Consider the following 57,007-nt stretch of genomic DNA (forward strand, 5'->3'; position numbering starts at 1 on the left):
CCCCACCCCCCGCCCCACGCCCCCCCCCCCCCCCCCCCCCCCCCCCCCCCCCCCCCCCCCGCCCCCCCCCCCCCCCCCCCCCCCCCCCCCCCCCCGGGCCTGTTGCCACGTGTAGACGGGAGGGAGCACGGCGTCGTCCATGCGGGCACCGTCCCGGCCGGCCCCACCGACCAGGGGGACCCGAACGGATCTGGGGACGGCTCATCCGCCTGTGGACGCCGGCCGCCGGTTGGTGATCGTCGGGTCGATGCCGCCGACACGCGCGGACACGCCGCCCCGAGCGGCAACGAGCCGATGATCAACCCGCGTTCAGGCGGGCCAGGTGGGACTCGGAGAGCTGCAGGTGGGCGGCCTCGGCGGAGTCGCGGATCGACGCCACGCGGGAGGCGCCCGGGATGGGGACGACGACGTCGGCCTGCGCGAGGTGCCAGGCCAGGGTCACGCGGTACACCGACACCCCGAGCTCCTCGGCCACCTCGGCGAAGGCGGGCGCCGCGGCGTCCAGCGAGCCCGCGGCCGACACCCCGCCGAACGGGCTCCACGGGATGAACGCCAGCCCGTGCGCCGCGCAGTGCTCCAGCTCGCCGTGCGAGGACCGGTAGCCCGGCGAGAACTGGTTCTGCACGCTCACCAGCGCCTCGCCGCAGATCTCCCGCGCGGCGTCGATCCGGTCGACCGAGGCGTTCGAGATGCCGACCATCCGCACCAGGCCGTCGTCGTGCAGCGAGCGCAGCGCGCCCATCGACTCCTCCCACGGCGTCGCGGGATCGGGCCGGTGGAACTGGTAGAGCCCGATCGCCTCCACCCCGAGCCGGCGCAGCGAGGCCTCGCAGGCCCGGCGCAGGTGCCCGGGCGTCCCGTCGAGCTCCCAGTCGCGGCCGCGCCGCGTGTGCCCGCCCTTGGTCGCGACCAGCACCTCGTCGGTCGACGCGCCGTACGAGCGCAGCGCGGCGGCGACCAGCGTCTCGTTGTGCCCGAACTCGGCCTCGTCGCGGGCGTAGGCGTCGGCGGTGTCGATCAGCGTCACCCCGGCGTCCAGCGCGGCGTGCACCACCGCCTCGGCCTCGGCCGGCGACGGCCGGTCCTCCTTGGTGGACAGGGGCATCGCCCCGAGCCCGATCGCACTGACCTGCACCCCGCCGATGCGTCGCTGCTGCACGGGGAGCGTCGTGCCCCGCGGGTAGCGTCGGGAACCGTGACATCGCTGTTCGACGAGCCCGCCGAGCAGACCGGCGGGGTCGACCCGGGTGCGCCGCTGGCCGTGCGCATGCGGCCGCGCTCGCTCGACGAGGTCGTCGGCCAGCAGCACCTGCTCGGCCCGCGCTCGCCGCTGCGCCGGCTGGTCGAGGCCGACGAGCCCATGTCGCTGGTCCTCTACGGCCCGCCCGGCACCGGCAAGACCACGCTCGCCCACGTCATCTCGCTGGCCACCAAGCGGCAGTTCGTGCAGCTGTCCGCGCTCGACTCCGGCGTCAAGGAGGTCCGCGCGGTCATCACCGCGGCCAAGCGGGAGCTCACCTACGCCGGCCGCCGCACGGTGCTGTTCATCGACGAGGTGCACCGCTTCTCCAAGACGCAGCAGGACAGCCTGCTGGCCGCGGTCGAGGACCGGATCGTCAGCCTGATCGCGGCCACCACGGAGAACCCCTTCTTCAGCGTGGTCAGCCCGCTGCTGTCCCGCTCGCTCGTGCTCGCGCTGCAGCCGCTCGACGACGCCGACGTCCGCACCCTGCTGCACCGGGCGCTCACCAGCGACCGCGGCCTGGACGGCGCGGTGACCCTCAGCGCCGAGGCCGAGGAGCACCTGGTCCGCATCGCCGGCGGCGACGGGCGCAAGGCGCTCACCGCGCTGGAGTCGGGCGCGGGGGCGGCGGTCTCCGCGGGCGCCACCGAGATCGACCTGCACACGCTGGAGACGGCGGTGGCGCAGGCCGCGGTGCGCTACGACCGGCAGGGCGACCAGCACTACGACGTCGCCAGCGCGCTGATCAAGTCGATCCGCGGCTCCGACGTCGACGCCGCGCTGCACTACCTCGCCCGCATGGTGGAGGCGGGGGAGGACCCGCGCTTCATCGCCCGGCGGCTGGTGATCTCGGCCAGCGAGGACATCGGCATGGCCGACCCCACGGCCCTGCAGACGGCGGTGGCCGCGGCCGAGGCCGTCGCCTTCATCGGCATGCCGGAGGGTCACTTCCCGCTCGCCCACGCCGTCGTCCACCTGGCCACCGCGCCCAAGTCGAACGCGATCACCGTCGCGATGGGGGAGTCGGTGGCCGACGTGCGGGCCGGGCTCGCCGGCCCCGTGCCGCCGGGGCTGCGCGACGCGCACTACGCCGGCGCCAAGAAGCTCGGCCACGGGAAGACCTACGTCTACCCGCACGACCACCCCGACGGCATCGTGCCGCAGCAGTACCCGCCCGACGCCCTCGTCGGCCGCGACTACTACCGCCCCACCAGCCGGGGAGCCGAGGCGGCCATCGGCGCGCGCCTGGCCAAGCTGCGCGCGATCCTCCGGCGCGCGCGCTGACGCCCGGGCAGTTGCCGAACGGGCGCCGGGGCCCGCGACTACTGTGACCACACGCCGGGCCGCCTCGTCCGCCCGGCGCCGCCGCGACGACAGGGAGAGACCGCGTGTCCGCAGGAGAGTGGGCCGGACTCATCGCAGCCCTTGCCCTGGTGCTGCTGGTGCTGCTGCTGGCCATCCCGCTGCTCAAGCTGGGGCGGGTGCTCGACGAGACGACGCTGACGATCCGGCAGACCCGGGAGCAGGCCGCGCCGATCCTCGCGCAGGCCGGCACCACCGTGGCGCACGTCAACAGCAACCTGGAGCGGGTGGACGACATCACCGGCAACGCCGCCAACGTGTCCAGCAACGTCGCCGCGCTGTCCAGCGTCGTCGCCGCCACCCTGGGCAGCCCGCTGATCAAGGTGGCCGCGTTCAGCTACGGCGTGCGCAGCGCCGCCCGCAAGAAGCGCGAGGGCCAGGCCATCGCCGAGGCCGAGCGCCGCGACCGCGAGGCGCGCCGCACGCGCCGGGCCGCCCGGCGGGCCGCCTGATGCGCCGGCTGTTCTGGCTCGCGATGGGCATCACCATCGGCGCCCTCGTCGTCCGCAAGCTGTCCGCCGCCGCGGAGAAGATGACCCCCGCCGGGATCCTCGGCTCGCTCGCCGACGGGCTGCGCGAGCTCGCCGAGGCGATCGGCGACTTCGGCGCCGACGTCCGGGCCGCCGCCGCCGAGCGCGAGGCCGAGCTGCGCGCCGGCACCGGTCTCGACGCCCCGCTGCCCACCCGTGACCAGCTGGCGCTGCCCGGCCGGCACGCCGCCGAGAGATGACATCCGGGGCCGCCCGGCCCCGCCCGAGCTGAAGTAGAGCCGAATGCAGACCGCCGAGATCCGCCGCCGCTTCCTCGAGCACTTCGCGGAACGCGGCCACACCGTCGTGCCCAGCGCCTCGCTGGTGTCGCCCGACCCGTCGCTGCTGTTCACCGTCGCCGGCATGGTGCCGTTCATCCCGTACCTGACCGGCCGCGAGCCCGCGCCGTACCCGCGGGCCACCAGCGTGCAGAAGTGCGTGCGCACCCTCGACATCGAGGAGGTGGGCAAGACCACCCGCCACGGCACGTTCTTCCAGATGAACGGCAACTTCTCCTTCGGCGACTACTTCAAGGAGGGCGCGGTCCAGCACGCCTGGGACCTGGTCACCGGCTCCCAGGCCGACGGCAAGCTCGGCTTCGACCCCGATCGCATCTGGGTCACCGTCTACCTCGACGACGACGAGGCCGCCGACGCGTGGAAGCGGATCGCCGGCCTGCCCGAGGAGCGGATCCAGCGCCGCGGGCTGAAGGACAACTACTGGCACACCGGCCAGCCCGGCCCCGGCGGACCGTGCAGCGAGATCTACTACGACCGCGGCCCGGAGCACGGCCGGGACGGCGGCCCGGTCGTCGACGAGGACCGGTTCCTCGAGATCTGGAACCTCGTCTTCATGCAGTACCAGCTCGACGACGTGCGCTCCAAGGAGGAGTTCACGATCGTCGGCGACCTGCCGAAGAAGAACATCGACACCGGCATGGGCCTGGAGCGGGTCGCCTACCTGCTGCAGGGCGTGAACAACCTCTACGAGATCGACGAGGTCGCCCCGGTGCTGCGCCGCGCGGCCGAGCTCGCCGGGGTCGAGTACGGCAAGGACCACGAGGCCGACGTCCGGCTGCGGGTCGTCGCCGACCACGTGCGCAGCGGGCTGATGCTCATCGGCGACGGCGTCACCCCCGGCAACGAGGGCCGCGGGTTCGTCCTGCGCCGGCTGCTGCGCCGCGCCGTCCGCTCGATGAAGCTGCTCGGCGTCGACGAGGCCACCCTGCCCGAGCTGCTGCCCGTCTCCCGCGACGCGATGAGCCCGAGCTACCCGGAGCTGGCCGGCGACTTCGCGCGCATCTCCGCGGTCGCCTACGCCGAGGAGGAGGCCTTCCGGCGCACCCTCGTGTCGGGGACGACCCTGTTCGACACGGCGGTCGCCGCGGCCAAGCGGGCCGGGACGCCGCGGCTCACCGGCGACCAGGCGTTCACTCTGCACGACACCTACGGCTTCCCGATCGACCTCACCCTCGAGATGGCCGCCGAGCAGGGCGTCACCGTCGACGAGGAGGGCTTCCGCGGCCTGATGCAGCAGCAGCGCGACCGCGCCCGCGCCGACGCCCGCGCGAAGAAGACCGGCACGGCCGGCGTCCAGGCCTACCAGCGGCTGCTGGCCGAGCACGGGCCCACCGACTGGCAGGCCTACGCCACGCTGCGCACCGACTCCCGCGTCCTCGGCGTCGTCACCGACCTCGACGAGGACGGCGACGCGGTGGCCGCGGCGGGGGAGGTCACCCGCGTCGTGCTCGACCGCACGCCCTTCTACGCGGAGTCCGGCGGCCAGGTCGCCGACGCCGGCGAGCTGGTCTGGGACGGCGGCCGAGCCGAGGTGCTCGACGTGCAGCGGCCGGTGAAGGGCCTGGTCGCCCACCAGGTGCGCGTCCTCGAGGGCGAGCTGCGCCCCGGCGCCGAGCTGGTCGCCGAGGTCGACCGCGAGTGGCGGCTGTCGGCCTGCCAGGCGCACTCGGGCACCCACGTGGTGCACGCGGCGCTGCGCCAGGTGCTCGGCCCGCAGGCGCTGCAGTCGGGCTCCTACAACCGCCCCGGCTACCTGCGGCTGGACTTCGCCTGGCAGGGCGCGCTGACCCAGCAGCAGCGGCACGACATCGAGGACGTCGCCAACGCCGCCGTCCGCGCCGACCACCCGGTGAGCGCGACCTACATGTCGCTGCCGGAGGCCCAGGCCATCGGTGCGCTGGCGCTGTTCGGCGAGACCTACGGCGAGCAGGTGCGCGTCGTCGAGATCGGCGGCCCCTGGTCGCGGGAGCTCTGCGGCGGCACGCACGTGCGCGGCAGCGCGCAGATCGGCACGCTGGCGCTCACCGGCGAGTCCTCGGTCGGCTCCGGGGCGCGCCGCGTGGAGGCGGTGGTGGGCCTGGAGGGCTTCCGCTACCTCGCGCGCGAGCGCGACCTCGTCCGCCAGCTCGGCGACCTGCTCAAGACCCCGACCGACGGGCTCGTCGAGCGGGTCAGCGGCATGCTGGCCCGGCTGCGCGACGTCGACAAGGAGCTCGCCGAGCTGCGCGCCCAGCAGACCCTCGCCGCCGCGGCCACCCTGGCCCAGCAGGCGAAGGACGTCGACGGCGTCGCGGTGGTCACCGGCGCGCCCGACGGCCTGACGGGCGGCGACCTGCGCACACTGGCCCTCGACGTGCGCGGCCGGCTGGGCAACGACCGGCCCGCCGTCGTCCTGCTCGCGTCAGGGGCCGGCGGCAAGGTGGCGGTGGTCGCGGCGCTGAACCCCGCCGCGGTGCAGCGGGGGCTGAAGGCGGGCGAGCTCGTCACGCTCGCCACCGGCCACGTCGGCGGCAAGGGCGGCGGCAAGCCCGACGTGGCCCAGGGCGGCGGCACCGATGCCGCGGGGATCCCCGCAGCGCTCAAGGCCGGAGAAGAGGCGGTCGCGGCCGCCGTCGGGAGGTAGAGATGAGCGAGTACAACCCGGAGGACACCGGACCGGTCGGGGAGCGCAAGCGCAAGCTGCCCGCCGTCCCGCCCGCCCGGCCCCGTGCCACGCCCGGGCAGCAGCAGTACCACCCGACCACCGAGATCGACCTGTCGCGGGGCTTCCCGCCGGTCTCCCACGAGACCGCCGAGATCGACCTGTCGAAGGGGCTGCCGGGCGGGCTCACGGTGCCCCCGCGGCAGGCCCGCCGCAACGGGCGCGTGATGGGCATCGACGTCGGCACGGTGCGGGTCGGCGTCGCCCTGTCCGACGTCACCGGCACGCTCGCCAGCCCGCTGGAGACGGTCAAGCGGGCCGCGGACGAGGCCGACCTCGACCGCCTGGCCGCCCTCGTGGCGGAACACGAGGTGACCGAGGTGGTGGTGGGAGAGCCGAGGCACCTGTCAGGTGCGTCGGGGGCCTCGGCGCAGGACGCCACGGCCTACTCTCGGGCACTGGCCGGGCGCATCGGGAACGTGCCCGTGCACCTCGTCGACGAAAGGCTCTCCACCGTGACCGCCGCCAACTCCCTCCGGGAAGCGGGCCGCGACAGCCGCGCCCAGCGCTCGGTGATCGACCAGGCCGCCGCCGTGGTGATCCTGCAACACTTCCTCGATTCGCGGAGGTCTTCCTCGTGACCGGGCCGGGCGCGCCGCGACCGCGCGGGCGGCACGCGTCGCCCGACGACCCCGCGAGCAGCGTCCCGGCCTCCTGGCCACCGCACCCCACCGCCGAGCCGACCCCCGGCCGCGCCCCGCGGGAGCAGCGCTCCCCGTGGGGGGCCGACCGCTGGGACGACGACACGGCGGCCCTCCCGGTCGCGCGGCAGCCCCGCCGGGCCGACCGGCTGGCCGGCGCCTCCACCGGCGGCGTGCGCCGGGTCTCCGGCCTGCTCGACCGCGACGCCGAGGACACCGGCCCGGTGCCGGTCGAGTGGCGCCACCGGGGCGGCCCCGAGCGGCCGGAGCCCCGCCCGTCCGGGGACGACCCCGCGCCCGGGTGGGGCCGCAACGGCGCCGACGACAGCGGCCGGCACCCCTCCGCCCCCCTCCCGCCCCCGCCGCCGGGCGCCTGGTCGAAGCTCGGCCGCCGCGGCGACGACGACCAGGCCACCCAGGCCCAGCCGCTGCGCCCCGCGCTGCCCGGTGAGCGCCCCGACGAGCGCCCCGACGACGACGCCACCGAGGCGCACGCCGTCGACCCGCAGGTCTGGGAGGAGCAGACCGGCGGGCTGGAGGTCATCGGCGCGCACGTCGACGAGGAGCCGCGCGGCCGCCGGCGCCGCCGCGGGGCCGAGGCACGACCGGCCGAGCACCTCGACGAGCTGGACGACGAGCACCCCGACGCCCTCGACGACGAGCCGCACGACGACGACCTGCTGCACGACGACGACATCCCGTTCGTGGCCGACGAGGGCCGGCGCCGGCGGCGCCGCCGCCCGCTGGCGGTCCTGGTGGCCCTCCTGGTGCTCTGCGCCCTGGGCGCGGGCATCTTCCTGGGTGGCCAGAAGCTGCTCGGCCTGTTCGTGGCCGAGGACTACCCCGGCCAGGGCACCGGCAGCGTCGACATCCGCGTGCAGGACGGCGACACGCTCAGCGACATCGGCCGGACCCTCGTCGACGCCGACGTGATCGCCTCGGTGGGCCCGTTCGTCGACGCCGCCGAGACCGAGCCCGCCGCCATGGGCATCACCGCCGGCGTCTACCGCATGCGGCTGCAGATGAGCGGCGCCGCCGCCCTCGACCTGCTGCTGGACCCCGCGTCCCGGCAGGTCTCGCGGGTCACCGTGCCCGAGGGGCTGCGCGCGAGCACCACCCTCGAGCGCACCGCCGAGGCCACCGGCATCCCGCTGGCCGACTTCCAGGCCGCGGCCGCCGACCCGGCCGCGCTCGGGCTGCCCCCCTACGCCAACGGGATGCTCGAGGGCTGGCTGTTCCCGGCCACCTACGACGTCGAGCCGGGGGACACCGCCGCCGACGTCCTCGCCGCCATGATCGCCCGCACCACCCAGCTCCTCGACGAGCTCGGCGTGCCCGAGGACCAGCGGCTGACCGTGCTCACCAAGGCCAGCCTCGTGCAGGCCGAGGCGGCCACCGCCGAGGACATGGCCCGCGTGGCCCGGGTGATCCAGAACCGGCTGGACAGCGGCATGCAGCTGCAGTTCGACACCACGGTGAACTACGCGACCGGCAAGACCGGGATCACCACGACGCCGGAGGACCGCGCCAACCCGTCGCCGTACAACACCTACCTGCACGCCGGGCTGCCCCCCGGTCCGATCGACAACCCCGGCGAGCAGGCCGTCCGCGCCGTCCTGGCCCCGGCCGACGGCAACTGGCTGTTCTTCGTCGTCGTCAACCCCGACACCGGGGAGACCCGGTTCGCGGCGACGGCCGAGGAGCACGCCGCGAACGTGGCGCTGTTCCAGCAGTGGCTGCGGGAGAACCCCGGGGGATGACGGCCGGAGCGACCGGCCGGCCGGACGGCGCGCCGTGAGGGCCGCCGTCATCGGCCGGCCGGTCAGCCACTCGCTCTCGCCGCTGCTGCACCGGGCGGCGTACGCCGCGCTGGGGCTGACCGACTGGACCTACGACGCGCTCGACCTGGGCGCGGAGGACGTCCCGACGCTGCTCGCCGGCCTCGGCGAGGAGTGGCGGGGCTTCTCGGTGACGATGCCGTGCAAGCAGGCGGCCGCCGAGGCCGCCGACGTCGTCGAGCCGCTGCCGCGGCTGCTGCGGGCGGCCAACACCCTGGTCCGCACCGAGCAGGGCTGGCGCGCGGAGAACACCGACGTGACCGGCATCGGCATGGCCCTCCAGCTCGGGGGCGTGGAGTCGGTGGCCCACGCGGCGATCGTCGGCGCCGGCGGCACCGCCGTCGCGGCCGCGGTCGCGCTCTGCTCGCTGGGCGCCGAGCAGGTGGACGTCGCCGTCCGCGAGCCGGCGCGGGCCGCCGACCTGGCCCGCGTGCTCGGCACGCTCGGCGTCACCGCGAAGGTCACCCCGCTCGCCGGGACCGTGGTCGACGCCCCCGTGGTCGTCAGCACCGTGCCGATCGGCGCCCAGCCGGCGCTGCTCGACCTCGGCTGGCGCGCGGGCCAGACGGTGCTCGACGTCCTGTACGCCCCGTGGCCGACGCCGCTGGCGGAGCGGATCGCGGGCGCCGGCGGCACCGTGATCAGCGGTCTCGAGGTGCTGTTGTGGCAGGCCACCGCCCAGGTCGAGCTCATGACCGGGCACCCCGCGCCGATCGCGGAGATGCGCGCCGCGCTCGACGCCCGCTGACGCCGTGGGGCTGCTCCTCGCCGCGCTCACCGGCCTGGGCGCGGGGCCGTGGCTGGCGCGGACGGCCGCCCGGCTGGCGGCCCGCGACGCCGCCGCCCGGCCGTCGGTGCCGGCCGTGGTCGGCACCGCGCTGCTCGCCGCCGTCCTGGTGCCCGGGGCGGTGCTGCTGACCGGCGCCCGCCCGGCCACCGCCGCCTACGTCTGGGCCGCCGGCGCGGCGCTCGTGCTGGCCGGCACCGATCTCGCCGCGCACCGGCTGCCCGACGTCGTCACCCTCCCCTCCTACGCCGTCTGCGCCGCCGCCCTGGTCGCCGACGCCGCCCTGCTGGGCACCTGGTCCGCGCTGCTGCGGGCGGCCCTGGCCGCGGCCGCCGCCTTCGGCCTGGCCGCGCTCGGCGCCTTCGCCTCGCCGGAGGGGCTCGGCTTCGGCGACGTCAAGCTGCTGGGGCTGCTCGGCCTGCTCCTGGGCTGGGTGGGCTGGGGCGTGCTCCTCGCCGGGGTGTTCGCGGGGCTGCTGATCGGCGCCGGGGTGTCGCTGCTGCTGCTCGCCCTGCGGCGGGTCGGCTGGCGCACCGCGCTGCCGTTCGGCCCGCCGTTGCTCGTCGGCGCGGTGCTCGCGCTCGCCGCCGCGGGACCGCTGTAGGGCCCCGTCCAGGACCCGCTCGAGCTCGCGGGGGAAGGGGAGGAAGGGGGTCCTTCTAGACTCTCGGCCATGTTGCGCTGGCTGACCGCCGGTGAGTCGCACGGCCAGCAGCTCACCGCCATCCTCGAGGGCCTCCCGGCCGGCGTCGAGGTCCGGAGGACCGACATCGACGCCGCCCTGGCCCGCCGCCGCCTCGGGCACGGCCGCGGCGCCCGCATGTCCTTCGAGCAGGACGAGGTGACGCTCACCGGCGGGGTGCGCCACGGGCTCACGATGGGCGGGCCGATCGCCGTCCAGGTGGGCAACACCGAGTGGCCCAAGTGGACGACGGTCATGTCGCCCGACCCGGTCGACCCCGAGGTGCTGGCCGGGCAGGCGCGCAACGCCCCGCTCACCCGGCCGCGGCCCGGCCACGCCGACCTCGCGGGCATGCAGAAGTACGGCTTCGACGACGCCCGGCCGGTGCTCGAGCGCGCCAGCGCCCGCGAGACCGCGGCCCGGGTGGCGCTCGGCGCGATCGCCCAGGCGTTCCTCCGCCAGACGCTGGGCGCCGAGGTGGTCAGCCACGTCGTCGCCATCGGCCCGGTCACCGTGCCCGACGGCGTCGTCCCGGGCCCCCAGGACGGCGCGCGCATCGACGACGACCCGGTGCGCTGCGCCGACCCGGCCACCAGCGAGCTCATGGTGGCCGAGATCGACGACGCCCGGAAGAACGGCGACACCCTCGGCGGCGTGGTCGAGGTGGTCGTCCACGGCCTGCCGCCGGGCCTGGGCAGCCACGTGCACTGGGACCGCCGGCTCGACGCCCGGCTGGCCGCCGCGCTCATGGGCATCCAGTCGGTCAAGGCGGTCGAGGTCGGCGACGGGCTGGAGACCGCCCGCCGCCGCGGCTCGGTGGCCCACGACGAGATCGTGAGCGAGGACGGCCGGGTGCGGCGGGTCACCGACCGGGCCGGCGGCATCGAGGGCGGCATGACCAACGGCGAGGTGCTGCGGGTGCGCGCGGCGATGAAGCCGATCTCCACCGTGCCCCGCGCGCTGGCCACGGTCGACGTCGCCACCGGGGAGCCGGCGGTGGCGATCAACCAGCGCAGCGACGCCTGCGCCGTGCCGCGCGGCACCGCCGTGGCCGAGGCGATGGTCGCCCTGGTGCTGGCCGACGCGGCGCTGGAGAAGTTCGGCGGCGACTCGGTGGCCGAGACCCGCCGCAACGCGCGGGCCTACCTCGACACCCTCGCGATCCGGTGAGCGGCCCCGTGCTGGTGCTCGTCGGCCCCCCGGCGAGCGGGAAGACGACGGTGGGCGGCGGGGTCGCCGAGATCCTCGGGGTCGCCTTCCGCGACACCGACTCCGACATCGAGGACGTCGCCGGCGCGACGGTGGCCGACCTGTTCGTGCAGCACGGCGAGCCGCACTTCCGGGCGCTGGAGGAGCAGGCGGTGGCCCGGGCCCTCGCCGAGCACGACGGGGTCCTCGCCCTGGGCGGCGGCGCGGTGACCAGTGCGGCCACCCGGGAGCTGCTGGTCTCCTACGGCCGCGCCGGAGGCACGGTGGTCTGGCTCGACGTCGACCTGCCCTCGGCCGCCAAGCGGGTGGGGCTCTCCCGCGACCGGCCGATCCTCGGCGTGAACCCCCGCGCGATGCTGCGGCAGATGCTGGAGACCCGCGCGCCGCTCTACGACGAGGTGTCCACGCACACGGTGGCCACGGGCGGCCGCGAGCCCGGGGACGTGATCGCCGACGTGAGCGCCCTGGTGCACGCCGCGAGGTCCACGCCGTGAGGCGCGTGGTCACCGTCGCCGGCGACAAGCCCTACGACGTGGTCATCGGGCCCGGCGCGGCCGCCGAGCTCGGCATGGTCCTGGCCGGGACGGCCCGCGCCGCGGTCGTCCACGCCCCGCCGCTGGCCGCGGCGGCCGGCGCCGCGGTCGAGGCGCTGCAGACCGCCGGCGTGGCCGCCGAGGCGGTCGTCGTCCCCGACGGCGAGGCGGCCAAGACCGCGCAGGTCGCGGCGCAGGTGTGGGAGGAGTTCGGCCGGCTGGGGCTGACCCGCTCCGACGCCGTCGTCGGCGTCGGCGGGGGAGCGGTCACCGACCTCGCCGGGTTCCTCGCCGCCACCTGGACGCGCGGCGTGCGCGTCGTGCAGGTGCCCACCAGCCTGCTCGGCATGGTCGACGCGGCCGTCGGCGGCAAGACCGGCATCAACACCGCGGCCGGCAAGAACCTGGTCGGGGCGTTCCACCCGCCGGCCGCCGTGCTGGCCGACACCGGCCTGCTGGCGGGCCTGCCGGAGCCGGAGTTCCGCTCGGGTCTGGCCGAGGTGGTCAAGTGCGGCTTCATCGCCGACGGCCGCATCCTCGAGCTGCTGGAGGCCGACCCCACCGGGCGGGCCGGCACCGCCGAGCTCATCGAGCGCTCGGTGCGGGTCAAGGCCGACGCCGTGGGGGAGGACCTCTTCGACACCGGGCGGCGCGAGTTCCTCAACTACGGGCACACCCTGGGCCACGCGATCGAGCGGGTCGAGGACTTCGGCTGGCGGCACGGCGAGGCGGTCGCCGTCGGCCTGGTCTTCGCCGCCGCGCTGGGCCACCAGGCGGGGCTGCTGACCGCCGCGGACGTCGACCGGCACCGCTCGCTGGTCGACCGGATGGGGCTGCCCACGCGCTACGCCGGCGACTGGGCGCGGCTGCAGGCGGTGATGCGGGTGGACAAGAAGGCCCGCGGTGCCTCGCTGCGCTTCGTCGTCCTCGACGGGCTGGGCAACCCGACCATCCTGACCGACCCCGACCAGGCCTGGCTCGACGCCGCCTGGGCGGCCGTGTGCGAGGAGAACGCGTGACGATCCAGGTCCTCAACGGTGCCAACCTCGGCCGGCTGGGGCTGCGCGAGCCGCAGATCTACGGCTCGACGACGTACGCCCAGCTGGTGGAGGTGGTCGAGAAGACCGCGCACGAGCTGGAGATGGACGTCGCGGTGCGGCAGACCGACGACGAGGGCCAGCTCATCCGCTGGGTGCACGCCGCGGCCGACGCCCGCGACCCGGTCGTGCTCAACCCCGGCGGGTGGTCGCACACCTCCGTCGTCCTGCGCGACGCGCTGGCCGGGCTGAACGCGCCGCTGGTCGAGGTGCACATCACCAACATCCACAAGCGGGAGGAGTTCCGGCACCACTCCTACGTCTCCGGCGTCGCCGACGGCGTCATCGCCGGGCTGGGCGTGGAGGGGTACGTGCTGGCGCTGCAGTGGATGGCCCTGCGGGGGATCCGGTGAGGCGGCAGCGAGTGAGCACCGCAGCGAGCTCTGCGAGCGAGGAGCGGAGCGAGCGCGGAGCCGAACGGGGGGCACGGTGAGGACGGCGCAGCGCCGCGACGTGCTGCGGGCCACCGCCGCGCAGCGGGGCCTGGACGCCGTCCTGGTGACGAACCTGCTCAACGTGCGCTACCTGACCGGTTTCACCGGCTCCAACGGCGCGCTGCTGGTGCGCGCCGACGGGGCCGACCTCTTCGGCACCGACGGCCGGTACACCACCCAGGCCGGCACCCAGGTGCCCGACGTCGAGCTACTGGTCGACCGGAACACGGTGGCCGGCCTGGCCGCCGAGGCGGTGCGGCGCGGCGCGGGCCGGATCGGCTACGAGAGCCACCACCTCACCGTCGACGGCCTGGCCGCGCTGGAGGCGGTGCTCGCCGACGCGGCCGCCGGCGGCCCGCTGCCCGAACTGGCCAGCATCCGCCGCGCGGTGGAGGCGCAGCGGGCGGTCAAGGACGACGCCGAGGTCGAGTCGCTGCGCCGGGCCTGCGCGATCGCCGACCGGGCGCTGGCCGAGCTCGCCGCGGAGGGCGCGCTGCGGCCGGGCCGCACCGAGCTGGAGGTCGGCCGCGAGCTCGACGCGCGCATGCTGGCGCTGGGTGCCGAGGCGCCGTCCTTCGAGACGATCGTCGCCGCGGGGGCCAACTCGGCCATCCCGCACCACCGGCCCGACCGCACCGAGCTGCGCGACGGCGACCTGCTCAAGCTCGACTTCGGGGCGACCGTCGACGGCTACCACTCCGACATGACCCGCACGCTCGTGCTGGGGGCGGCGGCCGACTGGCAGCGGGAGGTCTACGCGCTGGTGGCCGAGGCGCAGGCCGCCGGCCGGGCGGCGCTCGCCGTGGGCGCCGACGTCGTCGCCGTCGACGAGGCCGCCCGCGACGTGATCGCCGCCGCGGGCCACGCCGAGCACTTCACCCACGGGCTCGGGCACGGCGTCGGCCTGGAGATCCACGAGGCGCCGGGCATCGGCCCGCTGGGCGCGGGTACCCTGGCCGCCGGCATGGCCGTCACCGTGGAGCCGGGCGTCTACCTGCCCGGTCACGGCGGTGTCCGGATCGAGGACACGCTGGTCGTCACGGCGGACGGACCCGAGTTGTTGACCCTCACGAGCAAGGAACTGCTGGTCCTCTAGATGGCTACCACCAACGACCTCAAGAACGGCATGGTCCTCAACCTCGACGGCCAGCTCTGGACCGTCACCGAGTTCCAGCACGTCAAGCCGGGCAAGGGCGGCGCGTTCGTGCGCACCACGCTCAAGAACGTGCTCTCGGGCAAGGTCGTCGACAAGACGTTCAACGCGGGCACCAAGGTCGACACCGCCACGGTCGACAAGCGCTCGATGTCCTACCTGTACAAGGACGGCAGCGACTTCGTCTTCATGGACCTGGAGACCTACGACCAGATCCACGTCCCGGCGGAGACCGTCGGTGACGGCGCGAACTACCTGCTGGAGAACACCGAGGTCGTCGTCGCCGTGCACGAGGGCACCCCCCTCTACGTCGAGCTGCCGGTGACCCTGGAGCTGGTGGTCGAGCACACCGACCCGGGCCTGCAGGGCGACCGCTCCACCGGCGGCACCAAGCCCGCCACCCTCGAGACCGGGGCGCAGATCCAGGTGCCGCTGTTCGTCAACACCGGCGACAGGCTCAAGGTCGACACCCGCGACGGCCGGTACCTCGGCCGCGCGAACTGATCCCCGCACGCTGATGGCCGCACGTTCCAAGGCGCGCAAGCGCGCCGTCGACGTCCTGTACGCGGCCGACCTCCGCGGCCGGGACCGGCGCGAGCAGCTCGCCGACGAGGTGGGCGCCGGCCAGCCGCCGGTGAACGAGTACACCGTGCGGTTGGTGGAGGGCGTCGTCGAGCACTCCGCGCAGATCGACCGGCTGGTCGACGAGCACGCGCGGGGCTGGACGCTGGAGCGGCTGCCCGACGTCGACCGCGCGATCCTGCGCATGGCGACCTTCGAGCTGCTGTGGGCCGACGACGTGCCCGACGCCGTGGCGATCGACGAGGCCGTGCAGCTGGCCAAGGCGCTGTCCACCGACGACTCACCGGCGTTCGTCAACGGCGTCCTGTCAGCGATCGCCGCCGCCCAGGTGTGACGTGACCGGCCTGCCGGACCGCCTCGCCGAGGCGGTCCGGCGGCTGTCGGCGCAGCGGTCGCCGTGCGTCGTCGGCATCGACGGCCCGGACGCCGCCGGCAAGACCACCCTCGCCGACCGGCTGGCCGGGCTGCTGGGCGCCGCGCGCGTCCGCGGTGACGGGTTCCTGCACCCGCGCGAGCACCGCTACCGCCGCGGCGAGCTCTCTCCGGAGGGGTGCTACCGCGACTCGTTCGACGACGCGGCGCGGTTCGGGTCGGCCGAGGAGGTCGAGCGCCGCTACCGCGCCCGCTACCTGCCCGCCCAGGAGCTGTACCGGGCGGAGGCCGACCCCGAGACGCGGGCCCACGTGCTGGTCGACAACGAGGACGTCACGGCGCCGCGGGTGCCGCGGTGGCGCCTGCCGGGCCGCTGACCGCCCCGGAGGGGCCGGGTCGGCCGCCGGTGACCGATGGTGCCGCGGGGATCGCGCGGGCGCCCGGGAGCTGGTGCGGGTCCGCGGTCAGTGCAGGTCCCGGCGCGCGAAGAGCGCCACACCGGCGGCGACCAGCGCCGCCGTCACCGCGCCCAGCACCAGGCCGCCCTGCAGGTTGCCCACCAGGTACTCGGTCATCGTCGCGAACCCGTCGGCGTCCGGTCGGCCCTCCTCGAGGAACAGCCGCAGCCCGCCGGGGTTGACCAGCGCGACGGCGTTGTTCGTCAGCAGCCACGGCTGCCACGTGGGGCGCAGCGCGCGGATCGCGGTCTCGACGACGGCGAAGTAGACGAACCCCGCGCCCAGCGCGGCGCCGGTGTTGCGGATCAGGTTGGCCAGACCGAACCCGGCCAGCGCCGCCAGCACGGTGAGGACGACGGCCCGTCCCTGCAGGGCGACCAGGTCGGACCAGAAGCCCTCCGGCGGGGTGGCGCCGTCCCCGGCCACCGCCGACAGGATCCCGGCCATCGCCAGCCACGCGGCCTGGGCGACCGCGCCGAGGGCGGCGCCGCCGACGGCCAGGACTCCCAGCTTGACCCCCATGACCCGGTACCGCCGGGGTTCCCAGAACAGCAGCGCGACGATCGACCGGGTCGACCACTCGGCGCCGATCCAGGTGGCGCCGAGCAGGAACGCGAGCACCGCCGCCGCCGCGGCGAAGCCCAGCGCGCCGCCCCGTGCCTCGGCCACGAAGGAGAAGGGCGCCTCGTCGAGGAACATGCCCAGCGGCAGGTCGTCCGCCGTGATCGGCGGACCGCAGACCTGCTCCGGCGGGACGTCGTCGGGCAGGCCCGGGTCGGCGAGGCACTGCTGGCGCCCCTCGTTGGAGGCCGCGACGTTCGCCGCCTGCTGCTGCCGCGCCGCGGCCAGCTCGTCCGCGGTCGGATGCCCGAACTGGGTGAGCCCGATGACGACGGCGGTGAGCCAGCCGAGCAGCAGCAGAGCGAGGAGGACCTGGATGAACCGGCGGGCCCGGAACCGGTGCGCCTCGGCGCGGAGCAGCCCGCCGAGGGGAGCGGCCGGGGCCTCGGGGCCGGCGGTCACGACTGGTCCCCGGTGATCGCGAGGAAGGCGCTCTCCAGGTCGGCGCTCAGCGGGGTGAGCTCCTCGAGGTAGTGGCCGTGCTCGGCGAGCACGCGGGTGATCTCGCCCGGGCTGGCCACGGCGTGGACGACCAGGGCGTCGGTGCCGGCGGAGACGGCGAACCCGGCGCCGGCCAGCACGGCGGCGGCCGCGGTGGGCTCCGGCACGCGCACACGCACGTCCCCGGTGGAACGGCTGGCCAGCACCTCGGCGACCGGGCCGCTGGCCACCCGCCGGCCGCGCGCCAGGATCGACACCGAGTCGCACACCTGCTGGATCTCCGCGAGCAGGTGGGAGGAGAGCAGCACCGTCGTCCGGCCGTCGGTGCCCAGCCGCCGGATCAGCTCGCGGACGTCACGGATGCCGGCCGGGTCCAGGCCGTTGCTCGGCTCGTCGAGGATCAGCAGCCGAGGCTCCTTCAGCAGCGCCGCGGCGATGCCCAGCCGCTGCTTCATGCCCAGCGAGTAGCCCTTGAAGCGGTCGTCGGCGCGCTCGCGCAGGTCGACCAGCTCGAGGACCTCCTCGACCCGGGCGCGCGGCACGCCGGCCGCCTCGGCCAGCAGGCGCAGGTTGAGCCGGCCGGAGAAGCCGGGGAAGAACAGCGGGGTCTCCACCAGCGCGCCGACGTCGGGGACCACCGCCGGCAGCGCCTCGGGGACCGGGCGGTCCAGCAGCCGGACCTCGCCGGCCTCGGCGGCGACCAGGCCGAGCAGCACCCGGATCGTCGTCGTCTTGCCCGAGCCGTTCGGCCCGAGGAACCCGTGCACGCCGCCGGACTCCACGAGCAGCTCCAGGCCGTCGAGCGCCTTCTGCGGGGGCCGGCCGCGTCGCCGGTAGCTCTTGGTGACCCCCGTCATCTCCACCGCGGGCATGGCGAGCACCTTGGCACGGCAGCGGGCGGAACGGGCGGAACCGGCACGGCAGGGTCCCGCATGACGACGCGGGTGCGGGGCCGGAGGCCTCCCGACCGTGTCGTCGGCAGGGCTCAGCTCGGCCGGGGTACGGCACGTGGCCGCCCTGCCGCCCGGTAGGGCGACGACGTGATCGTCAGCGCGGGCTGCGGCGGCGCTCCCAGTGCGGGTCGGGGTCCTCGTCGTCGTCCCCGCCGCCGGCGATGCCCTCCATGCCGGGGTTGAGCACGCCCCACTCGATGAGCTTCGAGGTGAGCTCGTCGGGGCTCATGTCGTAGATGATCGCCAGCGACTTGAGGTCCTCGGCCCGGATGGAGAGGACCTTGCCGTTGTAGTCGTGCCGCTGCGCCTGGATGGTCGAGGCGTAGCGGGCCAGCGGGCCGGCCTCGTCGGCCGGCAGCGAGCCGAGCGACTCGAGGTTGAGCACGATCTTCGTGGTGGAGGTGACCGCGGAGCTCGGTCGCGGGTCGGGGAGCAGCTCGGAGACCGGCACGCCGTAGAACACGGCGAGCTCGGAGAGCCGCTGCACGGTCACGGCCCGGTCGCCGCGCTCGTACGACCCGACGACGACGGCCTTCCACCGGCCGTGGGACTTGTCCTCCACACCCTGCAGCGACAGGCCCTGCTGGTTGCGGATGGCGCGGAGGCGGGCCCCCAGGGCCCGTGAGTAGTCGGTGCTCATGGCGTCCTGCTCACTGTCCGTCGTCGGCATGGGTGCTCATCGGTGACTGAGCGTACTGGTCACTGCTCGTACGCAACAGCAGACACACCTTGGCAGGTCCGTCCCCTCTGCGGGTACCTCGCCACGCACCCCTCACGCAGCGTCAGCCGGTGCGCCGGTTCCGGGGCACCCGGTCGGGGGAGCGGGCGCGGTGCAGTACCGTGGACGCCGGTCCACCCGCTCCTTTAACGACCCGTCCCGTGAGGCGGGGAAGGAGGCCTGATGGCCGGCTCGTCCCCGGCTGCCCCCGTCACCCCGGGAGCACTGCTCTCCGCCACCGACGTCGCCCGCGTGGTCGACCGGATGGCCCACCAGCTGATCGAGAAGTCCGGCGACCACCTCGCCGACCTCGTCCTCGTCGGCATCCCCACCCGCGGCGCCCCGCTGGCCCGCCGGCTCGCCGCCCGCGTCGAGGCCTTCTCCGGCACCGCGATCGACGTCGGCACCGTCGACATCACCCTCTACCGCGACGACCTGCGCATGCGCGGGGTCCGGGCGCTGGAGTCGACGGTGGTGCCCGACGCCGGCATCGACGGGCGCCTCGTCGTGCTCGTCGACGACGTCCTGTTCTCCGGCCGCTCGGTGCGCGCCGCGCTCGACGCGCTGCGCGACCTCGGCCGGCCGCGGGCGGTGCAGCTCGCCGTCCTCGTCGACCGCGGCCACCGCGAGCTGCCGATCCGCGCCGACTACGTGGGCAAGAACGTGCCCACGTCGCGCAGCCAGTCGGTGAAGGTGCACCTGACCGAGGTGGACGGCGTCGACGAGGTGCTGCTGACCGAGGGGGAGGCCGCGAGGTGAAGCGACACCTGCTGGAGGCGGCCGACCTCGACCGCGACGACGCCACGCTCGTCCTGGACACCGCTGCGCAGATCGAGTCGGCGCTGGCCGGCCGCGAGGTGAAGAAGCTGCCGACGCTGCGCGGCCGCACGGTGGTCAACCTCTTCTTCGAGGACTCCACCCGCACCCGCATCAGCTTCGAGCTGGCCGCCAAGCGGCTGTCGGCCGACGTCATCAACTTCTCGGCCAAGGGCTCCAGCGTGTCGAAGGGCGAGAGCCTCAAGGACACCGCGCTGACCCTGGAGGCGATGGGCAGCGACGCCATCGTCGTCCGCCACTCGGCCTCCGGCGCCCCGCACCGGCTGGCGCACTGGGTGCGCGGCAGCGTGGTCAACGCCGGCGACGGCACGCACGAGCACCCCACCCAGGCGCTGCTCGACGCCTACACGATCCGGCACCGGCTGGGCCGGCTCGACGGCGTGCGGGTGGCGATCGTCGGCGACGTCCTGCACAGCCGGGTGGCCCGCTCCAACGTCCGGCTGCTGCACACCCTCGGCGCCGAGGTGACCCTGGTCGCGCCGCCGACGCTGCTGCCGGTGGGCGTGGGCAGCTGGCCGGTGGCGGTCAGCTACGACCTCGACGCCGTGCTGCCCAAGGCCGACGTGGTGATGATGCTGCGCGTGCAGGCCGAGCGGATGAACGCCTCGTTCTTCCCCAGCGCCCGCGAGTACAGCCGCCGCTACGGCCTCGACGCCGTCCGGATGGCCGCCCTCGCCGACGACGCCATCGTCATGCACCCCGGGCCGATGAACCGCGGCATGGAGATCGCCGCCGAGGTGGCCGACTCGGTCCGCTCGACGATCGTCGAGCAGGTCGGCAACGGCGTCAGCGTCCGCATGGCCGTCCTGTACCTGCTGCTCGGGGGAGCTCCCCGGTGAGCGAGCATCGAGCGACGGCGCGGAAGCGGACGTCCGGGCGGAGCGGGGGGATGACGCGGTGACCGTTCTGATCAAGGGGGCCCGCCTCTACGGCGAGGACCCCGTCGACCTCGTGCTCAAGGACGGCGTCATCGCCTCGGTCGGCGCCGGGCTGTCGGTCCCGACCGCCGCGGTGGTCGACGCCGACGGGCTGGTCGCGCTGCCCGGCCTGGTCGACCTGCACACCCACCTGCGCGAGCCCGGCCGCGAGGACACCGAGACCGTCGAGACCGGCAGCCGCGCCGCCGCCCTGGGCGGGTTCACCGCGGTGCACGCCATGGCCAACACCGACCCGGTCGCCGACACCGCGGGCGTCGTCGAGCAGGTCTGGCGGCTGGGCCGGCAGGCCGGGCTGGTCGACGTCGTCCCGGTCGGCGCGGTGACCGTCGGCCTGGCCGGGGAGCGGCTGGCCGAGCTCGGCGCCATGGCCGACTCCGCCGCCCGCGTGCGGGTGTTCTCCGACGACGGGAAGTGCGTCGCCGACCCGGCCCTCATGCGCCGCGCGCTGGAGTACGTCAAGGCCTTCGACGGCGTCGTCGCCCAGCACGCCGAGGAGCCGCGGCTGACCGTCGGCGCCCAGATGAACGAGGGCGACCGCTCCGCCCGGCTCGGCCTCGGCGGCTGGCCGGCCGCGGCCGAGGAGTCGATCATCGCCCGCGACGTGCTGCTCGCCGGGCACGTGGGGGCGCGGCTGCACGTCTGCCACGTCTCCACCGCCGGCTCGGTGGAGATCCTGCGCTGGGCCAAGGGCCGCGGCGTCCAGGTGACCGCCGAGGTGACCCCGCACCACCTGCTGCTCACCGACGAGTGCGTCGAGGGCTACGACCCGGTGTTCAAGGTCAACCCGCCGCTGCGCACCGACGAGGACGTCGAGGCGCTGCGGGCGGCGCTGGCCGACGGCACGATCGACGCCGTCGCCACCGACCACGCCCCGCACGCCGTGGAGGACAAGGAGTGCGAGTGGGCGCTGGCCCGCCCCGGCATGCTGGGGCTGGAGCAGGCGCTCGGCGTGGTCGTGCAGACCATGGTCGAGACCGGCCTGCTCGACTGGCGCGGCGTCGCCGACCGGATGTCGGTGCGCCCGGCGGCCATCGGGCGCCTGGCCGAGCACGGCCGCCCGCTCGCCGTCGGCGAGCCGGCCAACCTGCTGCTGCTCGACCCGGCGCACCGCGCTGCCGTCGACCCGGCCGCGCTGGCCAGCCGCAGCCGCAACAGCCCCTACGCCGGCCGGGAGCTGCCCGGCCGGGTGGTCGCCACGTTCCTGCGCGGCGAGGCGACGGTCCTGGACGGGAAGGCGGTCCGGTGACGCCCGGGCCCCAGCGCCCCGGAACGGCGAGATCGGCGATCTCGTACGCGCACGGCGGGCATACCGCGCGAGATCGCCGATCTCGCCGGGTGATCGACGGAAAGGCAGTTCGTTGAGGGAAGCGATCCTCGTGCTCGAGGACGGCAGGACGTTCCGGGGCGCGGCCTACGGGGCGGTCGGGACGACGGTCGGCGAGGCGGTGTTCGCCACCGGGATGACCGGCTACCAGGAGACGCTGACCGACCCGAGCTACGCCGGCCAGATCGTCACCATGACCGCCCCGCACATCGGCAACACCGGGGTCAACGACGAGGACGACGAGAGCCGCCGCATCTGGGTGGCCGGGTTCGTCGTCCGCGATCCGGCCCGCCGCCCGGCGAACTGGCGGGCCACCGGCACGCTCGACGACGAGCTGGCCGCGCAGGGCGTCGTCGGCATCAGCGGCATCGACACCCGCGCGCTGACCCGCCACCTGCGCGAGCGGGGCGCGATGCGCGCCGGCATCTCCACCGAGCTCGACGCCGAGGCGCTGCTGCACGAGGTGCGCGCCGCCGAGGGCATGGTCGGCGCCGACCTGGCCCCGACGGTGAGCACCGCCGAGCCCTACGTCGTCCCGGCGGTGGGGGAGAAGCGGTTCACCATCGCCGCGCTCGACCTGGGCATCAAGACCGCCACCCCGCGCCACCTCGCCGAGCTCGGCGTCGAGACGCACGTGCTGCCCTCCACGGCCACCGCCGAGGACCTGCTCGCCGCCGGCCCCGACGGCGTCTTCCTCTCCAACGGCCCGGGCGACCCCGCCGCCGCCGACTACGCGGTCGCGGCGGTCACGGGCGTCCTCGAGGCGCGCCGGCCGCTGTTCGGCATCTGCTTCGGCAACCAGATCCTCGGCCGCGCCCTCGGCCTGGGCACCTACAAGCTGCGCTTCGGCCACCGCGGGCTCAACCAGCCGGTGCTCGACCGGGTCAGCGGCACGGTCCGGGTCACCAGCCACAACCACGGCTTCGCCGTCGACGCCCCGCTCGACCGGCCGACCGACACCCCCTTCGGGCGGGTCGAGGTCAGCCACGTGGGCCTCAACGACGACGTCGTCGAGGGGCTGCGGCTGCTGGACGCGCCGGCGTTCAGCGTGCAGTTCCACCCGGAGTCGGCGGCCGGGCCGCACGACGCCGCGCCGCTGTTCCAGCGGTTCGTGGACCTGATGGCGCACAACCGCGGGGACGGCGAGGCGGTCAGCCCGCCGCCCGTGGTCGAGCGCTCGACGGGGGAGCGGGACCGGTGAGCGCCCCGCACCGCCCCTCGCCCGCCGGGATCTGCGATCTCGTGGCCTCGGCGGGCCCGATGACCACGAGAGCGCGGATCTCGTGCGCCGCGGCCGCCCCCCACCTCACCCATGGAGCTGATCGGTAGTGCCCAAGCGGGACGACATCTCGCACGTGCTGGTGATCGGCTCCGGGCCGATCGTCATCGGCCAGGCCAGCGAGTTCGACTACTCGGGCACCCAGGCCTGCCGCGTGCTCAAGGCCGAGGGGCTGCGGGTCAGCCTGGTCAACAGCAACCCGGCCACGATCATGACCGACCCCGAGGTCGCCGACGCCACCTACGTCGAGCCGCTGACCCCGGAGTTCGTCGAGCGGGTCATCGCCAAGGAGCGCCCCGACGCGCTGCTGGCCACCCTCGGCGGGCAGACCGCGCTCAACATCGCCATCGGCCTGTACGAGAACGGGGTGCTGGAGAAGTACGGCGTCCAGCTCATCGGCGCCGACGTCGACGCGATCAACCGCGGCGAGGACCGGCAGCTGTTCAAGGAGATCGTGCGCTCGGTCGGCGCCGACGCCCCCCGGTCGCGGGTGTGCGCCAGCGTCGAGGAGGCGCTGGAGACCGCGGCCGAGGTCGGCTACCCGGTGGTCATCCGGCCGTCGTTCACCATGGGCGGCCTCGGCTCCGGCTTCGCCACCGACGAGGCGATGCTGCGGCGGATGGCCGCGCACGGCCTGGCCGACTCCCCGGTGCACACCGTGCTGATCGAGGAGTCGGTGCTCGGCTGGAAGGAGTTCGAGCTCGAGCTCATGCGCGACCGCAGCGACAACGTGGTCGTCGTCTGCTCGATCGAGAACATCGACGCGATGGGCGTGCACACCGGCGACTCGGTGACCGTCGCCCCGGCGATGACCCTCACCGACCGCGAGTACCAGCGGATGCGCGACGTGGGCATCGCCGTGCTGCGCGCGGTCGGCGTCGACACCGGCGGCTGCAACATCCAGTTCGCCGTCCACCCGGACACCGGGCGGCTGGTCGTCATCGAGATGAACCCGCGGGTGTCGCGGTCCAGCGCGCTGGCGTCGAAGGCCACCGGGTTCCCGATCGCCAAGATCGCCGCGAAGCTGGCGATCGGCTACACGCTCGACGAGATCCCGAACGACATCACAGGGGTCACCCCGTCGGCGTTCGAGCCGGCGCTGGACTACGTCGTGGTGAAGATCCCGCGGTTCGCGTTCGAGAAGTTCCCCGGCGCCGACCCGCGGCTGACCACGACGATGAAGAGCGTCGGCGAGGTCATGGCCCTGGGCCGCAACTTCCCGGAGGCCCTGGGCAAGGCGATGCGGTCCACCGAGACGTCCGTCGCCGGGTTCTGGACCGGCGGAGCCGAGGAGCGGTCCGCCGACGAGCTGCTCGAGGCGCTGCGCACCCCCGTCGACGGCCGGCTGTACGTCGCCGAGCAGGCGCTGGCGGCCGGGGCGACGGTGGAGCAGGTGGCCGAGGCCAGCGGCTTCGACCCCTGGTTCGTCGACCAGATCGCGCTGGTCCAGGAGGTCGGCAACGAGCTGCGCGACGCCCCCGCGCTGACCGAGGCGCTGCTCCGCCGGGCCAAGCGGCACGGCCTCTCCGACCGGCAGATCGCCGCGCTCCGCCCCGAGCTGGCCGGGGAGGACGGCGTCCGGCGGCTGCGCTGGCGCCTCGGCGTCCGGCCGGTCTACAAGACCGTCGACACCTGCGCGGCCGAGTTCGCCGCCCGCACGCCGTACCACTACTCGTCCTACGACGAGGAGACCGAGGTCGAGCCGCGCGAGAAGCCCGCGGTGCTGATCCTCGGCTCGGGGCCCAACCGGATCGGCCAGGGCATCGAGTTCGACTACTCCTGCGTGCACGCGGTCATGGCGCTCAAGGACGCCGGCTACGAGGCGGTGATGGTCAACTGCAACCCCGAGACCGTCTCCACCGACTACGACACCGCCGACCGGCTGTACTTCGAGCCGCTGACCTTCGAGGACGTCCTCGAGGTGGTCGAGGCGGAGCGCGCCGCCGGGCCGGTGGCCGGGGTCATCTGCACCCTCGGCGGGCAGACCCCGCTGGGCCTGGCGCAGCGGCTCAAGGACGCCGGCGTCCCGGTGCTGGGCACCGCGCCCGAGGCGATCGACGCCGCCGAGGACCGCGGCGCCTTCTCCCGGGTCCTGGCCGACACCGGCCTGCTCGCCCCCAAGCACGGCACCGCGACGACGTTCCCGGAGGCGCGGGAGATCGCCGCGACGATCGGCTACCCCGTGCTGGTCCGCCCGTCGTACGTGCTCGGCGGGCGCGGCATGGAGATCGTCTACGACGACGTCACGCTGGAGAGCTACATCGCCAAGGCCACGGACGTCAGCCCGGAGCACCCGGTGCTGGTCGACCGGTTCCTGGAGGACGCCGTCGAGATCGACGTCGACGCCCTCTACGACGGCACCGAGCTCTACCTCGGCGGCGTCATGGAGCACATCGAGGAGGCCGGCATCCACTCCGGCGACTCGGCGTGCGCCCTGCCGCCGATCACGCTCGGCTCGGCCGACCTGGTGCGCATCCGCGCGGCCACGGAGAAGCTGGCGGCGCGGATCGGCGTGCGCGGGCTGATGAACGTCCAGTACGCGGTCAAGGACGACATCCTCTACGTGCTCGAGGCCAACCCGCGGGCCAGCCGCACGGTGCCGTTCGTGTCCAAGGCGACGGCGGTGCAGCTGGCCAAGGCCGCGGCCCGGGTGGCGGTGGGGGAGACGATCGCCGACCTGCGCGCGGCCGGCGTGCTGCCCGCCACCGGCGACGGCACCGACCTGCCCGAGGACATGCCGATCGCGGTCAAGGAGGCGGTGCTGCCGTTCCACCGCTTCCGCACCGTCGAGGGGCAGAACGTCGACACCGTCCTGGGCCCGGAGATGAAGTCCACCGGCGAGGTCATGGGCCTCGACGCCGGCTTCGGGACGGCGTTCGCGAAGTCGCAGGCCGCCGTGTACGGCGACCTGCCCACCTCCGGCACCGTGTTCGTCTCGCTCGCCAACCGCGACAAGCGCTCGGCGATCTTCCCGGTCAAGCGGCTGGCCGACCTCGGCTTCCGGGTGCTGGCCACCGCCGGCACCGCGCAGGTGCTGCGCCGCAACGGCGTGGCCTGCGAGGTGGTCGGCAAGTACAGCGAGGGCCCCGGCAACGTCGTCGAGCGGATCGCCGCCGGCGACGTCGACCTGGTCATGAACACCCCGTTCGGCGCCCCGGGCAACAGCGGGCCGCGGCTCGACGGCTACGAGATCCGCACCGCCGCGGTCACGGCCGGCATCCCGTGCATGACCACGGTGCAGGGCATCGCCGCGGCCGTGCAGGCGGTGGAGGCGCTGCGGGCCGGCGAGCTGGGCGTGCGCAGCCTCCAGGAGGTCCACGCTTCCCTGAACGGGCGCCGCGCATGACCCACCGGAACGGCCACGGTGTTGGATCGCTGCTCACCGAGCCGGCGCCGCCGGCGGGCAACCGGCCGGTGCAGCGCGCGGCCGAGGTGGTCGCCCGCCGGCCGGTCGCCGCCTACGTCGAGCTCACCCTCGACGCGCCCGAGATCGCCGCGGCGGCCGAACCCGGCCAGTTCGTGGCGTTCGCCGTCGGCGGGCCGCTGTCGGCCGCGCTGCTGCGCCGCTCGATCGCGATCGCCGGCACCGGCGACGGGCGGGTCACCGTCGTCGTCGCCCCGCACGGGACCGGCTCGACGTGGCTGACGCAGCTGCGGCCGGGGGACCGCGTCGACGTCGTCGGCCCGCTCGGCCGGCCGTTCCCGCTGCCCCCGCGGGGCCACCCCGCGCTGCTGGTGGGCGGCGGGTACGGCTCCGCCGCGCTCGTCGGCCTGGCCGCGCGGCTGCGCTCGGCCGCCTCGCCGGTCCTGTCGATCAGCGGCGCCGCCACCGCCGACCGGCTCTCCTCGGTCGAGGAGCTCGGCGCGCACGGCCCGGTGACCGTGACCACCGACGACGGCAGCGCCGGGCAGCGCGGCCGGGTCACCGACGCGATGGCCCAGCTCCTCGGGCAGGTCGGCATCGTCTACGCCTGCGGGCCGATGGCGATGCTGCGCGCGGTCGCCGAGCGGGCCACCGCGGCCGGCCTGCCCTCCTACGTCGCCGTGGAGGAGGCCATGGCCTGCGGCATCGGGGTCTGCATGACCTGCGTGCTGCCGGTCGTCGGCGCCGACGGGCGCACCCGCTTCTCCCGCTCCTGCACCGAGGGGCCCGTCTTCGGCGGCGACCGGGTGCGCTTCGCCGACGTCGGCTCCCTGCCCGCCGACGTGGTCGGCGCCGACGCGATGGGGGTGCTGCCGGCATGACCGCGACCGCGTCCGACCACCGAGATGGCCATCCCGGTGGTACCGCCGTCGACATGACCACGTGGCTGGGCAAGGCCGAGATCCCGAGCCCGGTGCTCACCGCGTCGGGCTGCTCGTCCTTCGGCCGCGAGCTGGAGCCGTTCGTCGACCTCGCCGCCGTCGGCGCGGTGGTGACCAAGTCGGTGCAGCTGCGCCCGCGCTCCGGGCGGCCCACGCCGCGGATGGCCGAGACGCCCAGCGGCATGCTCAACTCGATCGGCCTGCAGGGCCCCGGCATCGACGGACTGCTCGCCGACGAGCTGCCCTGGCTGGCCGAGCGCGGCGCCCGGGCGTTCGTCTCGATCGCCGGCACCCGCGTCGAGGACTTCGCCGAGCTGGCCGCCCGCCTGCGCGGCGTCCCGGGCGTCCTCGGCCTCGAGGTCAACATCAGCTGCCCCAACGTCGAGAGCCGCGGCGAGGTCTTCGCCTGCGACCCGGTGGCGGCGTCCGACGTCGTCCGGGCGGTGCGCGAGGCGGCCGACCCGGCCCACCCCGTCTACGCCAAGCTCAGCCCCGACGTCACCGACATCGTCGCGGTCGCGGCCTCCTGCGCCGACGCCGGCGCCGACGGGCTGTCGATGATCAACACCCTGCTCGGGCTGGTCATCGACCCCGACACGATGAAGCCGGTGCTCGGCGGGGTCACCGGCGGGCTCTCCGGCCCGGCGATCCGCCCGGTCGCGCTGCGCTGCGTCTGGCAGGTGCACCAGGCGCTGCCCGACGTGCCGATCCTCGGCATGGGCGGCATCCGCAGCGGCCTGGACGCCCTGCAGTTCGTCCTCGCCGGCGCGAGCGCGGTCAGCGTGGGGACGGCGGTGTTCAACGACCCCTCCGCCGTGGCCCGGGTGCACGCCGAGCTCGCCGACGCCCTCGCCGCGCGCGGGTTCGGCTCGCTCGCCGACGCGGTCGGGCACGCGCACCGGTGACGCCGCCGTTCGGGGCCCGCCTGGCCGAGGCCGGGGCCGCCCGCGGGCCGCTGTGCGTGGGCATCGACCCGCACGTGCTGCTGCTCGAGAGGTGGGGCCTGCCCGACAGCCCGGAGGGCCTGGCCCGGTTCACCGACGCCGTCGTCGACGCCCTCGCCGGCCACGTCGCCGTCCTCAAGCCGCAGCTGGCGTTCTACGAGCGGCACGGCTCCCGCGGCCTGGCCGTGCTGGAGGACGCCGTCCCGCGGGCCCGGGCGGCCGGGGCGCTGGTGCTGCTCGACGCCAAGCGCGGCGACATCGGCTCGACCATGGACGCCTACGCCGACTACCTGGACCCCGGGCACCCGCTGGCCGTCGACGCGATGACGGTCAACCCGTTCCTGGGCCCGGGCTCGCTGCGGCCGGCCGTCGACACCGCCCGGCGGTGCGGCGGCGGGCTGTTCGTGCTGGCCCGCACCTCCAACCCCGACGCCGGCACGCTGCAGCACGCGCTGGTGGGGGAGCGGACCACCGCGCAGGTCGTCGTCGACACCGTGCGGGCGTGGAACGCCGAGGACGGCTCCGGCTCGTTCGGCCTCGTGGTGGGCGCCACGCTGCCCGAGCTCGACGTCGACCTGGCGGGCCTCGGCGGCCCGGTCCTCGCGCCCGGGCTGGGGGCCCAGGGCGGCTCGGTGGCCGACCTGCGCCGGCTGTTCGGCCGCGACGGCGCCGTCGTCCCCACCGTCTCCCGCGACGTGCTCGCCGCCGGCCCGGACGCCGGGGCGCTGCGGGCCGCCGCCGACCGCTGGACCGACGAGCTGGCGCGGTGAGCCGCGCGCCGGCGGTGCTCCTCCCTCTCCCGCCGGCACGGACTGCCTTCTCGCCGGCGACGGCCGCGGTCGGTGGAGTGGGTCCAAAGTCCCTGCTCAGAGCCGCTGCCGGGTCACCGCGACGTCACCCATCGGCGTGTCGCGTCCGGCGTGTCGAACAGGTGCAGGGCGCAACCACTACGGAACGCAATCGTCCCGAAACGCGCTGACCTGGGGAGATGACGCAGGGTCACCGAACGGCGGAACGGCGGGTGAACGACCGGGCCCGAAATGCCGACGATCTTCGCCGCAGGGCGCGTGACCAGCGGATATGCCGGGAACTAGGTTGACCGCCGGGCCCGTACGACGGGCCCGGCACCGCAAGAAGCACCACCCGACCCGCCGGGTCCAGACCGCCGGCGACGACACGATTGGGTCGCAACCATGCCTCTCCCTTCCCTGTCCCCCGAACAACGTGCCGCCGCTCTCGAGAAGGCCGCCGCGGCCCGCAAGGCCCGCGCCGAGCTCCGCGAGCGGCTCAAGAGCAAGGGCGCCACGGTCGGTGACGTCCTCAAGCAGGGCGAGACCGACGAGGTGATCGGCAAGATGCGGGTGTCCGCCGTGCTGGAGTCCCTCCCCGGCGTGGGCAAGGCGCGGGCGGCGAAGATCATGGAGCGGCTGGAGATCTCGCCGACCCGCCGCGTGCGCGGCCTCGGCGCCAACCAGCGCAAGGCGCTGGAGGCGGAGTTCGGCGGGGACAAGGTCGCCACCTGACCCGACCCCGGGCGACGGGCGGACGAGACCGGGCGGCAGGATCGGGGCGTGGCACATGGCACCCCGGCACGGCTGACCGTGCTCTCCGGCCCCTCCGGGGTGGGCAAGGGCACCGTGATCGCGGAGGTCCGGCGCCGGCACCCCGACGTGTGGGTGTCGGTGTCGGCCACCACGCGGGCCCGCCGCGCCGGCGAGGTCGACGGCGTGCACTACCACTTCGTCGACGACGCGGAGTTCGACCGGCTGATCGCCGAGGACGGCCTGCTCGAGTGGGCCGAGTACGCAGGAAACCGCTACGGCACCCCGGTCGCCCCGGTCCGCGAACGGCTCGCGGCCGGGGCGCCGGCTCTGCTGGAGATCGAGCTGCAGGGCGCCCGCCAGGTGCGGGCCCGCGAGCCGGAGGCGCAGCTGGTCTTCCTCGCCCCGCCGTCGTGGGCGGAGCTGGTGAGCCGGCTGGCCGGTCGCGGGTCCGAGCCGGCCGCCGTCCAGGAGCGCCGGCTGGCCATCGCCCAGGCCGAGCTCGACGCCGCGGGGGAGTTCGACGTGGTGGTGGTCAACGACGACGTGGCCCGGGCCGCCGACGAGTTGGTAGGCTTGCTGACTGCGCCCGCGCCCGGTCTGTGCCGGGAGGCCGGCGCTCCCACCACCGACTGAGGAGCCTGCCCGCACGTGTCCGGAGTCGCACCCCACCCCGAGGGCATCACCAACCCGCCGATCGACGAGCTGCTCGAGCGCACCAGCAGCAAGTACGGCCTGGTGATCTTCGCCGCCAAGCGCGCGCGCCAGATCAACGCCTACTACAGCCAGCTCTCCGAGGGCCTGCTGGAGTACGTCGGCCCGCTGGTCGACACCGCTCCCCAGGAGAAGCCGCTGTCGATCGCGCTGCGCGAGATCAACGAGGGTCTCCTGACCCACACCGCGGGCGAGAACTGAGCCGCTCGCCCCAACTGATGACCGAGCACCCGGCACCCCGTGCCGGGTGCTCCGTCGTATCGGGATGATGGAGCCCATGAGCCGGATCGTGCTGGGCGTCAGCGGCGGCGTGGCCGCGTACAAGGCCGCCCTGCTGCTCCGCCAGTTCACCGAGGCGGGGCACGACGTCCGCGTCGTCCCCACCCCCGGCGCCCTGCACTTCGTCGGCGCCGCCACCTTCGAGGCGCTGTCCGGCAACCCGGTGACCACCGCGGTCTGGGACGACGTCCCCGAGGTGGCGCACGTGCGGATCGGCCAGACCGCCGACCTCGTCGTCGTCGCGCCGGCCACCGCCGACCTGCTCGCCCGCGCCGCCGCCGGTCGCGCCGACGACCTGCTCACCGCCACCCTGCTCACCGCGCACTGCCCGGTGGTGTTCGCCCCGGCGATGCACACCGAGATGTGGCTGCACCCGGCCACGCAGGACAACGTCGCCACCCTGCGCCGCCGCGGCGCGGTCGTCCTGCCGCCCGCCGTGGGCCGCCTGACCGGCCCCGACTCCGGCCCCGGCCGGCTGCCCGAGCCGGCCGACGTCGCCGCGCTCGCGCTGGTCGTCCTCGAGCACGGCGCGGACGCGCTGGCCCCCGACCTCGCCGGCCGCCGGGTCGTCGTCAGCGCCGGCGGCACCCGCGAGCCGCTGGACCCGGTGCGCTACCTCGGCAACCGCTCCTCGGGCAGGCAGGGCTGGGCCCTGGCCCGCGTCGCCGCCGCGCGCGGCGCCGAGGTGGTGCTCGTCGCCGCGAACGTCGACCTGCCGGCCCCGTTCGGGGTGCGGGTCGTGCCGGTCGGGACGGCGGAGGAGCTGCGGACGGCGGTGCTGGCCGAGGCGAAGGAGGCCGACGTCGTCGTCATGACCGCCGCCGTCGCCGACTTCCGGCCGGAGACGGTGGCCGCCACCAAGCTCAAGAAGGGCAGCGCCGACGAGCCCAGCGGCATCCCGCTGGTGCGCAATCCCGACGTCCTGGCCGAGCTGGTCGCCGAGCGGGCACCCGGCCAGGTGGTCGTCGGCTTCGCCGCCGAGACCGGGGACGCCGCCGGCGACGTGCTCGCCCACGGGCGGGCGAAGCTGGCGCGCAAGGGCTGCGACCTGCTCGTGGTCAACGACGTCTCCGCCGGTCAGGCCTTCGGCCGGCCCGACAACGCCGCCGTCGTCCTGGCCGCCGACGGCACCGCCACCGAGATCCCGCGCGGCAGCAAGGACGCCGTCGCGGCGGGCATCTGGGCCGCGATCGGCGCCCGGTCGGCCCGGCCGGCCGACGGCTGACCCGCGACCCGCGCCGCCGCGACGGTAACGTTCCGCCCGGCGGGATGCCGCCGCACCCGCCCGACGACCCAAGGAGAACCGAGTGCCACGCCGCCTCTTCACGTCCGAGTCGGTGACCGAGGGCCACCCGGACAAGATCGCCGACCAGATCAGCGACTCGATCCTCGACGCCATGCTCGAGCAGGACCCGCGCAGCCGGGTCGCGGTCGAGACCCTGATCACGACCGGGCAGGTGCACATCGCCGGCGAGGTCACCACCGCTGGCTACGTGGAGATCGCCGAGATCGTCCGGCAGACCATCCTCGGCATCGGCTACGACTCCTCGCGCAAGGGCTTCGACGGGGCCTCCTGCGGCGTGAGCGTCTCGATCGGCTCGCAGTCCCCCGACATCGCCCAGGGCGTCGACACCGCCTACGAGGCGCGCACCTCCGGCTCGGCCGAGGACGAGATCGAGCGGCAGGGTGCCGGCGACCAGGGCCTGATGTTCGGCTACGCCACCGACGAGACCCCCGAGCTGATGCCGCTGCCGATCGCGCTGGCCCACCGGCTGGCGCGCCGGCTGTCCGCGGTGCGCAAGGACGGCTCGGTGCCCTACCTGCGTCCCGACGGCAAGACCCAGGTCACCGTGGTGTACGAGGACGACCGCCCGGTCGCCGTCGACACCGTGGTCGTCTCCTCGCAGCACGCCGAGGACATCTCGATCGAGCAGCTGCTCGCCCCCGACGTGCGCGAGCTCGTCGTGGAGCCCGAGCTCGCGGCGCTGAACCTGCCCACCGACGGGTTCCGGCTGCTGGTCAACCCGACCGGCAAGTTCGTCATCGGCGGCCCCATGGGCGACGCCGGGCTGACCGGCCGCAAGATCATCGTCGACACCTACGGCGGCATGGCGCGGCACGGCGGGGGCGCCTTCTCGGGCAAGGACCCGTCGAAGGTCGACCGGTCCGGCGCCTACGCGATGCGCTGGGTGGCCAAGAACGTCGTCGCGGCCGGCCTGGCCAGGCGCTGCGAGGTGCAGGTGGCCTACGCCATCGGCGCGGCGCACCCCGTCGGGCTCTTCGTCGAGACCTTCGGCACCGGCACGGTCCCCGACGACGTGCTGGAGAAGGCGATCACCTCGGTGTTCGACCTGCGCCCCGGCGCGATCGTGCGCGACCTCGACCTGCTGCGGCCGATCTACCGGCCGACCGCGGCCTACGGGCACTTCGGCCGCACCGACGGCGACTTCCCGTGGGAGCGGGTCGACCGCGCCGAGGCGCTGCGCGCGGCCGTCGGGGCCTGAAGCGTCGGTAGCGGCGGCCAGACTGGGAGCCGATCACCGCTCCCGGCCCGAACGGAGACCCCCTGACCGCGGTCGCGACCACCGACGCCGACCCGGGCACCCGCAGCGGCCTGCGGGTCGCCCGGGTCGTCGTCGACGTGCCGCTGGCCCACCTCGACCGGCCGTTCGACTACGCGGTCCCCGACGAGCTGGCCGAGGACGTCCGCCCCGGCTGCCGGGTGCGGGTGCGCTTCGCCGGGCAGCTGGTCGACGGGTTCGTGCTCGAGCTGGGCGACACCACCGAGCACACCGGCAGGCTGGCGCCGCTGGCCAGGGTGGTCTCGGCCGAGCCGGTCCTCACCCCCGAGGTGGCCGCCCTCGCGCGCTCGATCGCCGACCGCTGGGGCGGCACGGTCACCGACGTGCTGCGGCTGGCGATCCCGCCGCGCCGGGCCTCGGCCGAGAAGCGCCCGCCGGCCGAGCCGCCGCCCGCGCCGGAGCCGCCCGACCCGGCCGGCTTCGCCCGGTACCCGACCGGGCCGATGCTCGTCGACGCGATCGCGTCCGGCGCCCCCGCCCGGGCGGTCTGGACGGCGCTGCCCGGGGAGGACTGGCCCGCCCGGCTGGCCGAGCTGTGCCGGGCGGCGCTCTCCGGCGGCCGCGGCGCGCTCGTCGTCGTCCCCGACGGCAAGGACCTCGACCGGCTGGAGGCGGCGGCCCAGCAGGTGCTGCCGAAGGGCTCCTTCGTCGTGCTGCGCGCCGACGCCGCCCCCGACACTCGCTACCGCCGGTTCCTCGAGGCCGCCCGCGGCACGGCGAAGGTGGTGCTCGGCACCCGCGCGGCGGCGCTGGCCCCGGTCGCCGACCTCGGCCTGGTGGCGATCTGGGACGACGGCGACGACCTGCACGCCGAACCGCGCGCCCCCTACGCGCACGCCCGCGACGTGCTCGTGCACCGCGCCCACCTCGCCTCGTGCGCGGCCGTGGTCGCCGCCACCGCCCGCACCGCCGAGGCGGCTCTGCTGGTCGAGTCCGGCTGGGCGCACGAGCTCGCCGCCGACCGCGCCACGCTGCGGGCGGCCGCGCCCCGGGTGCAGGCGCTGGGCGACGACGCCGAGCTCGCCCGCGACCCCGCCGCGCGCACCGCCCGGCTGCCCAGCCTCGCCCACCGGGTGGCCCGGCAGGCGCTGGCCGACGGCGCCCCCGTGCTGGTCCAGGTGCCCCGCGCCGGGTACGCGCCCGGGCTGTCGTGCGCCCGCTGCCGCGCCCCGGCGCGCTGCGCGGTCTGCTCCGGCCCCCTGGGCATCTCGGCCACCCCCGGTCCGGGCGGCTCGCGCGTGCCGGCCTGCCGGTGGTGCGCCCGCCCGGCGGCCACCTTCGACTGCCCGCACTGCCACGGCACCAAGCTGCGCGCCTCCGTCGTCGGCGCCGCCCGCACCGCCGAGGAGCTGGGCCGGGCGTTCCCGGGCGCGACCGTGCGGGTCTCCGGCCGCGGCTCCGGCGTCCTGGCCACCGTCCCCGGCGGCCCGGGGGTCGTCGTCGCCACGCCCGGCGCCGAGCCGGTCGCCGACGGCGGCTACGGGGCCGCGCTGCTGCTCGACTCGTGGGCGCTGCTCGGCCGGGCCGACCTGCGGGCCGGGGAGGAGACCCTGCGCCGCTGGATGAACGCCGCGACGCTGGTGCGCGCCGGCGGGCAGGTCGTCGTCTCCGCCGACGGCGCGCACCCCGTGGTGCAGGCCCTGGTCCGCTGGGACCCGGCGTGGCTGGCCGCGCGCGAGCTGGCCGACCGCCGCGAGCTCGGCTTCCCCCCGGTGACCCGGATGGCCGCGATCTCGGGCACCCCCGCGGCGCTGGCCGAGTTCCTCGACGCCACCCGGCTGCCCGCCGACGCCGAGCTGCTCGGCCCCGTCCCCGAGCCGCCGCGTCCGGGCCAGGAGGGCGAGCGCGAGCGCTACCTGGTGCGCGTGCCCCGCGGCGAGGGCCTGGCGCTGGCCCGGGCGCTGGCCGAGGTGCAGGGCGTGCGCAGCGCGAGGAAGGTCACAGAGCACGTGCGGGTGCAGCTCGACCCGCTCGAGCTGATGTGATGGCGCCCGTGCGGACGATCGGCCTGCTCGGCGGGATGAGCTGGGAGAGCAGCGCGCTGTACTACCGGCTGCTCAACGAGGCGGTGCGCGAGCGGCTCGGCGGGCTGCACTCGGCCCGCTGCGTGCTGCTGTCGGTGGACTTCGCCGAGATCGAGCGGCTGCAGGTGGCCGGCGACTGGGACCGGGCGGGGCAGCTGCTGGCCGCCGACGCCAAGGCCGTCGAGGCGGCCGGCGCCGACGTCGTGCTGCTGTGCACCAACACCATGCACCGGGTCGCCGACGCGCTCACCGACGTGCTGGCGGTGCCGCTGCTGCACATCGGCGACGTCACCGCCGACGCCGTGCGCGCCGCGGGGATCGGCCGCATCGGGCTGCTCGGGACGGCGTTCACGATGGAGCAGCCGTTCCTGGTCGACCGGCTGGCCGCGCACGGGCTGGAGGTGCTCGTCCCCGAGGCCGCCGACCGGGCGGAGGTGCACCGGATCATCTACGAGGAGCTCTGCCTCGGCGTCGTCCGCGAGGAGTCGCGGCAGGCCTACCGCGAGGTGGTCGACCGGCTGGCCGGCCGCGGCGCCGAGGGCGTGGTGCTGGGCTGCACCGAGATCGAGCTGCTCGTCGGCGCCGGCGACGTCGACCTGCCGGTGTTCCCGACGACGCAGCTGCACGTCGAGGCGGCGGTGGCCGCCGCGCTGGCCTAGGCAGGCGCCCGCATACCCTGGATCGGTGAGCGTCACCCCGATCCGCCTGATGGGCGACCCGGTCCTCCGCCGCAAGGCCGAACCGGTCGTCGACTTCGACGCCGAGCTGCGCCGGCTCGTCGCCGACCTGACCGACACGATGCACGCCGCCGGCGGCGCCGGCCTCGCGGCCCCGCAGATCGGCGTGGGCCTGCGGGTGTTCACCTGGTACGTCGACGGCGAGGTCGGGCACCTGGTCAACCCCGAGGTGACGCCGATCGGCGAGGAGGAGCAGGTCGACCCCGAGGGCTGCCTGTCGATCCCCGGGTTCCGCTTCGACTGCCGCCGGCACCTGTACGTCGCGGCCACCGGGTGGAACATGCACGGCGAGCCGATCCGCGTCGAGGGCTCGCACATGCTCGCCCGCGCCGTCCAGCACGAGGTCGACCACCTCGACGGCGTGCTGTTCGTCGACCGGCTCGACGCCGAGGCGCGCGAGGCCGCGCTGGCCGTGCTCCGCGACGCCGAGTGGGTCGGCGAGCAGGCGTACCTGCCGGCGGGCGAGCCTCGGCCGGTCGTCAAGGTGAGCCCGCACTGAGACTGGTCTTCGCCGGGACGCCGGCGCCCGCCGTGCCCTCGCTGGAGGCGCTGCTCGCCTCCGACCACGAGGTCGTCGCCGTCCTCACCCGGCCCGACGCCCCCGCCGGCCGCGGCCGGCGGGTGAGCCGCTCGCCGGTCGCGGAGCGGGCCGACGCGGCCGGCCTGCCCGTGCTGCAGCCGGCGTCGCCCCGGGACCCCGACTTCCGGGCGCGGCTGGCCGACCTCGCCGTCGACTGCGTGCCGGTGGTGGCCTACGGGGCGCTGATCCCGGAGGCGGCGCTGCGGATCCCGCGGCACGGCTGGGTCAACCTGCACTTCTCGGTGCTGCCGGCCTGGCGCGGCGTCGCGCCGGTGCAGCACGCGATCATGGCCGGCGACGAGGTCACCGGCGCCTCCACCTTCCTCATCGAGAAGGGCCTGGACACCGGCCCGGTGTTCGGCACGCTGACCGAGCCGATCGGCCCCCGCGACACCGCCGGCGACCTGCTCGGCCGGCTGGCGGTCAGCGGCGCCCGGCTGCTGGTCGCCACCCTCGACGGCATCGCGGCCGGTGCCCTCGAGCCGCGGCCGCAGCCGGCCGAGGGCGTGAGCCTGGCGCCGCGGATCGAGCCCGCCGACGCCCGCATCGACTGGGCGCTGCCGGCGCACGTGGTCGACCGGCGGATCCGCGGCGTCACCCCGGCGCCGGGCGCCTGGACCACCTGGCGCGGGGACCGCATGCGGGTGGGCCCGGTCGGCCTGGTCGTCGACGGCCCGCACCTGGCGCCGGGCGAGCTGCTCGTGGACTCCGGCGAGGTGTTCGTCGGCACCGGCAACGGGCCGGTGGTGCTCGAGTCCGTGCAGCCGGCCGGCAAGCGGGTGCTCCCGGCCGCCGACTGGGCCCGCGGCGCCCGCCCGGAGGCGGGGGAGCGGCTCGGATGACGCGCCCGCCCCGCCGCCCGGGCGGCGGTCCGCGGCCGGGACGGCGACCGCGCCGGCCGGCGCCCCGCCGGGAGCTCGACGGCGCCCGGCTGACCGCCTACGACGTCCTGGACGCCGTCACCTCCCGGGACGCCTACGCCAACCTGCTGCTGCCGCAGCTGCTGCGCGAGCGGCGGTTGGCGCCCCGCGACGCCGCCTTCACGACCCAGCTCGCCTACGGGGCGCTGCGCGCGCAGGGCACCCTCGACGCGGTCCTGGCCCGGCTGGTCGACCGGCCGCTGGCCGAGCTCGACCCCCGCGTGCTCGACCTGCTGCGGCTGGGCGCCTACCAGCTGGTCGACCTGCGCGTCCCGGCGCACGCCGCGGTGGACACCACCGTCGACCTCACCCGCGCGATCGTCGGCACCGGCGCCTCCGGGCTGGTCAACGCGGTGCTGCGCAAGGTCGCCGCGGGCGGCGACCGCGCCGGGTGGCTGGCCGCGATCGGGCCCACCGGCGACGAGCGCCTGGCCCTGGCTACCGACCACCCGACCTGGATCGTGCGGGCCTGGCGGGACGCCCTCGGCGGCGACGACGAGCTGGAGCCCGCACTGGCCGCCGACGACGTCGCCCCCGAGGTGCACCTCGCCGCGCGGCGGGTCGACCGCGACGAGCTGGCCCGCCAGGCCGACGGCGAGCCGGGGCCGTGGTCGCCGTTCGCCGTCCGGCTGCACGGCGGCGACCCGGGCCGCCTGGCGGCGGTCCGCGAGGGCACCGCCGCCGTGCAGGACGAGGGCAGCCAGCTCGCCGCCCTGGCGCTGACCCGCGTGGCGGTCGACGGCCCCGACGCCGCGTGGCTGGACATGTGCGCCGGCCCGGGCGGCAAGGCCGGGCTGCTCGCCGCCGTCCGCCCGCCGGGCGTGCGGCTGACCGCGGCCGACCGCGCGCCGCACCGGGCGGAGCTGGTCCGCCGCGCCCTGGCCGGCGAGGACGACGTCGAGGTGCTCGTCGCCGACGGCCGGCAGCCGCCGTGGGCCGAGGCGTCCTTCGACCGGGTCCTGCTCGACGCCCCCTGCACCGGGCTGGGCGCGCTGCGGCGGCGGCCGGAGGTGCGCTGGCGCCGCACGCCCGACGACGTCCCCCCGCTGGCGGGGCTGCAGGCCGAGCTGCTGGCCGGCGCGCTGCGGTCGGTGCGCCCGGGCGGCGTGGTCGCCTACGTGACCTGCTCGCCGCACACGGCGGAGACCGCCGCCGTCGTCGACGCCGCCGCCGGGCGGGACGACGTCGAGGTGCTGCCGGTGGCCCCGCTGTTCCCCGAGGTCCCCGGGCTCGCCCGCGGGCGCTACGCGCAGCTGTGGCCGCACCGGCACGGCACCGACGCGATGTTCATGGCGCTGCTCCGCCGCACCCCCTGACCGCGCGGCGGGGCGCTACCGTGCGCGCCATGCCCTGGCTGCCCGAGGGGTGGGACCACCCCCTCCGCGTCGACCTGCCCACCGGCGAGCACCTGCGCCCGATGAGCGACGCCGACACCGACATCGACCACCCGGCGGTGATGGGCTCGCGCAAGCGGCTGTGGGCCCTCTACGGCGAGGCGTGGGGCTGGCCGCCGGAGACCATGACCGTCGAGCAGGACCGCGAGGACCTCGCCCGGCACGCGCGCGAGATCGCCGCGCACGAGAGCTTCCTGTACGGGCTGTTCCCCGACGACGAGTCGGAGCTGCTGGGCTGCGTCTACGTCGACCCGCCGGAGAAGGCCGGCGACGCCGACGCCGAGGTGTCGTGGTGGGTGGTGGACCGGCTGGTCGGCAGCGACACCGAGCGCGCGCTCGACGAACTCGTGCCGGCGTGGCTGGCCCGCGACTGGCCGCTGCGCGCCCCGCGCTACGTCGGCCGCGACCTCACCTGGGCGGAGTGGATCGCCCTGCCCGACCGCGACTGAACCGTCGGCCGGCCCGCGCCGTGGAGCGGGGTGAGCCCGAGCGAGGGAGGCGCCCGTGAGGGGAGGCCGGGGGAGCCGGATCCGCGGCCCCACCGCCGACGAGGAGGCCGACCTGCGCCGGCTGTGGGACGAGCACGCCGGCCCGCTGCTGGCGTTCGTGCTCCGGCTGACCGGCGGTGACCGCGGCCGGGCGGAGGACGTCGTCCAGGAGACCCTCCTGCAGGCCTGGCGGCACCCCGAGGTGCTCGACCCCGCCCGTGGCCCGGCGCGGCCCTGGCTGCTCACCGTGGCCCGCCGGGTGGCGATCGACCACTACCGGGCGCGGCGGGCGCGGCCCTCGGAGGTGGGCGACGAGGATCTGGCCGAGCTGCCGGTCGGGGACGGCATCGACGAGGCGCTGGAGCGCTGGCTGGTCGCGGACGCGCTGGCCTCGCTGGCGCCGCTGCACCGGGAGGCGCTGCTGCACACCTACTACGCGGGTCGTACCGTCTCCGAAGCGGCGACCGCCCTCGGCATCCCGGTGGGGACGGTGAAGTCGCGGGTCTTCTACGGCCTGCGGGCGCTGCGGCTGGCCCTCGAGGAACGGGGGGTGACGGCGTGAGGTGCGACCACGAGCAGTCGGTCGGGGCCTACGTCCTCGACGCCCTCGAACTGGACGAGCAGCTGCGCATGGCGCAGCACGTGCAGGAGTGCCCGGTGTGCGGTCCGGCCGCTCGCGAGCTCGAGGGGCTGCCCCGGCTGCTGGCCGGCGTGCAGGAACCCGGTGAGCCACCCCCGGCGCTGGCGCCCAGCGAGGCGGCCTACGAGCGGCTGCGCCGCATCGTCGCGGCCGAGGCGGCGTCGGGGCCGGGGGGCGGCCGGCGGTGGCTGTGGGCGGCCGTGGCGGCCGTTCTCCTCCTCCTGGGCGGGGGGACGGCGGCCGTCGTCCTCGCCTCGCCGCAGGAGCCGGCGGTGGCCTCGGCGCAGGACGGCGGGCTGTGGGCGTCGACGACGTACGAGGAGGCCGGCGGCGGCACCCGGTACGAGCTCGAGGTCGGCGGGCTGTCGCCGGGGCAGACGTGCGAGTTCGCCGTCGTCGACGACGCGGGGCAGGTGAGGCCGATCGCCGACTGGACGGTGACCCACTCCGGCGCGCACAGCTGGGACGGCTGGTTCGACGTCGAACCGGCCCACCTCGTCCTCTTCCTGCTCCGGGACGGCGCCGGGGAGACCCTGCTCCGGATGCCCGCCTGACGCGCACCCACCGCCCGGCGACCGGCCCCGGCGGCGCCGGGCCGCCGGGGGCTCAGCGCCACTGCGGCGGGCTGGTGCGCCGCCGCGGGGCGCCGTCCCACTCCGCCAGGGGCGCGCTCTGCCACCACCAGTCCGCGCCCGCCGGCGGGACGTCGCCGAGCGGCGCGCGGCCCGTCGCCTGCAGCAGCCGCGCCCAGCCCTCGCCCGGCGGGGTCCACGGCAGCACGCGGTCGACCACGGCGGCGGCCAGCTCCGCCAGGACGGCGTCGTCGGGGTCCGGCCCGCACGCCTCCCGCGTGTGCACCAGCAGCTCGGTGCAGGCCATCCCCACCCAGCCGGTGCGGTCGGCGGAGCCCGAGGGGTGGAAGGCGCGCTCGCCGTCGGCCATGCCGTCGAGCAGCCGGGCGAGCTTGTCCGCCGAGAGGGCGAGCTGGGCGGCCAGCTCCGCGCGGCCGGCCCCGGGGTCGCCGTCCCGCGGCGGGGCGAGCCGCGAGGTGGCGCGCGTGCCGACGTACGCCGCGTAGAGCTCCATCGTGTCGACGAGGTGGTCGAGCGTGCGCCGGGCCGTCCAGTCGGGGGCCGGCCGCTCGAAGTCGGCCTCGGGCAGCAGCGCGAAGCGGCGCCCGGCCCAGGCCGCGGCGGTGCGCAGGTCGTCGGGGGTCAGCACGCCTCAGCCCGGGCCCACCGTGTCGGCGCGGCGCAGCGCCCCCGCCTGCGCGCGGTAGCGGGCGGCGGTGCGCACCAGGTGCTCGCAGACCGCCTGGCACAGCCACGCGGCGGGGCCGGCGGCCGCCACGAGCGGTGCCGGCGGCTCGACCGCCAGCCCGCGGTCGCGGTCGAGCAGGCCGCTCGCCGCCGCGACGGCGGTCACGCAGGCGTCCTGCGGTGCCCACCCCTCGCCCGGGCGGCCCGGGTCGCGGGCCAGGTCGTCGTCCCGGCCCGGCGCCTCGTACCGGTCCCGGCGCAAGCGCAGCCGGCGCCGGTGCCACCGGCCCGAGGCCTCGCCGGCCGCCACCAGGTCGCGCAGGCCGATCCGCCGCTCGTCGAGCCAGTCGTCCAGCGACCGCTCGGGTTCGACGCCGATCGCGGCGAGCAGCCGGTCGGCCGGGGGGAACCCGGTGGGGGTCCCGTCGACGACGACGCTGTCGGGCGTGTGTTCGAGCCGGCCGGCGAGCGCGAGGTCGAGCAGCAGCCCGGCGCGGACGGCGGGACCGCAGATGGCCCAGTCCGCCACCCGGCCGCGGCGGTCGAGGCACAGCGCGGCCACGCGGGCGGCGACCCCGCCGCTGAGCTGCCCGTCGTCCACGGCCGCAGGCTAGGGCAGGCGGTGATCACGCCGCACCTAGACTCGGCAGCCGTGTCCCGTGCCCCGCTGATCGCGCCGAGCCTGCTCTCGTCCGACTTCGCCCGCCTGGCGGAGGAGGCGCAGCGGGTCGCCGACGCCGACTGGCTGCACGTGGACGTCATGGACAACCACTTCGTCCCCAACCTGACCCTCGGGCTGCCGGTCGTGCAGGCGATCCAGAAGGTCAGCCCGGTGCCGCTGGACTGCCACCTCATGATCGAGGCGCCCGAGCGCTGGGCCCCGGGCTACGCCGAGGCGGGCGCCCGCAACGTGACCGTGCACGCCGAGGCGGTCACCGGCGACCCGCGGGCCGTCGCCCGGGACCTGCGGGCGGCGGGCGCGCTCGCGGGCCTGGCGATCAAGCCCGGCACGCCGCTGGACGACGTGCTCGACGTGCTGCCCGACTTCGACACCCTGCTGGTGATGACCGTCGAGCCAGGCTTCGGCGGCCAGGAGTTCAGGGCCGAGGTGCTGCCCAAGGTGCGCCGCGCCCGCGAGCTGGTGCGCAGCGGGCACCTGCAGCTGTTCGTCGAGGTCGACGGCGGCATCAACGCCGACACCGTCGAGCAGGCCGCCGAGGCCGGCGCCGACGTCTTCGTCGCCGGCTCCGCCGTCTACGGCGCCGAGGACCCGGCGAAGGCGATCGCCGCGCTGCGCGCGCGGGCGAGCGCGGCGTCCCGCGGCTGAGCGTGGAGATCTCGGCGGCCGAGCGGGCCGCGATGGCCCGGGCCCGGGAGCTGGGCGCCGGCGTGCTGGGCACCACGAGCCCGAACCCGCCGGTCGGCGCGGTCGTCCTCGACACCGGCGGCGCGGTCGTGGGGGAGGGGGCGACCGCCCCGCCCGGCGGCCCGCACGCCGAGGTGACGGCGCTGGCGCGGGCCGACGAGCGGGCGCGGGGCGGCACCGCTGTGGTCACCCTCGAGCCGTGCGCGCACACCGGCCGCACCGGCCCCTGCGCCGACGCCCTGCTGGCCGCCGGCATCGCCCGCGTCGTCGTCGCCGTCCCCGAGCCGACCGAGCTGGCCGTGGGCGGCGCGGCGCGGCTGCGCGCCGCCGGCGTCGACGTCGTGATGCCGGTCGAGCGGGCCGAGGCCGAGGACGGCGCGCTCGCCTCCTGGCTCACCGGCGTCCGCGAGCATCGGCCCCGGGTGGTGTGGAAGGTCGGCGCCACCCTCGACGGCCGCGTGGCCGCCGCCGACGGCACCAGCCGCTGGATCACCGGACCCGAGGCCCGCGCCGAGGTGCACCGCATCCGGGCCGGCTGCGACGCCGTCGTCGTGGGCGCCGGCACCGCGCTCACCGACGACCCGCAGCTGACCGTGCGCGACCGGTCCGGGCGCCCCACCGAGCGGCAGCCGCTGCGCGTGGTCGTGGACCGCCGCGGCCGGCTGCCGCGCACCGCGCGGGTCCTCGACGACGCCGCGCCCACGCTGGTGACCACCGCGGCGACCCCGCGCGCGGTGCTCGACGAGCTGTTCGCCCGCGACGTGCGGCGCGTGCTGCTCGAGGGCGGCCCCACGCTCGCCGCGGCGTTCCTCCGCGACGGGCTGGTCGACGAGGTCGTCGTCCACCTGGCGCCGGTGCTCCTGGGCGCCGGCCCCTCGCTGGTGGGCGACCTGGGAATCGGCACGCTGGCCGACGCGCTGTCCCTGGAGGTCGTCGACGTCACCCCACTGGGCGGGGACGTGCAACTGCGGCTGCGCCCCACCCGGCACACTGGGGACGGCGCGCGCGCGAACGGGAGGCAGTGACGTGTTCACCGGCATCGTCGAGGAGGTCGGCACCCTGCTGGTCCGCGAGGACCAGGCGGAGGCCGCCCGCCTGCTCATCCGGGGCCGCACGGTCCTGGAGGGCGTCGCGCTCGGCGACTCGATCGCGGTGAACGGCGTCTGCCTCACCGTCACCGACGTGCGGCCCGACGACGCCGACCCCGCGAGCGGGCAGTTCGTCTGGGGTACCGACGTCATGGCCGAGACGCTGTCCCGCAGCAGCCTCGGCGCGCTCACCGCCGGTGACCCGGTCAACCTCGAGCGGGCCGTCACGGCGCACACCCGCCTCGGCGGCCACCTGGTGCAGGGGCACGTCGACGGCGTCGGCGCCGTCGTCAGCCGCACCCCCAGCGAGCACTGGGAGGTCGTGCGGATCGCCCTGCCGCCGCAGCTCGCCCGCTACGTCGTCGAGAAGGGCTCGATCGCCGTCGACGGCGTGTCCCTCACCGTCAGCGCGGTCAGCTCCGCGACCGACCCCGAGCCCTGGTTCGAGGTCAGCCTCATCCCCACCACCCTGCGCGAGACCACGCTCGGCATCCGCGCCCCGGGGGACCCGGTCAACCTGGAGGTCGACGTGATCGCCAAGTACGTGGAACGACTGCTGGAGGGACGCCGGTGAGCGCGCCCGTCACGCGGCTCGACTCGATCGAGGACGCCCTCGCGGCGATCAAGAGCGGCAAGCCCGTCGTCGTCATCGACGACGAGGACCGCGAGAACGAGGGCGACCTGATCTTCGCCTCCGAGCTGGCCACCCCCGAGCTCGTGGCCTTCATGGTCCGCTACACGTCGGGCTACATCTGCGTGGCGCTCACCGAGGCCGACGCCGACCGGCTGGACCTGCCGCCGATGTTCCGGGTCAACCAGGACCGCCGCGGCACCGCCTACACCGTCACCGTCGACGCCCGCGAGGGCGTGAGCACCGGCATCTCCGCGTCCGACCGCGCGCACACGATCCGGCTGCTGGCCGACGCCTCCACCTCCTCGGCGGAGCTGTCGCGCCCGGGGCACATCGTGCCGCTGCGGGCCAAGGACGGCGGCGTGCTGCGCCGGCCGGGGCACACCGAGGCCGCCGTCGACCTCGCCGTCCTCGCCGGGCTGCGGCCCTCCGGCACGCTGTGCGAGCTGGTCAGCGAGAAGGACCCCACCGGCATGGCCCGCGGCGAGGAGCTGCGCGTCTTCGCCGACGAGCACGACCTGTGCCTGATCTCGATCGCCGACCTGATCGCCTACCGCAAGCGCTTCGACAAGCTCGTCGAGCGGGTCGCCGAGGCCACGGTGCCGCTGGCGCCGGGCACCTTCCGGGCCGTCGGCTACGCCAGCTCCTACGACGACCGCGAGCACGTTGCGTTCGTGATGGGCGACATCGGCGACGGCGAGGACGTGCTGGTGCGGGTGCACTCCGAGTGCCTCACCGGCGACGTGTTCGGCTCGCTGCGCTGCGACTGCGGCCCGCAGCTGCAGGCGGCGCTGGAGGCGGTGGCGCAGGAGGGCCGCGGCATCGTGCTCTACATCCGCGGGCACGAGGGCCGGGGGATCGGCCTGCTGCACAAGCTGCAGGCCTACCAGCTCCAGGACGCCGGGGTGGACACCGTCGACGCCAACCTCGACCTCGGCCTGCCCGCCGACGCCCGCGACTACGGCACCGGCGCGCAGATCCTGGTCGACCTCGGCGTGCACACGATGCGGCTGCTCACCAACAACCCCGCCAAGCGGGCCGGGCTGGAGGGCTACGGCCTCAAGATCGTCGGCCGGGTGCCGCTGCCCAGCCACGTCACGGAGCAGAACCTGGCCTACCTGCGCACCAAGCGCGACCGCATGGGGCACCTGCTCGACATCATCGAGCCCGAGACCGAGGCCGGCCCGGCCGACACCGTCCCCGGCACCGACGTGCCGCTCGGCCGGCGGGAGCAGCAGCTGTGAGCGGTCAGGGAGCACCCGAGGCGCGGCCGGTCGACGCCGCGGGGCTGACCCTCGGCGTCGTGGCCACCACCTGGCACGCCGAGATCACCGGCGCGCTGCTCGACCGCGCCCTGGCCGCGGCCGCGGCCTGCGGCGTCGCCGAGCCGACCGTCGTGCGCGTCCCCGGGGCGGTGGAGCTGCCCGTCGTCGCGCAGGCGCTGTGCGAACGGCACGACGCCGTCGTGGCCCTCGGCGTGGTCGTCCGCGGCGGCACCCCGCACTTCGAGTACGTCTGCGACGCGGTCACCGCCGGGCTGACCCGCGTGGCGCTCGACGCCGGCAAGCCGGTCGGCAACGGCGTCCTGACCACCAACGACGAGCAGCAGGCCCGCGACCGGGCCGGGCTGCCCGGCTCCGCCGAGGACAAGGGCTGGGAGGCCACCATCGCCGCGCTGCAGACCGCGCTCGTGCTCCGCGACCTGCGCACCCCGGCGCGGCCGACCGGCTTCCGGGTCACCCCGGCCGGGGACGGCCGCGCGTGAAGACCTTCGACGAGCTGTTCGCCGAGCTGGCCGGCAAGGTCGCCGCCGGGGACCCGGCTTCGGGCACCGTCGCCGCCGTCCGCGACGGCGTGCACGCCGCCGGCAAGAAGGTGGTCGAGGAGGCCGCCGAGTCGTGGATGGCCGCCGAGCACGAGTCGCTCGACCGGACCGCGGAGGAGATCAGCCAGCTCCTCTACCGGGTGCAGGTGCTCATGCTGGCGCGGGGGCTGACCCTGGCCGACGTCTACGCTCACCTCTGACGAAGGACCCCGCTGCCCCCACCGCTCGCAAGCTCGCGGCGGGCCCCTGCAGCGGGGCCGTTCCATTCCGTCCCTAAGGAGCCCTCCAGTGCTGCGCATCGCCGTGCCCAACAAGGGCGTCCTCAGCGAGCCCGCGGCGGAGATGCTCGCCGAGAGCGGCTACCGGCAGCGGCGCAGCACCAAGGACCTCGCCGTCTACGACCCCGAGAGCGACACCGAGTTCTTCTACCTGCGGCCACGCGACATCGCCGTCTACGTCGCCTCGGGCACGCTCGACGTCGGCATCACCGGCCGCGACATGCTCATGGAGACCGCGCCGCCGGACGGCGAGGGCCCCACCGCGGTGGAGGTCATGCCGCTGGGCTTCGGCCGCTCGTCGTTCCGCTTCGCCGTCCCGGTGGAGAGCGGCATCGAGAAGGTCGAGCAGCTGACCGGCAAGCGGATCGCCACGGCCTACCCGGTGCTGCTGCAGCGCTTCCTCGCCGCCGAGGGGATCGGCGCCGCCGTCGTCAAGCTCGACGGCGCGGTGGAGACCGCCTGCCGGCTCGGCGTGGCCGACGCCGTCTGCGACGTCGTCGAGACCGGGACGACGCTGCGCGCGGCCGGGCTGCAGACCATCGGCGAGCCGGTGCTCACCAGCGAGGCGATCCTGGTGCGCCGCGAGGGCGCCGAGGAGATCCCGGCCGTGGCCCAGCTGCGCCGGCGGCTGCGCGGTGTCCTGGTGGCCCGGCAGTACGTGATGCTCGACTACGACTGCCCCAACGACATCCTGGCGGAGGCCACCGCGATCACGCCGGGCCTGGAGGGGCCGACGGTCAGCCCGCTGCAGACGCCGGGCTGGTCGGCGGTGCGGGCCATGGTGCCGCAGGGCGACACCAACCGGGTGATGGACGAGCTGTGGGAGCTCGGCGCCCGCGCCATCCTCGTCACGAAGATCCACGCCTCCCGCATCTGAGGTGCGGCCGGCGACCACACCGCGCGGGTGATCGGTCCCGGAACGGCGACGGCCCCCCGGCCGCGGGGGTCGAGGGGCCGCGGCCGACGGGCTCAGCGGTTGCGAGCGGTGCGGTCCACGAGGTCGATCGCGGTGCACAGGCCCAGCGCCATCGCGCGGCCGCTGGTCGAGCCGGTGGCCAGCAGGCCGGCGATCGCCGGGCCCAGCGGCCGCTCGCCGACCAGCCCCTGCAGGACGGCGGCGTACTCGCCGCTGACCCGCCCCGCGGCGGCGTGCCGCAGCAGCGCCCGCGACAGGTCGGTGGTCCGGCCGGCGGCCAGCGAGTACACACCGGCGGCGAAGCGCTCGGCGGCCGGGTGACCGAGGAGCACCAGGCCGGCCATCGTGCCCGCCATGACGTCGTCGCCGGCCGGGGTCAGGCCCGGGCCGAGGCCGATCAGCCGGGCCGCGGTGCGCAGCGCCGCGTCGAGGTCGGCCCGGCGGACGGCGCCGCGCAGCGCGGCCAGCGGGCCGCCGGGGCCGGTGGGCAGGCCGGGGAGGGTGAAGGCGCTGTGCGGCACGCCCTCGCCGTAGAGCGCGTTGCGCAGCTGGCGCACGCCCTCGGGCAGCAGCGCCGGGCGGGGGTGCGGCAGCCGGGGCCGGGGGTCCCACCAGGCGGCCGCGCTGACGGCCAGGTCGCCCACGACGATCCGCCCGCCGCCCACCTCGGCCGGCGCCCCGGTGGGCAGCGCGACCAGGGGCCGGCCGTTGCTCGGGCGGAAGAGCACGCAGCCCAGCGGCAGCCGGGCGGCGTCGCTGGTGAGCACGCCGACGACGTCGCCGCCGCGATCGGTCTGCACCTGCAGGTAGACGGCCGCCGGGAGGCTCATCAGCACGCGGGCGGGGCGCACCGGGCCGCGCAGCAGCTCGGCGACGCCGGTGCTCGCGGAGGCCGGGACGGCGGTGGCGGCGCGGGCGGGGACGGCGGTGCGGGCGGCGGCCTGGGCGGACTCGCGGGGGAGGGGGATCAGGGGGACGCCGGCGCGGGCGGCGCGTCCGCGGGGCGGCGCCTCCGACTGCGCGCGGCGGCCACCGGGGCCTGGGAGATCGTCGATGGTGCGCATGGCGGCCCTTCCGGCGGAGACGTCGACGGAGGCACCGTGCTGTCGGCCCCCGCCCCGGCTCGCCGCACCCCGACGGAAGGGGTGGCTCTCACCACTCCGGGTGACGGCCTACCATCCAGCGGGTTGCGGTGAGCCAGGTCTCGAACCTATGCGGCGCGTCGCGCGGCCACGTATGGCGGATCTCGCCAAGAATGGCAGGAGGCGACCGGGCACTCCTGACAGCAACGCGGGATGTGGCAGTCTGGTTGGCAACTGAAGGGGGATGACCCGTGACTCAGGGTGATTCGTCACTCGCGGCTGCCACGCAGCGTAGTGCTTCCAGTGCATTCCGTCGCAACCAGCAGGCCGCGCGCGCCACCTTCCCACAGCCGTTCACCGAGCGCACCTCCTGGCACGACCGGATGGTGCTCACGCTGGCCGAGGCGCTGCGGCTGCCCGCGCTGACCGGGGCCGCGGTGGTGGCGGGCGCCGAGGGGCTGGACCGCACGGTGCGGCACATGGTGGTCGACGACCCCGCCGACCCGCTGGCCGTCGCCGCCCCGGACGTCGTCGTCGTCCTCGGCGCCCGGCTGCCCCCGGCCGACCCGGCGAACTGCCGGGCGCTGGTCGAGCGGCTGGTCTCCATGGGCACCGCCGCGCTCGCCTTCCGCCGGGCCGAGGGCCCGCCGCCGGTGCCCGGCGAGGTGCTGGCCGAGGCCGACCGCCGCGGCTTCCCGGTGCTGGCGCTGCCGGCGAGCGTGCGCATGGACGAGGTCCTCTCCGAGGTCCTCGGCGCGGTGGTCAGCAAGCAGAGCGAGGCGCTGTCGCTGACCTCGCGGATGCACAACCAGTTCATCGACGTCGCGCTGACCGGCGGCGGGCTGGCGGAGGTGACCGACCAGCTCTCCGGCTTCCTGGAGGGCGCCGCCGTCCTGGGCCTGGGTCCCGACCGCGAGATCGTCACCAGCGCCGGCCCGCCCGAGGACGTCGCCGAGATCAGCGACTGGCTCTGGCTGCTCGACGCCGCCGCCGACGACGCGCTGGCCGAGCTGGCCCCGGCGCGCCGGCTCTCCGGCGTGCGCGCCGACCAGAGCGTCGTCACCCCGGCCGACGTGCTGGCCGACGCCGACCTGAACCCGGCCGACGGCATCCTGCTCGTGCCCGGGCACCACGAGCTGCCCGGCGGGGTGGGCGAGTACGCCGTCGCCCCGGTCATGGCCGGCGACCAGCGGCACGGCTGGCTGGTCGCGGTGCACCGCACCGGGCCGCTGATGGTCGGCGCCGGGGGCGTGCTCGAGCAGGCCGCGATGGTGTCGGCGCTGTCGGTCATCCGCCAGCAGGCCGTGCACTCGGTGGAGCTGCGCTTCCAGGGCGACCTGGTGCGCCGGCTGGTCGGCGGCTCGCTGCGGCACACCGAGCGGGCGCTGGCGCAGACCCGGTCCTTCGGCTGGCGGCTCGACGGGCCCGTCGTCGTCCTGGTCTCGGCCACCGAGACCGTCGCCGACCCGCAGGCCGACCCCACCCGCGCGCTCGACGTCCTCGACCGGCTGGCCGACGGGTGGCGGGCCGCGCTCGAGGGCGAGGTCGCCGGCGCCGCCGTCGCGGGGCTGTCGACCGAGATCGTCACGGTGCTGCCGCTCGACGGGCGCAGCCCGGAGGACATCTCCTCGCTCGTCTCGGCGGTGACCTCGCGGGTGAACGCCCGGCTGCGCCGGGTCGGCCGCGTGCTGGGCACCGGCATCGGCCGGCCGGCGGCGAACATCACCGGCCTCGGCGACGCCTACCAGCAGGCGCAGCGGGCGCTGTCGGTCGGCCAGGAGATCCACGGGGTCTCGGCGGTCACGCACTTCGACCAGCTCGGGGTCTTCCGGCTGCTCTCGCTCATCCCCGACAGCACCGAGCTGCGCTCCTACGTCGACGAGGTGCTCGGCCCCCTGGCCGACAGCGGCGACCCCGACTCCGCCGACCTGCGCGAGACGCTGCGGGTGCTGCTGGAGACCAACCTCAACGTGGCGGAGTCGGCCCGGCGGCTGCACTTCCACTACAACACGATGCGGTACCGGATCGGGAAGCTGGAGCGGCTGCTCGGGCCCTTCACCACCGACCCGACGCTGCGGCTGAACCTGCTGCTGGCACTGCACGCCGCCCGCATGCGCGGGCTGGACCAGCCGCACCGGCCGCCGATCGAGTCGGTGCCGGCGGCGGTCATGCCGGACGACGGGCTCGACGCGCTGATCTGAGGCGCGGAGGAGGGCGCATGAGCGAACAGGTGGACGCGCTCATCGCGCGCATGTCTGCGCTGCTGGCCGAGCTCACGGCCGGCCGCGACCCGGCGCGGTTCTTCCTCGGCACGTACCTGCGCGTCACCGAGGCGGTCCGGGCCGCGCTGGACGACGGCCGGTTCGAGGACCCGGCCTGGCTGGCCGAGTGGGACACCGACTTCGCCGGCTTCTACCTCGACGCGCTCGAGGCCCACCGCCGCGACCCGGCCTCCCCGCCGGCCCCCTGGCGGCTGGCCTTCGGCGCCCGGGCGCAGCTGCGGCCGGAGGCGCACGTGCTCCTCGGCGTCAACGCGCACATCAACAACGACCTGCCGCAGTCGCTGGCGCGGGTGATCCCCCCGGCCCACTTCGGCGACCCCGCCGTCCTGGCCCGGCGGGAGCGCGACCACCGGCGGATCGACGGCGTGCTGGCCTCCCGCGTGGGCGCCGAGGACCTCGAGCTGCGCCGGGCCGGTGACCCGCGCACGTGGTTGGACCACCTGCTCACCCCGGTGAACCGCCTGGCCACCCGGCTGTTCCTGACCGAGGCCCGGCAGAAGGTGTGGGCCAACGCCGTCGCGCTCGACCGGGCACGGGCCGAGGGCGACGACGCGTACCGGCGGCGGGTCGCGGAGCTCGAGCGCCTCAGCGCCGCGCGCGTGGCCGACCTCCTGCGGCCGGGGCCGGTGCTGGTGCGCCTGGCCGTGCACGGCTTCGGCGTCACCCTGCCGCCCGGCTGACCGGGCGCCTCGGGCAGGCTGGCGGCATGACCGACCCCGCCCGCCCCCTGTCCGGCACGGTCGCGCTGGTCACCGGCGCCTCGTCCGGGATCGGCGAGGCCACCGCCGTCGCGCTCGCCGACGCCGGGGCCGCCGTCGCGATCGGCGCCCGCCGCCGGGACCGGCTGGACGGCCTCGCCGCGCGCCTGGCCGACCGCGGCGCCCGCGTGCTGCCCCTCGACCTCGACGTCACCGACGAGCAGGCCTGCCGCGACGCCGTGGCGGCCACCCGGGCCGAGCTCGGCGGGCTCGACGTCCTGGTCAACAACGCCGGGGTGATGCTGCTCGGCACCATCGTCGGCGCCGACCCCGAGGACTGGCGCCGGATGATCTCCACCAACGTGATGGGCGTCCTCTACATGACCGCGGCGGCGATCGAGGGGATGGTCGAGCAGGGCTCCGGCGACGTCGTGAACGTCTCCAGCGTCGCCGGCCGCACCGCCCGCAAGGGGGCCGGCGTCTACAACGCCAGCAAGTGGGCGGTCAACGCCTTCAGCGAGTCGCTGCGGCAGGAGGTGACCGCGCGCGGCGTGCGGGTGTCGCTGGTCGAGCCGGGCGCGGTCGACACCGAGCTGCGCACGCACATCACCCAGCCCGGGGCCCGCGCCGACTCGGAGCGGTACGCCGAGGGCATGCGCCAGCTGCTCGCCGAGGACGTCGCCCGCGCCGTGCTGTACGTGGTCACCCAGCCGCCGCACGTGGCGGTGAACGAGGTGCTGGTGCGGCCCACCGACCAGGAGCGGTAGCGGCTCAGTCCACCGGCGGGACGGGGGTGCGGACGGCGTAGAGGACGTCGTCGCGCTCGTGCACGAAGCCGAGGCGCGCGGCGACCGCCCGGCTGGCCAGGTTGTCGGGGCTGGTCGTCCACGTGGGCCGGCGCCCCCGGGCGCGGATGTCGCCGACCAGCGCCGCGACGCAGGCCCGCGACAGCCCGCGGCCGCGGGAGCCGCGCTCGGTCACCACGCCGATGTCCTCGTGGCGCTGCCCGACGAAGAAGGAGCAGGCCACCGCCACCGGCCGCGCGCCGTCGAAGGCGGCCCACGCGTGCCCGGAGGCGGCCAGGCCGGCGGCGCCGTCCCACGTCTCGCCGATCCAGGCGATCGACGGGTCCAGCCCCTCCAGCGCCGCCGCGTCCCCGGCCCCCAGGCGGCGGACCGCGGCCGCCGGCGCGGGCACGCCGACCGACTCCGGCAGGACGGCGACGAGCCGGTCCCAGACGACGAGGCCGGGGTCGACCTCGCGCAGCACCGGCAACCACTCCGGCGGCGCCTCCACCAGCCCCCGCAGCTTGGGCAGCACCCGGGGCAGGCCGCGGACCGCGACGTTGTCGCCCGGCAGCTCGGCCAGCGCGGTGGACGGCCCGGGCCAGCGGTCGGCGGCGCAGCGGCCCACGCCGGAACAGAGCACGTGCTGGTGGATCAGCGGGCCGGGGCGCTCGGGCGCGAAGAACCCCGCCACCGCACCGGCGTCCACCACGATCATCGCCGCGAGGCTATCCGGCCCACCCGGGTCTCCGTACACTCCTCGGTCACCACGCCGCTGCGTACCCGCGGGAGGTGGGCCGGTGGTCGGACCGCCCCCCGGCGCGGCCGAGGGCGCCAGGCTGATCCCGACACCGGACCAGCGGCTGCGCGTCTTCGTGTCGTCGACGATGGTCGAGCTGGCCGAGGAGCGGATCGCCGTCCGGGAGGCGGTGAGCCGGCTGCGGCTGATCCCCGTGCTGTTCGAGCTGGGCGCCCGCACCCACCCGCCGCGCAACCTGTACCGCTCCTACCTGGCCCAGAGCGACGTCTTCGTCGGCATCTACGGGGAGCGCTACGGCTGGGTGGCCCCCGGGATGGAGATCTCCGGGCTGGAGGACGAGTACGAGCTGTCGGCCGGCATGCCCCGGCTGCTCTACGTGCGGCGCTCGGCGCCCGGCCGCGAGCCGCGGCTGCAGGAGCTCATCGACCGCATGCAGGCCGAGGGCGACACCTCCACCACGTTCTACGACGACGCCGCCCAGCTCGGCGACCTCGTGTCCGACGACCTCGCCGTCCTGCTCTCCGAGCGGTTCGCCCGGCCGCGCCCGCCGCCGGGGCTGGCCCCCGCCTGGCTGCCGACGCCGGCCGCGCCGCTGGTCGGCCGGCACGACGAGCTGGCGCTGGTCACCGGCCTGCTGCGCGACCCCACCGTCCGGCTGGTCACGCTGACCGGCCCCGGGGGCACGGGGAAGACGCGGCTGGCGCTCGAGGCCGCCGAGGTGCTCACCGCCGAGCGGGACGCCGTCTGGTGGGTGGACCTGTCGCCGGTCCGGGACGCCGCCGAGGTCCCGGGCGCGGTCGCGGCGGCGGTGGGCGTGCCGGCCGAGGGCGTCCGCTCGGCCCTGGACCTGGTCGCCGACCGGCTGGCGGGGCGGGCCGTGCTGCTCGTCGTCGACAACGCCGAGCACGTCGCCGGGGCGGCGCCCGAGCTCGGCCGCCTGCTCAGCCGGTGCCCGCGGACGCAGCTGCTGGTGACCAGCCGCAGCCTGCTGGGCCTGCGCGGCGAGCACGACGTCCCGCTCGGCCCGCTGCCCGTGCCGGCCGCCGGCGAGCGGCGGTACGAGGCGGTGACGGCGGCGCCGGCCGTGCAGCTGTTCTCCGCCCGGGCACGCCGCGCCGACCCGTCGTTCACGGTCACCGAGACGACCGCCCCGGCGGTGGCCGAGGTCGTCCGCCGGCTCGACGGGCTGCCCCTGGCCCTGGAGCTGGCCGCCGCGCGGGTGCGCACGATGCCGCCCGCGGTGCTGCTGCGCCGGCTGTCGGCCGCGCTGGACCCGGTCCTCGACCTCCCCGACCCGGAGGTGGACGTGCCGGACCGCCAGCGCACGCTGCGCGCCACCCTCGTCTGGAGCCACGAGCTGCTCGGCGGGCCGGAGCGGGCGCTGCTGGCCCGGCTGTCGGTCTGCACCGGCGGGTGCACCCTCGACACCGCCGAGGCCATCGGCGCGCTCGGCGGCGACCTCGACGTCGCCGAGACCCTGGCCGAGCTGGTCGCGCACAGCCTGGTGGCCGCCACGGACACCGGGGAGGGGGAGCCGCGGTTCCGCATGCTGGGGCTGGTCCGCGTCTTCGCCGCGCAGCAGCTGCGCGACCGCGGCGAGGAGGAGGCGGTCCGCCGGCGGCTGGCCGAGCACCTCGCCCGGGTGAGCACGTCGGCCGGAGCGGGGCTGCTCGGCCCGGAGCGCCGGCTGTGGCGGGCCCGGCTCGACGCCGAGACCGCCGACCTGCTCGCGGCGCTGCGCTGGGCGGTGGCGCACGACCGCGCCGACCTCGTCCTGCGGATCGCCGCGCCGCTGACCCGCTGGTGGTGGTCGCGCGGGCTGGTCGGCCCGCTCGCCGAGATCGCCGAGCAGACGGCCGCGCTGCCCTCGGCCGGCCTGCTCCCGCCCGGGGAGCGGGCACGGCTGCACTGGGCCCGCGGCCTCGCGCGGATCGCCGGCGGGCGCGGCGAGGAGGCCGCGCCGCTGCTCGCCGCCGTCGTCGCCGACGCCCGGGAGCGGCGGGACCCCTGGCTGCTGGGGCACGGGCTGGTCGGCGTGGCCGGCACGCGGGCACCGGAGGACCCGCGGCTGCCCGAGCTGCTCGCCGAGGCCGTCGACGCGCTGCGCCGCAGCGGCGACGGCTGGTCGGTGGCCTACGCGCTGGTGCCCCTCGGCGAGGCCGCGCTGCAGGCCGGGGACCTGCCGGCGGCCGGGCGGGCGCACGAGGAGGCCCTCGCGCTGGCCCGGGCCACCGGTGACGAGCACCTGGTGGCCACCGTCCTCGACCACCTGGGGGCCGACGCGGTGCTCGCCGGCGACCTGGTGCGGGCCCGCGAACGGCTGTTCACCGCGGCCGAGCTGCACCGCCAGGTCCGCGACCAGGAGGGGCTGGCCAACTGCCTGGACGGGCTGGCCGGGCTCGTCCTCGCCCTCGGTCTGCCCCGCGCGGCGGCCCGCCTGGCCGGTGCCGCCGACGCCGCCCGGGCGGCGATCGGCGTGACGATGTGGCCGCTGCGGCGCTCGCGCGTCGACCGGCTCGCCGCGGCGATCCGGCTCGCCCTCGGCGAGGACGACGAGCCGCGGGAGCGGGCCGCCGGCGCGGCCGCCGGTCCGTGGGCCGCGCTGGACGCCGGGCTGGCCGCCGTCGAGGCCGCCGAGGACGTCGCCGGGGGCCACCCCGGGGACGCCGCCGGGGACACCGCCGCCCCGCACGTGCCCGGGGACCCCCGGTCCGGCCCGGCTCCCGCCCGCCGTGCCGGCGGCCCACCGATCGTGGAGGAGGCGTCATGAGCAAGCCGGCCCTGCTGGCCGTCGACGACGACGGCCCGGTGCTGTCCGCCGTCGAACGCGACCTGCGGGAGCGCTACGCCGAGCGCTACCAGATCTACACGGCGGCCTCGGGGGAGCAGGCGCTGGACCTGCTGCGCCGGCTGCGGCTGCGCGAGGACCCGGTGGCCCTGCTGCTGGTCGACCAGCGCATGCCGGGGATGAGCGGCGTGGAGCTGCTGGCGGCCGCCCGGCGGCTCTACCCCGACGCCCGGCGGGTGCTGCTCACCGCCTACGCCGACACCGACGCGGCGATCAAGGCGATCAACGACGCGGACGTGCAGCACTACCTGCTCAAGCCCTGGGACCCGCCGGAGGACCGGCTCTACCCGGTGCTCGACGACCTGCTGCAGACGTGGCGGCAGCCCCCGCCCGTGGCCAACCTGCGGGTGATCGGCGACCGGTGGTCGCCGGCGACCCACGAGGTGCGCGAGTTCCTCGCCCGCAACCTGGTGCCCTACCGGTGGCTGGACGTGGAGACCGACCCCTCGGCGCGGGAGCTGCTCGAGGTGGCGCAGGTCGACGCGGGGGCGCTGCCCGCGGTGGTGCTCGACGACGGCGAGGTGCTGGTCCACCCCGACCTGCACGAGGTCGCCGCGCGGATCGGCCTGCGGGTGCGCGCGGAGCGGGCGGCCTACGACCTGGTGGTGGTCGGCGCCGGCCCGGCGGGGCTGGCCGCGGGGGTGTACGGCGCGTCGGAGGGCCTGTCCACGCTGATCCTCGAGTGCAACGCCCCCGGCGGGCAGGCGGGCACGAGCAGCCGGATCGAGAACTACCTCGGCTTCCCGGTCGGGCTCTCCGGGGCGGACCTCACGCTGCGGGCGCGCGAGCAGGCGGTGCGCTTCGGCGCCGAGCTGCTCGTGCCGGCCGAGGTGGTGGGCCTGCGGCGGGTCGACCCGTACACCGTCGTCCGGCTCGCCGACGGCAGCGAGGTGAGCGCCTCCACCCTGCTGGTCGCCACCGGCGTCAAGTACCGCACCCTGGACGTGCCCGGCACGGCCGCGCTCACCGGCGTCGGCGTCTACTACGGCGCGGGCCGGGCCGAGGGCGT

At 76.2% G+C, this 57,007-nt stretch carries 57 protein-coding genes (1 of these 57 cut by a window edge); 49 read left to right on the forward strand and 8 right to left on the reverse strand.

The window, feature by feature from the left end; genetic code table 11:
* Positions 1-298: 298 nt before the first annotated feature.
* Entirely contained in the window at positions 299-1,159 is an 861-nt protein-coding gene (locus ACI78S_RS15245) for an aldo/keto reductase (protein ID WP_456974739.1), read from the reverse strand.
* A gap of 36 nt (positions 1,160-1,195) precedes the next feature.
* Between ACI78S_RS15245 and ACI78S_RS15250 the strand changes: the two genes are divergently transcribed.
* From ACI78S_RS15250 to ACI78S_RS15325, 16 genes are all read left to right on the forward strand, one after another.
* Complete coding sequence (locus ACI78S_RS15250) at positions 1,196-2,527, forward strand: replication-associated recombination protein A (RefSeq protein WP_456974741.1); 1,332 nt, start codon at positions 1,196-1,198, stop codon at positions 2,525-2,527.
* 104 nt (positions 2,528-2,631) lie between these two features.
* Complete coding sequence (locus ACI78S_RS15255) at positions 2,632-3,057, forward strand: DUF948 domain-containing protein (RefSeq protein ID WP_456974743.1); 426 nt, start codon at positions 2,632-2,634, stop codon at positions 3,055-3,057.
* On the forward strand, positions 3,057-3,335 hold the full coding sequence (locus tag ACI78S_RS15260; RefSeq protein WP_456974745.1) for a hypothetical protein: 279 nt from the start codon (positions 3,057-3,059) through the stop codon (positions 3,333-3,335). The genes ACI78S_RS15255 and ACI78S_RS15260 overlap by 1 nt, the downstream gene beginning before the upstream one ends.
* Before the next feature lie 43 nt (positions 3,336-3,378).
* The gene (alaS, locus tag ACI78S_RS15265) at positions 3,379-6,057 is read left to right on the forward strand and encodes an alanine--tRNA ligase (RefSeq protein WP_456974747.1); all 2,679 of its coding nucleotides are present in this window, start codon (positions 3,379-3,381) and stop codon (positions 6,055-6,057) included.
* Positions 6,058-6,059: 2 nt separating this feature from the next.
* Positions 6,060-6,716: a Holliday junction resolvase RuvX gene (gene ruvX / locus ACI78S_RS15270; RefSeq protein WP_456974749.1), complete on the forward strand. Its 657-nt coding sequence runs from the start codon at positions 6,060-6,062 to the stop codon at positions 6,714-6,716.
* Complete coding sequence (gene mltG, locus ACI78S_RS15275) at positions 6,713-8,536, forward strand: endolytic transglycosylase MltG (protein WP_456974751.1); 1,824 nt, start codon at positions 6,713-6,715, stop codon at positions 8,534-8,536. Before ruvX ends, mltG begins: the two co-directional genes overlap by 4 nt.
* Before the next feature lie 34 nt (positions 8,537-8,570).
* Positions 8,571-9,362, forward strand: coding sequence for a shikimate dehydrogenase (locus ACI78S_RS15280; RefSeq protein WP_456974753.1), 792 nt, complete (start codon positions 8,571-8,573; stop codon positions 9,360-9,362).
* Between the two features lie 4 nt (positions 9,363-9,366).
* Positions 9,367-10,005 (forward strand): prepilin peptidase, encoded by a 639-nt coding sequence (locus ACI78S_RS15285; protein WP_456974755.1) that lies wholly within the window; start codon positions 9,367-9,369, stop codon positions 10,003-10,005.
* Positions 10,006-10,074: 69 nt separating this feature from the next.
* Entirely contained in the window at positions 10,075-11,253 is a 1,179-nt protein-coding gene (aroC, locus tag ACI78S_RS15290) for a chorismate synthase (protein WP_456974757.1), read from the forward strand.
* Complete coding sequence (locus ACI78S_RS15295) at positions 11,250-11,786, forward strand: shikimate kinase (protein ID WP_456974759.1); 537 nt, start codon at positions 11,250-11,252, stop codon at positions 11,784-11,786. Before aroC ends, ACI78S_RS15295 begins: the two co-directional genes overlap by 4 nt.
* Positions 11,783-12,844: a 3-dehydroquinate synthase gene (gene aroB / locus ACI78S_RS15300; protein ID WP_456974761.1), complete on the forward strand. Its 1,062-nt coding sequence runs from the start codon at positions 11,783-11,785 to the stop codon at positions 12,842-12,844. The genes ACI78S_RS15295 and aroB overlap by 4 nt, the downstream gene beginning before the upstream one ends.
* Positions 12,841-13,275 (forward strand): type II 3-dehydroquinate dehydratase, encoded by a 435-nt coding sequence (gene aroQ, locus ACI78S_RS15305; RefSeq protein ID WP_456974763.1) that lies wholly within the window; start codon positions 12,841-12,843, stop codon positions 13,273-13,275. Before aroB ends, aroQ begins: the two co-directional genes overlap by 4 nt.
* Before the next feature lie 76 nt (positions 13,276-13,351).
* Positions 13,352-14,452, forward strand: a complete 1,101-nt coding sequence (locus tag ACI78S_RS15310) for a M24 family metallopeptidase (protein ID WP_456974765.1) — start codon at positions 13,352-13,354, stop codon at positions 14,450-14,452.
* Positions 14,453-15,013 (forward strand): elongation factor P, encoded by a 561-nt coding sequence (gene efp, locus ACI78S_RS15315; RefSeq protein ID WP_456974767.1) that lies wholly within the window; start codon positions 14,453-14,455, stop codon positions 15,011-15,013.
* A 13-nt stretch (positions 15,014-15,026) separates the two neighbouring features.
* Positions 15,027-15,425: a transcription antitermination factor NusB gene (gene nusB, locus ACI78S_RS15320; protein ID WP_456974769.1), complete on the forward strand. Its 399-nt coding sequence runs from the start codon at positions 15,027-15,029 to the stop codon at positions 15,423-15,425.
* 1 nt (position 15,426) lies between these two features.
* Positions 15,427-15,840 (forward strand): hypothetical protein, encoded by a 414-nt coding sequence (locus ACI78S_RS15325; RefSeq protein ID WP_456974771.1) that lies wholly within the window; start codon positions 15,427-15,429, stop codon positions 15,838-15,840.
* A gap of 87 nt (positions 15,841-15,927) precedes the next feature.
* On the opposite strand, the gene ACI78S_RS15330 is transcribed toward ACI78S_RS15325, so the two are convergent.
* The 3 genes from ACI78S_RS15330 to bldD form a co-directional block, all read right to left on the reverse strand.
* Positions 15,928-16,944: a hypothetical protein gene (locus ACI78S_RS15330; protein ID WP_456974773.1), complete on the reverse strand. Its 1,017-nt coding sequence runs from the start codon at positions 16,942-16,944 to the stop codon at positions 15,928-15,930.
* A complete protein-coding gene (locus ACI78S_RS15335; RefSeq protein ID WP_456974775.1) occupies positions 16,941-17,855 on the reverse strand; it encodes an ABC transporter ATP-binding protein in 915 nt (304 codons plus the stop codon). Before ACI78S_RS15335 ends, ACI78S_RS15330 begins: the two co-directional genes overlap by 4 nt.
* 175 nt (positions 17,856-18,030) lie before the next feature.
* On the reverse strand, positions 18,031-18,576 hold the full coding sequence (gene bldD / locus ACI78S_RS15340; RefSeq protein WP_456974777.1) for a transcriptional regulator BldD: 546 nt from the start codon (positions 18,574-18,576) through the stop codon (positions 18,031-18,033).
* A gap of 261 nt (positions 18,577-18,837) precedes the next feature.
* Here bldD and pyrR point away from each other — a divergent pair, with 261 nt between their 5' ends.
* The 21 genes from pyrR (at position 18,838) to ACI78S_RS15445 (ending at position 40,734) form a co-directional block, all read left to right on the forward strand.
* Entirely contained in the window at positions 18,838-19,413 is a 576-nt protein-coding gene (gene pyrR, locus ACI78S_RS15345; protein ID WP_456974779.1) for a bifunctional pyr operon transcriptional regulator/uracil phosphoribosyltransferase PyrR, read from the forward strand.
* The gene (locus ACI78S_RS15350) at positions 19,410-20,330 is read left to right on the forward strand and encodes an aspartate carbamoyltransferase catalytic subunit (RefSeq protein WP_456974781.1); all 921 of its coding nucleotides are present in this window, start codon (positions 19,410-19,412) and stop codon (positions 20,328-20,330) included. Before pyrR ends, ACI78S_RS15350 begins: the two co-directional genes overlap by 4 nt.
* A gap of 58 nt (positions 20,331-20,388) precedes the next feature.
* On the forward strand, positions 20,389-21,675 hold the full coding sequence (locus ACI78S_RS15355) for a dihydroorotase (protein ID WP_456974783.1): 1,287 nt from the start codon (positions 20,389-20,391) through the stop codon (positions 21,673-21,675).
* Positions 21,676-21,787: 112 nt separating this feature from the next.
* Positions 21,788-22,954, forward strand: a complete 1,167-nt coding sequence (gene carA / locus ACI78S_RS15360; RefSeq protein WP_456974785.1) for a glutamine-hydrolyzing carbamoyl-phosphate synthase small subunit — start codon at positions 21,788-21,790, stop codon at positions 22,952-22,954.
* 127 nt (positions 22,955-23,081) lie between these two features.
* Positions 23,082-26,378, forward strand: a complete 3,297-nt coding sequence (carB, locus tag ACI78S_RS15365) for a carbamoyl-phosphate synthase large subunit (protein ID WP_456974787.1) — start codon at positions 23,082-23,084, stop codon at positions 26,376-26,378.
* Complete coding sequence (locus ACI78S_RS15370; RefSeq protein WP_456974789.1) at positions 26,375-27,277, forward strand: dihydroorotate dehydrogenase electron transfer subunit; 903 nt, start codon at positions 26,375-26,377, stop codon at positions 27,275-27,277. Before carB ends, ACI78S_RS15370 begins: the two co-directional genes overlap by 4 nt.
* A complete protein-coding gene (locus ACI78S_RS15375; protein ID WP_456974791.1) occupies positions 27,274-28,242 on the forward strand; it encodes a dihydroorotate dehydrogenase in 969 nt (322 codons plus the stop codon). Before ACI78S_RS15370 ends, ACI78S_RS15375 begins: the two co-directional genes overlap by 4 nt.
* Positions 28,239-29,051 carry an orotidine-5'-phosphate decarboxylase gene (gene pyrF, locus ACI78S_RS15380; protein ID WP_456974793.1) on the forward strand — a complete coding sequence of 271 codons (813 nt, stop codon included), beginning with the start codon at positions 28,239-28,241 and terminating at the stop codon, positions 29,049-29,051. The genes ACI78S_RS15375 and pyrF overlap by 4 nt, the downstream gene beginning before the upstream one ends.
* 423 nt (positions 29,052-29,474) lie before the next feature.
* Positions 29,475-29,804, forward strand: a complete 330-nt coding sequence (gene mihF, locus ACI78S_RS15385; protein WP_456974795.1) for an integration host factor, actinobacterial type — start codon at positions 29,475-29,477, stop codon at positions 29,802-29,804.
* A gap of 48 nt (positions 29,805-29,852) precedes the next feature.
* A complete protein-coding gene (gmk, locus tag ACI78S_RS15390) occupies positions 29,853-30,458 on the forward strand; it encodes a guanylate kinase (RefSeq protein ID WP_456974798.1) in 606 nt (201 codons plus the stop codon).
* Between the two features lie 15 nt (positions 30,459-30,473).
* On the forward strand, positions 30,474-30,737 hold the full coding sequence (rpoZ, locus tag ACI78S_RS15395; protein ID WP_179720069.1) for a DNA-directed RNA polymerase subunit omega: 264 nt from the start codon (positions 30,474-30,476) through the stop codon (positions 30,735-30,737).
* 76 nt (positions 30,738-30,813) lie between these two features.
* Positions 30,814-32,040, forward strand: a complete 1,227-nt coding sequence (gene coaBC, locus ACI78S_RS15400) for a bifunctional phosphopantothenoylcysteine decarboxylase/phosphopantothenate--cysteine ligase CoaBC (RefSeq protein ID WP_456974800.1) — start codon at positions 30,814-30,816, stop codon at positions 32,038-32,040.
* Positions 32,041-32,122: 82 nt separating this feature from the next.
* Positions 32,123-33,319: a methionine adenosyltransferase gene (gene metK, locus ACI78S_RS15405; RefSeq protein WP_456974802.1), complete on the forward strand. Its 1,197-nt coding sequence runs from the start codon at positions 32,123-32,125 to the stop codon at positions 33,317-33,319.
* A 110-nt stretch (positions 33,320-33,429) separates the two neighbouring features.
* The gene (locus ACI78S_RS15410; RefSeq protein ID WP_456974959.1) at positions 33,430-35,382 is read left to right on the forward strand and encodes a primosomal protein N'; all 1,953 of its coding nucleotides are present in this window, start codon (positions 33,430-33,432) and stop codon (positions 35,380-35,382) included.
* Complete coding sequence (locus ACI78S_RS15415; RefSeq protein WP_456974804.1) at positions 35,382-36,080, forward strand: aspartate/glutamate racemase family protein; 699 nt, start codon at positions 35,382-35,384, stop codon at positions 36,078-36,080. The genes ACI78S_RS15410 and ACI78S_RS15415 overlap by 1 nt, the downstream gene beginning before the upstream one ends.
* Before the next feature lie 25 nt (positions 36,081-36,105).
* A complete protein-coding gene (gene def, locus ACI78S_RS15420; protein ID WP_456974806.1) occupies positions 36,106-36,657 on the forward strand; it encodes a peptide deformylase in 552 nt (183 codons plus the stop codon).
* A gap of 2 nt (positions 36,658-36,659) precedes the next feature.
* Positions 36,660-37,580: a methionyl-tRNA formyltransferase gene (gene fmt / locus ACI78S_RS15425; protein ID WP_456974961.1), complete on the forward strand. Its 921-nt coding sequence runs from the start codon at positions 36,660-36,662 to the stop codon at positions 37,578-37,580.
* The gene (locus tag ACI78S_RS15430) at positions 37,577-38,974 is read left to right on the forward strand and encodes an RsmB/NOP family class I SAM-dependent RNA methyltransferase (protein WP_456974808.1); all 1,398 of its coding nucleotides are present in this window, start codon (positions 37,577-37,579) and stop codon (positions 38,972-38,974) included. The genes fmt and ACI78S_RS15430 overlap by 4 nt, the downstream gene beginning before the upstream one ends.
* Positions 38,975-39,003: 29 nt before the next feature.
* The gene (locus ACI78S_RS15435; RefSeq protein ID WP_456974810.1) at positions 39,004-39,501 is read left to right on the forward strand and encodes a hypothetical protein; all 498 of its coding nucleotides are present in this window, start codon (positions 39,004-39,006) and stop codon (positions 39,499-39,501) included.
* Between the two features lie 55 nt (positions 39,502-39,556).
* Positions 39,557-40,102: a sigma-70 family RNA polymerase sigma factor gene (locus ACI78S_RS15440; protein ID WP_456974812.1), complete on the forward strand. Its 546-nt coding sequence runs from the start codon at positions 39,557-39,559 to the stop codon at positions 40,100-40,102.
* Positions 40,099-40,734, forward strand: coding sequence for a hypothetical protein (locus tag ACI78S_RS15445; protein ID WP_456974814.1), 636 nt, complete (start codon positions 40,099-40,101; stop codon positions 40,732-40,734). The genes ACI78S_RS15440 and ACI78S_RS15445 overlap by 4 nt, the downstream gene beginning before the upstream one ends.
* A 52-nt stretch (positions 40,735-40,786) precedes the next feature.
* Here ACI78S_RS15445 and ACI78S_RS15450 read toward each other — a convergent pair whose 3' ends face one another.
* Complete coding sequence (locus ACI78S_RS15450) at positions 40,787-41,401, reverse strand: DinB family protein (RefSeq protein WP_456974816.1); 615 nt, start codon at positions 41,399-41,401, stop codon at positions 40,787-40,789.
* 3 nt (positions 41,402-41,404) lie between these two features.
* Positions 41,405-42,040 (reverse strand): GPP34 family phosphoprotein, encoded by a 636-nt coding sequence (locus ACI78S_RS15455; protein ID WP_456974819.1) that lies wholly within the window; start codon positions 42,038-42,040, stop codon positions 41,405-41,407.
* A gap of 51 nt (positions 42,041-42,091) precedes the next feature.
* Here ACI78S_RS15455 and rpe point away from each other — a divergent pair, with 51 nt between their 5' ends.
* The 7 genes from rpe to hisG all read left to right on the forward strand — a co-directional run bounded on the left by rpe (position 42,092) and on the right by hisG (position 47,504).
* The gene (rpe, locus tag ACI78S_RS15460; RefSeq protein ID WP_456974821.1) at positions 42,092-42,766 is read left to right on the forward strand and encodes a ribulose-phosphate 3-epimerase; all 675 of its coding nucleotides are present in this window, start codon (positions 42,092-42,094) and stop codon (positions 42,764-42,766) included.
* 2 nt (positions 42,767-42,768) lie between these two features.
* The gene (ribD, locus tag ACI78S_RS15465) at positions 42,769-43,830 is read left to right on the forward strand and encodes a bifunctional diaminohydroxyphosphoribosylaminopyrimidine deaminase/5-amino-6-(5-phosphoribosylamino)uracil reductase RibD (RefSeq protein WP_456974823.1); all 1,062 of its coding nucleotides are present in this window, start codon (positions 42,769-42,771) and stop codon (positions 43,828-43,830) included.
* Position 43,831: 1 nt separating this feature from the next.
* On the forward strand, positions 43,832-44,467 hold the full coding sequence (locus ACI78S_RS15470; protein WP_456974825.1) for a riboflavin synthase: 636 nt from the start codon (positions 43,832-43,834) through the stop codon (positions 44,465-44,467).
* Positions 44,464-45,768: a bifunctional 3,4-dihydroxy-2-butanone-4-phosphate synthase/GTP cyclohydrolase II gene (locus ACI78S_RS15475; RefSeq protein ID WP_456974827.1), complete on the forward strand. Its 1,305-nt coding sequence runs from the start codon at positions 44,464-44,466 to the stop codon at positions 45,766-45,768. The genes ACI78S_RS15470 and ACI78S_RS15475 overlap by 4 nt, the downstream gene beginning before the upstream one ends.
* The gene (gene ribH / locus ACI78S_RS15480; RefSeq protein WP_456974829.1) at positions 45,765-46,289 is read left to right on the forward strand and encodes a 6,7-dimethyl-8-ribityllumazine synthase; all 525 of its coding nucleotides are present in this window, start codon (positions 45,765-45,767) and stop codon (positions 46,287-46,289) included. Before ACI78S_RS15475 ends, ribH begins: the two co-directional genes overlap by 4 nt.
* Positions 46,286-46,549, forward strand: a complete 264-nt coding sequence (locus ACI78S_RS15485) for a phosphoribosyl-ATP diphosphatase (protein ID WP_456974831.1) — start codon at positions 46,286-46,288, stop codon at positions 46,547-46,549. The genes ribH and ACI78S_RS15485 overlap by 4 nt, the downstream gene beginning before the upstream one ends.
* Positions 46,550-46,637: 88 nt before the next feature.
* Positions 46,638-47,504: an ATP phosphoribosyltransferase gene (gene hisG / locus ACI78S_RS15490; RefSeq protein WP_456974833.1), complete on the forward strand. Its 867-nt coding sequence runs from the start codon at positions 46,638-46,640 to the stop codon at positions 47,502-47,504.
* Positions 47,505-47,596: 92 nt separating this feature from the next.
* On the opposite strand, the gene ACI78S_RS15495 is transcribed toward hisG, so the two are convergent.
* The gene (locus ACI78S_RS15495) at positions 47,597-48,607 is read right to left on the reverse strand and encodes a DUF2877 domain-containing protein (protein ID WP_456974835.1); all 1,011 of its coding nucleotides are present in this window, start codon (positions 48,605-48,607) and stop codon (positions 47,597-47,599) included.
* Between the two features lie 401 nt (positions 48,608-49,008).
* Between ACI78S_RS15495 and ACI78S_RS15500 the strand changes: the two genes are divergently transcribed.
* From ACI78S_RS15500 to ACI78S_RS15510, 3 genes are read left to right on the forward strand one after another with little or no spacing between them, the layout of a single operon-like run.
* A complete protein-coding gene (locus ACI78S_RS15500) occupies positions 49,009-50,826 on the forward strand; it encodes a PucR family transcriptional regulator (RefSeq protein WP_456974837.1) in 1,818 nt (605 codons plus the stop codon).
* Between the two features lie 17 nt (positions 50,827-50,843).
* Positions 50,844-51,587: a DUF5995 family protein gene (locus ACI78S_RS15505; protein ID WP_456974839.1), complete on the forward strand. Its 744-nt coding sequence runs from the start codon at positions 50,844-50,846 to the stop codon at positions 51,585-51,587.
* Between the two features lie 26 nt (positions 51,588-51,613).
* Positions 51,614-52,372, forward strand: coding sequence for an SDR family NAD(P)-dependent oxidoreductase (locus tag ACI78S_RS15510; RefSeq protein WP_456974841.1), 759 nt, complete (start codon positions 51,614-51,616; stop codon positions 52,370-52,372).
* Between the two features lie 4 nt (positions 52,373-52,376).
* Here the strand turns inward: ACI78S_RS15510 and ACI78S_RS15515 are convergent, their stop codons facing one another.
* On the reverse strand, positions 52,377-53,108 hold the full coding sequence (locus ACI78S_RS15515; protein ID WP_456974843.1) for a GNAT family N-acetyltransferase: 732 nt from the start codon (positions 53,106-53,108) through the stop codon (positions 52,377-52,379).
* Between the two features lie 82 nt (positions 53,109-53,190).
* On the opposite strand from ACI78S_RS15515, the gene ACI78S_RS15520 reads away from it, so the two are divergent.
* Positions 53,191-55,920 carry an ATP-binding protein gene (locus tag ACI78S_RS15520; RefSeq protein ID WP_456974845.1) on the forward strand — a complete coding sequence of 910 codons (2,730 nt, stop codon included), beginning with the start codon at positions 53,191-53,193 and terminating at the stop codon, positions 55,918-55,920.
* Positions 55,917-57,007, forward strand: the 5' portion of a protein-coding gene (locus ACI78S_RS15525) for an FAD-dependent oxidoreductase (protein ID WP_456974847.1). It continues 550 nt past the right edge of the window; only the first 1,091 of its 1,641 coding nucleotides appear in the window; the start codon lies at positions 55,917-55,919; the stop codon falls past the right edge of the window. Before ACI78S_RS15520 ends, ACI78S_RS15525 begins: the two co-directional genes overlap by 4 nt.

This window comes from Geodermatophilus sp. SYSU D00815 (assembly GCF_054050035.1).

Bases quoted from the DNA above. Each gene is read 5' to 3' on its own strand.
- ACI78S_RS15495 (WP_456974835.1), bottom strand. From the start codon at position 48,607: ATGCGCACCATCGACGATCTCCCAGGCCCCGGTGGCCGCCGCGCGCAG.
- ACI78S_RS15430 (WP_456974808.1), top strand. From the start codon at position 37,577: ATGACGCGCCCGCCCCGCCGCCCGGGCGGCGGTCCGCGGCCGGGACGG.
- ACI78S_RS15375 (WP_456974791.1), top strand. From the start codon at position 27,274: ATGACCGCGACCGCGTCCGACCACCGAGATGGCCATCCCGGTGGTACC.
- ruvX (WP_456974749.1), top strand. From the start codon at position 6,060: ATGAGCGAGTACAACCCGGAGGACACCGGACCGGTCGGGGAGCGCAAG.
- ACI78S_RS15510 (WP_456974841.1), top strand. From the start codon at position 51,614: ATGACCGACCCCGCCCGCCCCCTGTCCGGCACGGTCGCGCTGGTCACC.
- nusB (WP_456974769.1), top strand. From the start codon at position 15,027: ATGGCCGCACGTTCCAAGGCGCGCAAGCGCGCCGTCGACGTCCTGTAC.
- ACI78S_RS15415 (WP_456974804.1), top strand. From the start codon at position 35,382: ATGGCGCCCGTGCGGACGATCGGCCTGCTCGGCGGGATGAGCTGGGAG.
- coaBC (WP_456974800.1), top strand. From the start codon at position 30,814: ATGAGCCGGATCGTGCTGGGCGTCAGCGGCGGCGTGGCCGCGTACAAG.
- aroC (WP_456974757.1), top strand. From the start codon at position 10,075: ATGTTGCGCTGGCTGACCGCCGGTGAGTCGCACGGCCAGCAGCTCACC.
- ACI78S_RS15260 (WP_456974745.1), top strand. From the start codon at position 3,057: ATGCGCCGGCTGTTCTGGCTCGCGATGGGCATCACCATCGGCGCCCTC.
- ACI78S_RS15335 (WP_456974775.1), bottom strand. From the start codon at position 17,855: ATGCCCGCGGTGGAGATGACGGGGGTCACCAAGAGCTACCGGCGACGC.
- ACI78S_RS15435 (WP_456974810.1), top strand. From the start codon at position 39,004: ATGCCCTGGCTGCCCGAGGGGTGGGACCACCCCCTCCGCGTCGACCTG.
- efp (WP_456974767.1), top strand. From the start codon at position 14,453: ATGGCTACCACCAACGACCTCAAGAACGGCATGGTCCTCAACCTCGAC.
- ACI78S_RS15505 (WP_456974839.1), top strand. From the start codon at position 50,844: ATGAGCGAACAGGTGGACGCGCTCATCGCGCGCATGTCTGCGCTGCTG.
- alaS (WP_456974747.1), top strand. From the start codon at position 3,379: ATGCAGACCGCCGAGATCCGCCGCCGCTTCCTCGAGCACTTCGCGGAA.
- ACI78S_RS15370 (WP_456974789.1), top strand. From the start codon at position 26,375: ATGACCCACCGGAACGGCCACGGTGTTGGATCGCTGCTCACCGAGCCG.
- ACI78S_RS15515 (WP_456974843.1), bottom strand. From the start codon at position 53,108: ATGATCGTGGTGGACGCCGGTGCGGTGGCGGGGTTCTTCGCGCCCGAG.
- pyrR (WP_456974779.1), top strand. From the start codon at position 18,838: ATGGCCGGCTCGTCCCCGGCTGCCCCCGTCACCCCGGGAGCACTGCTC.
- bldD (WP_456974777.1), bottom strand. From the start codon at position 18,576: ATGAGCACCGACTACTCACGGGCCCTGGGGGCCCGCCTCCGCGCCATC.
- mihF (WP_456974795.1), top strand. From the start codon at position 29,475: ATGCCTCTCCCTTCCCTGTCCCCCGAACAACGTGCCGCCGCTCTCGAG.
- ACI78S_RS15500 (WP_456974837.1), top strand. From the start codon at position 49,009: ATGGTGCTCACGCTGGCCGAGGCGCTGCGGCTGCCCGCGCTGACCGGG.